Consider the following 56,302-nt stretch of genomic DNA (forward strand, 5'->3'; position numbering starts at 1 on the left):
CGACACTGAGGTCATGACGACAGCTCTGCATATCACCCTGATCACCGAAACCTTCCCTCCCGAAATCAACGGAGTGGCCAACACCCTCGGCCGCTTGTGTGACGGCTTGCGCGCGCGCGGGCATCAGGTCGAACTGGTGCGGCCACGACAGGGTTGCGATCAGCAACTGGGCAGCGACGATGCGTTGTTGCTGTGCCGGGGCTGGCCGCTGCCGGGTTATCCCGGCTTGCAATGGGGCCAGTCGTCGATGCACAAACTGCTGCGGCGCTGGAAGCGGCATCGGCCGGACGTGCTGTACATCGCCACGGAAGGACCGCTGGGATTGTCCGCGTTGCGCGCGGCGCGGCGCTTGGGGATTGCCGTGGTCAGCGGCTTTCACACTAATTTCCAGCAGTACTCCAGCCAGTATGGGCTTGGTCTGCTGACGCGATTGCTGACCCACTACCTGCGCTGGTTTCACAATCGTTCGACGCTGACCCTGGTGCCGAGCGCGAGTCAAAGAATGGAACTGGAGCGCCGGCATTTCGAGCGCCTGGCGCTGCTGTCGCGAGGGGTCGACAGCCAGTTGTTTCACCCGACCAAGCGGCTGGCGTCGCTGCGCGAACAGTGGGGTCTGGCCGACAGTGACATTGCCATCATCCATGTCGGTCGCCTGGCACCGGAGAAAAATCTTGGTCTGCTCAAGCGCAGTTTCGAGAAGCTGCGTACGACTTATCCACAGAAAAACCTGAAGTTGATCGTGATCGGCGACGGCCCGCAACGAGCGGTCCTGGAGAAAGAACTGCCCGAGGCGATTTTCTGTGGCTCTCAACGCGGCGAAGCCTTGGCCAGTCACTATGCGTCGGGGGATGTGTTTCTGTTTCCGAGCCTGACCGAGACGTTCGGCAACGTGGTGCTTGAGGCACTGGCTTCGGGTTTGGGTGTGGTGGCTTACGATCAAGCGGCGGCGGCCCAGCACGTTCGCCATGGCTACAACGGCGTACTGGCGATGCCGGGGGACGAAGAGGCGTTTTGCGATGCGGCGTGCTGGCTTCTGGAGAAGCGCGAAACCTTGCGCTGTGTGCGGCTCAATGCGCGCCAGCATGCGAGTCGCCAAGGGTGGGCAGCGATTATCGAGCAGTTTGAAGGGCAGTTGCGCGGGGCTTGTATGGGGGAGCAAGTGGTGCCGAATGCACCGACGGTACTCTGACTCTTCAGTGTGCTTGAGTCCGCCTTCGCGAGCAGCCTCGCTCCCACAGTTGACCGCATTCTTGAGGTAGAACTCGGTTGAAAGTGGGAGCGAGCCTGCTCGCGAAAGGGCCCTGCCAACGCTTAAACCAGGGTCATCAACGCCTCACGGCTGAACGGCAGGATGTCTTCTTCACGGCCGTCACGCACTTTCTGCGCCCAGTCCGGGTCCACCAGCAGCGCACGACCTACCGCCACCAGATCGAACTCATCATTGTTCAAACGCTCCAGCAGTTTTTCCAGGCTGGCCGGCTGCGCGATCTTGTCGGTGTTGACCATGAACTGCAGGAACTCGCCATCAAGGCCGACACTGCCCACGGTGATGGTCGGTTTGCCAGTGAGCTTACGGGTCCAGCCGGCCAGGTTCAGCTCGGAGCCGTCGAACTCCGGCTCCCAGAAACGACGCGTCGAGCAGTGGAAAATATCCACGCCGGCGTCGGACAACGGCTTGAGAAATTCGCCCAACGCTTCGGGTGTTTGCACCAGACGCGCGGTGTAATCCTGCTGCTTCCACTGCGAGAAGCGGAAGATGATCGGAAAGCCTTCGCCGACCGCGGCACGCACGGCTTGAATCAATTCGATGGCAAAACGCGAACGGTTGGCCAGGCTACCGCCGTATTCATCAGTGCGCTGGTTGCTGCCTTCCCAGAAGAACTGGTCCACGAGGTAGCCGTGGGCACCGTGGATCTCCACGCCGTCCATGCCGATGCTCTGGGCATCTTTGGCGGCCTGGGCAAATGCGGCGATCACGTCCTGGATATCTTGCTGGGTCATGCCGTGAACTACGACCTGACCGTCCTTCAGTTTCTCCGACGGACCGTAACCCGGCACGCTGGCGTCCGGCTCGGTGCCGATACGGCGCACGCTGCCGACATGCCACAGCTGAGGAACGATCTTGCCGCCCTCGGCATGAACCGCGTCGACTACTTTTTTCCAGCCGGCCAGCGCCGCTTCACCGTAGAAATGCGGCACGTTCGGGTAACCGTTGGAAGCCTTGTGGCCGACGGTGGTGCCTTCGGTGATGATCAGGCCCACACCCGCAGCGGCGCGGCGACGGTAGTACTCGATCACTTTGGAATTGGGCACGCCACCCGGCGAAAACGAACGGGTCATCGGCGCCATGACGACGCGGGTCGGCAATTCGAGTGTGCCGAGGTGGAACGGTTTGAACAGGGCTTTGACGGGCATGGGACGCTCCACGAAAACGGTATCGACGGGACAGAGATTTTATGACGGCGATAATATGCGGAGCGGCAAGCGATGCACAGCACTATTGATTTTGGTGATTGAGGTTCAAAAGGCGGGCATAAAAAATCGCAGCTCGGTGGCTGCGATTTTTTTGGTTCAGCTCAGCGCTTTTTCGATCGCATGAACGACAGTCGGATCATCCGGCGCCGTGCGCGGCGAGAACCGCGCCAGCACGCGACCATCCTTGCCCAGGAGGAATTTTTCGAAGTTCCAGGTAATGTCACCGGGAAATTCAGCACCCTCGCCCGCCAGCAGACGGTACAGCTGATGACGGTCATGACCGTTGACTTCCAGCTTGCTGGACAACGGAAAACTCACACCGTAGTTGAGGCTGCAAAACGCCTGGATCTCTTGCTCGGTACCCGGTTCCTGCCCGGCAAACTGGTTGCACGGCAGGCCCAGTACGCTGAAGCCTTTGTCCTTGTATTGCTGGTAGAGGTTTTCCAGCGCCGCGTATTGTGGGGTCAAGCCACATTTGGAGGCGACGTTGACCACCAGCACGACGAGCCCCTTGAAGGGCGCCAGAGGTAGTTCCTGACCATCCAGGCCTGTCAATTTAAGGTCGTGAAAAGCACTCATGACGAACTCCAGATTCCCGTGTTCTTCTCGAAACAGCCACTTGGCGGTGTCACCAGGGACAGCCGCGGACTAAAAAAGGCGCCCCTCGGGCGCCTCTCCAGTTCTCGAAAGCTTAGCGCAGAAAATCAGTGGTGATGGCCACCTTCGCCATGGACGTGACCATGAGCGATTTCTTCCTGGCTGGCATCGCGGATGTCGATGATCTTGACCTGGAAATTCAGACGCTGACCGGCCAACGGGTGGTTGCCGTCGACGGTGACATCGTCGCCATCCAGATCGCGAATGGTGACGATCTGCATCTGGCCGTCCGGAGCGGATGCGTGGAACTGCATGCCCACTTCCAGCTCGTCGACGCCTTCGAACATGCTGCGGCTCAAGGTGCTGACCAGTTCGGCAGCGTATTCGCCGTAGGCATCTTCAGGTTCAACGGCTACGGTCAGCTCGTCGCCGACTGTTTTGCCTTCCAGTGCCTTTTCCAGGCCCGGGATGATGTTACCTGCGCCTTGCAGGTAGACCAGCGGCGCGCCGCCGGCGGAGCTGTCGATGACCTCACCAGCGTCGTTGGTCAGGGTATAGTCGATGGAGACAGCCTTATTGGCGGCGATCAGCATGGGGCGAGACCTTTTGCATAAGAATGAAGAATGGCCAAGTTTAGCGAAGCAATCGCCCGAAAGCGAACACAACCCGGACAGACGGGTGACGGCGAAAGGCTCGACGGTCACAGGCTTCCATCAGGATGAGGACGGGCACTGGGTGGCTGAGCTTTCCTGTGGTCATACCCAGCATCTGCGGCACCAGCCACCGTGGCAATCCCGGGCCTGGGTACTGGACCCTTTGCTGCGTAATGAAAAAATAGGCCAACCCTTTGATTGCGGTTGGTGCGCACAAGGCTCGGTTAGCGATAACCTTGGCGACTGAAATTCGGTAAACGGCCAGACATAGGTCGTCACCATTGCCATGCACCTCCAGAGAATTCGCATGCAAACTTTTTTTATCGCGCCCACCGATTTTGGTGTGGGTCTGACCTCCATCAGCCTCGGGCTGGTACGTACCCTTGAGCGGGCCGGCCTCAAAGTCGGTTTTTTCAAACCGATTGCCCAGCCGCATCCGGGTGACACCGGGCCTGAACGGTCCACTGAGCTGGTGGCGCGCACCCACGGTTTGAAACCGCCTCAGCCGCTTGGCCTGGCGCACGTCGAGCGCATGCTTGGCGACGGTCAGCTGGACGAGCTGCTCGAAGAAATCATCACCCTCTATCAGCAGGCGGCAATCGGCAAGGATGTGCTGATCGTCGAAGGCATGGTGCCGACCCGCAGCGCCAGCTATGCCGCTCGGGTCAATCTGCATTTGGCGAAAAGCCTCGACGCCGAAGTGATCCTGGTCTCGGCTCCGGAAAACGAAGTGTTGACCGAACTGTCCGGTCGAGTGGAATTGCAGGCGCAATTGTTCGGCGGCCCCAAAGACCCGAAAGTCCTCGGCGTGATCCTCAACAAGGTCAAAACCGACGAGAGCATGGAAGCCTTCGCCTCGCGCTTGAAAGAGCATTCGCCCTTGCTGCGCAGTGGCGATTTCCGTCTGCTGGGCTGCATCCCGTTCCAGCCGGAATTGAATGCCCCGCGCACCCGCGACGTCGCCGACCTGATGGGCGCGCAGATTCTCAATGCCGGTGATTACGAAACCCGGCGCATGACCAACATCATCATCTGCGCCCGCACCGTGCGTAACACCGTGGAGCTGCTCAAGCCCGGCGTGTTGGTGGTGACGCCCGGTGATCGCGACGACATCATCCTCGCCGTCAGCCTCGCTGCCATGAACGGCGTGCCGCTGGCCGGCCTGTTGCTGACCAGTGACACCCTGCCCGACCCGCGCATCATGGACCTCTGTCGTGGCGCGTTGCAGGCTGGCCTGCCGGTGTTGTCGGTGAGCACCGGTTCCTACGACACCGCCAACCAGTTGAACGGTTTGAACAAGGAAATCCCGATCGACGACCGCGAGCGCGCGGAGATCATCACCGATTTCGTTGCCAGCCACCTCGACGCCAAGTGGCTGCATCAACGTTGCGGCACGCCACGGGAAATGCGCCTGTCGCCCGCCGTGTTCCGTTATCAATTGATCCAGCGCGCCCAGGCCGCCAACAAGCGCATCGTCCTGCCCGAAGGCAGCGAGCCGTTGACCGTGCAGGCCGCGGCGATCTGCCAGGCCCGCGGCATTGCTCGTTGCGTGTTGCTGGCCAAACCGGCAGACGTCGAAGCCGTGGCTCGCGCCCAAGGCATCGAGTTGCCCCCGGGACTGGAAATCCTCGACCCGGACCTGATTCGCGAGCGTTACGTCGAGCCGATGGTCGCCCTGCGCAAAACCAAAAGCCTCAACGCGCCGATGGCCGAGCAGCAACTGGAAGACACCGTGGTGATCGGCACCATGATGCTGGCGCTGGATGAGGTCGACGGATTGGTGTCCGGGGTCATTCACTCGACCGCCAACACCATCCGCCCGGCCCTGCAACTGATCAAGACCGCGCCGGGCTGCACGTTGGTGTCGTCGGTGTTCTTCATGCTCTTCCCCGAGGAAGTGCTGGTCTACGGCGACTGCGTGATGAACCCGCACCCGAGCGCCAGCGAACTGGCCGAGATCGCCCTGCAAAGCGCCGACTCGGCAGCCGCCTTCGGCATCACCCCGCGCGTGGCGATGATCAGCTATTCCAGCGGTGAGTCGGCTAGCGGCGAAGAAGTCGAGAAGGTGCGCGAAGCGACGTTGCTCGCCCATGAACAACAGAACTCGCTGCTGATCGACGGCCCATTGCAATACGACGCCGCCGCCAACGAAACCGTTGCCCGGCAATTGGCGCCGAACAGCCAGGTCGCCGGTCGCGCCACCGTGTTCGTGTTCCCCGACCTGAACACCGGCAACACCACCCACAAAGCCGTGCAACGCAGCGCCGACTGCGTCAGCCTCGGGCCGATGCTGCAAGGCCTGCGCAAACCGGTGAACGACCTGCCGCGCGGCGCGCAAGTCGATGACATCGTCTACACCATCGCGTTGACCGCGATTCAAGCTGCCAACCGACCTTTGGATCTTTAAATGCTGGATTCCCTACCCGCACCGTTGCGAGGCGTCATTGCCTCGCTGCTGTTGGCGCTGAACACGATTGTCTGCTGCACACCGCTGTTCATCGTGGCGATTTTCAAACTGCTATTGCCCTTCCCCGCCGCCCAGCGTTTTACCGATTGGCTGATGAGCCATATCCATGAAGCCTGGATCAGCAACAACAAGGCCTGGATGGACTTGCTCGGACACACGCGCTGGACACTCAGCGGCCTGGAAGGCCTGGACTATCAGCACTCGTATCTGATCACCAGCAACCACCAGAGTTGGGTCGACATCATGGTGTTGCAATACGTGCTGAACCGGAAGATTCGCCCGCTGAAGTTCTTCCTCAAACAGCAACTGATCTGGGTGCCGGTGATTGGCCTGGCGTGGTGGGCGCTCGGTTTTCCGTTCATGAAGCGCTACTCCAAGGCCTACCTGGAGAAGCACCCGGAGAAGAAAGGCAAAGACCTGGAGACCACCCGCAAGACCTGCGACAAGTTCCGCCATAACCCGGTGGGGATTTTCAACTTCGTCGAAGGCACGCGCTTCACCGAAGGCAAGCATGCCCAGCAGAAATCGCCGTTCAAGCATCTGCTCAAGCCCAAGGCTGGCGGCATTGCGTTTGTGCTGGATGCCATGGGTGAGCAGCTGGAAGCCATCGTCAACGTGACCATTCACTATCCGGCCGGCCGTCCTGGTTACTGGGATTTGCTCTGTGGGAACGTGAAGGATGTGGTGGTGCATTTTCAGGAGCTGAAGATTCCGCCGCAGTTCATCGGCAAAAACTACGACCAGGATGGGGAGTATCGATTGCAGTTTCAGGGCTGGATCAACCAGTTGTGGGACGACAAGGACGCGCTGCTTGCACAGATGCATCGCGAGTATCCAGCGAAGTAATCAGGAGCCTGTACTGGCCCCATCGCGAGCAGGCTCGCTCCCACAAGTTCAGTGTTCGCCGAAGATCCACTGTGGGAGCGAGCCTGCTCGCGATGGCGGTTTCAGGGCACAAAAAAACCCGCCGATGATCACTCATCGGCGGGTTTTTCGTTTGCGGCTAACGCTTAGATCGCGCCACGCTTGCGCAGCAGATCCAGCACTTGCTTGACGCTTTCTTCCAGCGACAGCGACTGGGTATCGACCACGAGGTCGGCGTCCAGCGGCACGTCGTACGGGAAGGAATCGCCCGGGATGTTATCCCCGGCCGCCGCGTACAGGCCTTGTGGGTCACGCTCGGCACAGACTGTCGGCGAGGCCTGGACGTAGACCGTCAGCAGACGCTCCTTGCCGATCAGCTCGCGAGCCTGCTCACGACCTTCGGCACTCGGCGCAACGAAGGCTGCCAAGGTCAGCAAGCCGGCTTCGTTGAACTGACGCGCAACGTGCGCCGCACGACGCCAGTTCTCGGTACGCCCGGCACGATCCTGCGGCAGACCTTTGTTCAGGTCGTGACGCAGGTTCTGGCCATCGAGTACAAACACCGCGCGGCCCATATCGAACAGCTTGCGTTCAACGGCGTAAGCCAAAGTGCTTTTGCCGGCGCCCGACAAGCCGCTGAACAAAACGGTGGCCGGTTGCTGACCGAAGCGCTGGGCGCGTTCTTCGGTGGCGACGTGCGCCAGTTTGCCGTGATGCGTGCTGGTGCCATGGCTCAACGGCTGAGCGATGATCATGCCGGCCGCGACGGTGCCATTGGTCAGTCGATCGATGACGATGAACGAACCGGTGGTGCGGTTGCTCGCGTAACCGTCCAGCGCAATGGCCGCGTCGAGGCTGATCTTCACCCGACCGATTTCGTTCAGGTGCAACGAACTGGCCGGACCTTCTTCCAGGGTGTTCACGTCAACGCGGTTGACGATGCTGGTGATCGAACCCGGCACGTAAGTGGTGGCGCGCTTGATATCGTATTTCTTGCCCGGCAGCATCGGCTCTTCGGCCATCCACACCAGCATGGCGTCGAAGGCATCGGTCACTTGCGGCTGGTTGTCGGCGTGCACCAGCAAGTCACCGCGGGAGATGTCGATTTCGTCTTCCATGGTCAGCGTCACCGCTTGACCAGGACCGGCGTGCTCCAGTTCACCTTCGAAGGTGACGATGGACTTCACACGGCTGCTCTTGCCCGATGGCAACACCACGACTTCGTCGCCCTTGTGCACGACGCCGCTGGCCAGGGTACCGGCGAAACCACGGAAGTTCAGGTTCGGACGGTTAACGTACTGCACCGGGAAACGCAGGTCGGTGTAGTTGCGGTCGCTGGCGATCTCGACGGTTTCGAGGATTTCCATCAGCGACTGGCCGGTGTACCACGGCGAGCGCTCGGATTTGTTCACCACGTTGTCGCCTTTCAGCGCCGACATCGGAACGAAAGCCATGGTGGTCGGCTTGAACGCGATGCCGTCGGCGAACTTCAGGTAATCGGCCTTGATCGACTCGAAGACTGTTTCGTCGAAACCGTTGAGGTCCATCTTGTTGATGGCAACAACGATGTGTTTGATGCCGAGCAACGAGGCAATGAAGCTGTGGCGACGGGTCTGGGTCTGCACGCCGTAACGGGCGTCGACCAGGATGATCGCCAGGTCACAGGTGGACGCACCGGTGGCCATGTTGCGGGTGTACTGCTCATGGCCAGGGGTGTCGGCGATGATGAATTTGCGCTTGGCGGTGGAGAAGTAGCGGTAAGCAACATCGATGGTGATGCCCTGCTCACGCTCGGCCTGCAGGCCGTCGACCAGCAGTGCCAGGTCGATGTCATCGCCCGTGGTGCCGACTTTTTTCGAGTCGCGGGTAATGGCTTCCAGGTGATCTTCGTAGATCATCTTGGAGTCGTGCAGCAGGCGCCCGATCAGGGTGCTCTTGCCGTCGTCGACGTTGCCACAGGTCAGAAAGCGCAGCATTTCCTTGCGTTCGTGCTGGCCCAGGTAGGCGAGGATGTCCTCGCTGATCAAATCAGATGCGTGCGACATGACAACCCCTTAGAAATAACCCTGACGTTTCTTTTCTTCCATCGAGCCTGCGCCATCGTGATCGATGACCCGGCCCTGGCGTTCGGAAGTTCGCGTCAGGAGCATTTCCTGAATGATGTCGGTCAGGCTGGTGGCCTCGGACTCGACCGCACCGGTCAACGGGTAGTCGCCCAGCGTACGGAAGCGGACCTTCTTCTTGACGATGCGCGCCTTGTCTTCATCGCTCAGGTGATTGAGCAGGCGTTCGTCGTCGATCATGATCCAGGTGCCGTTCATCTCGATGACGTCGCGCTCGGCGGCGAAATACAGCGGCACAATCGGGATGCCTTCGAGGTAGATGTACTGCCAGATGTCCAGTTCGGTCCAGTTCGACAACGGGAAAACACGGATCGATTCGCCCTTGTTGACCTTGCCGTTGTAGACGTTCCACAACTCTGGACGCTGGTTTTTCGGGTCCCAGCGGTGCTTGGTGTCACGGAAGGAATACACGCGCTCTTTGGCACGGGATTTCTCTTCGTCACGACGGGCACCACCGAAAGCGGCGTCGAAACCGTACTTGTCGAGGGCCTGCTTGAGGCCTTCGGTTTTCATGATATCGGTGTGCTTGGCGCTGCCGTGGGTGAGCGGGTTGATGCCCTGCGCAACACCCTCGGGATTCACGTGTACCAGCAGGTCAAGGCCGAGCTCTTCGACCATGCGGTCGCGGAACGCGTACATTTCCTTGAACTTCCACCGGGTGTCGACGTGCATCACCGGGAACGGCAGCTTGCCCGGGAAGAATGCCTTGCGCGCAAGGTGCAGCATCACGGCGGAGTCTTTACCGACGGAGTACAGCATCACCGGGTTATCGAACTCGGCGGCGACCTCGCGGATGATGTGGATGCTTTCGGCCTCCAGCTGTTTCAGATGCGTCAGTTTGTCGACCATGGCTACTCACGAAAACGATCTTATGGACGGCCAGCGGGCCGTGTTCGAGCGAGGAATCCTAGCACAGCGTCCTCTTCTAATCAGGACGCCGACTAGATCGAAAGGGTATATGAATATACCTGCCCGTTCGGGTGCACCGGGTCCTGTGGGAGTAAGCCTGCTCGCGATAGCGGTGTGTCAGTCGCATCAATGTCGAATGTGACGCAGCCATCGCGAGCAGGCTCGCTCCTACAGTGGGTATGGGTGATTCAGATAGGATTCGGGCAATCGATGAAGATGTGCTCGAGGGCAAAGCGCCGGGCCAGATAATCGCCCAACGCCTGCACGCCATAACGCTCGGTGGCGTGATGACCGGCGGCGATGAAACTGATGTCGTTTTCCCGGGCGCTGTGGAAGGTCTGCTCGGACGCCTCGCCGCTGAGGTACAAGTCAACGCCAGCCAGCACGGCCTGATCGATGTAACCCTGGCCGCCACCAGTGCACCAGCCAACGCGGCGAATCATCTCGCTGCCTTCGATCAGCAACGGTTCGCGGCCCATGACTTCCTGTACGCGACGGGCAAAATCCCGGGCCGTCACCGGCTCGTTCAATGAACCGACCAGGCCGACAACTTTAAGGTTGTCCGGATCCAATGGACCTTCCACAGTGATATCGAGCTGACGTGCCAGCTGAACGTTATTGCCGACTTCCGGGTGCAGATCCAGCGGCAAGTGATAAGACAACAGGCTGATATCGTGCTTGAGCAGGGTTTTCAACCGGCGCTGCTTCATCCCGGTGATGCACGGATTCTCGCCCTTCCAGAAATAGCCGTGATGCACCAGTATCAGGTCGGCGCGGACTTCCACAGCGGCGTCGAGCAATGCCTGGCTGGCGGTGACGCCACTGACGATGCGCATGACCTGCGGCCGGCCTTCGACCTGCAACCCGTTGGGGCAGTAATCGGCAATTTTTGCACTGTTAAGGTAACGGTCGGCTTCTTCGACCAGGGTGCTCAGGGCGACGGCCATAAAAGACTCCTAAATATCCCGTTCAGAGGCACGTTTCGCCTCGTATAATGCGCGACATTATGGGCGGTCTCATACCGCCTGCAACCTCTCAGGACGTGCTTAATGCTCAAGGCGCTGCGTTTTTCCGGCTGGCCGCTGTTGGCCGGCGTGCTTATCGCTCTGTTAATCATCCAGCGTTACCCGGAGTGGGTCGGGCTCCCAAGCCTTGACGTCAACATGCAACAAGCCCCGCAAACCACCACCATGCAACAGGGTCCGGTGTCCTATGCCGACGCGGTGACCACGGCTGCGCCCTCGGTGGTCAACCTGTACACCACCAAAGTCGTCAACAAACCGAACCATCCGCTGTTCGAGGACCCACAGTTTCGCCGCTTCTTCGGCGACAACTCGCCCAAACAGAAGCGTATGGAGTCGAGCCTTGGCTCCGGCGTGATCATGAGCCCGGAAGGTTACCTGCTGACCAACAACCACGTGACCAGCGGCGCCGACCAGATTGTGGTGGCACTCAAGGACGGGCGTGAAACCCTGGCCCGAGTGATCGGCAGCGACCCGGAAACCGACCTCGCGGTGCTGAAGATCGACTTGAAGAATCTTCCATCGATCACTGTCGGTCGTTCCGACAATATCCGCATCGGCGACGTGGCGTTGGCCATCGGCAACCCGTTCGGCGTCGGCCAGACCGTGACCATGGGCATCATTAGCGCCACCGGGCGCAATCAGCTGGGCCTGAACAACTACGAAGACTTCATCCAGACCGACGCGGCGATCAACCCCGGCAACTCCGGCGGTGCGCTGGTGGATGCCAACGGCAACCTGACCGGCATCAACACGGCGATCTTCTCCAAGTCCGGCGGTTCGCAGGGCATCGGTTTCGCCATCCCGGTGAAACTGGCCATGGAAGTGATGAAGTCGATCATCGAGCACGGACAGGTGATTCGCGGCTGGCTCGGTATCGAAGTGCAGCCGCTGAGCCAGGAACTGGCGGAATCGTTTGGCCTGTCGGGGCGCCCGGGCATTGTGGTCGCGGGGATTTTCCGTGACGGCCCGGCACAGAAGGCCGGCCTGCAACTGGGCGACGTGATCCTTAGCATCGACGGCGAACCGGCCGGCGATGGTCGTCGTTCGATGAATCAGGTCGCGCGGATCAAACCGACCGACAAGGTGACGATCCAGGTGATGCGCAACGGCAAAGAGCTCAAGCTCACCGCCGAGATCGGTCTGCGTCCGCCACCTGCTCCCATCAAGGAAAAAGAACAAGAGTAAGCCGAGAGGAGCTGCGGCCTCAGCAGCTCCATAACTGCAAAGCCGTTAACAGCAGACATTCTCATTAGGCATGTTATATTGTTTCAATATCACTATTGGAACAACATAACATGTCGTCTCGAACAATGGTTTCCCTCGCCGGCCTGGCCCTCGGTTTTCTGGGGGATCCGGCCTTCGCCGAAGAAGCGCAAACCGTTGAGCTGGACGCCATCAGCGTCACCTCCGACTACGAATCCCCCACTGGCCCGGTCCAGGGTTACCGCGCCACGCGCTCCTCCAGCGCAACCAAAACCGACACCGCCCTTCGCGATATCCCGCAATCGATCAGTGTGATTCCCGTCAGCGTGCTCAAGGACTTGGGCAGCACCAGCGTCGAACGCGCGCTGGATTTTGCCGGTGGCGTGTCGAAACAGAACAACTTCGGCGGCCTGACACTCTACGAATACAGCGTGCGCGGCTTCACCACGTCGGAGTTCTACAAGGATGGTTTCAGCGCCAACCGCGGCTATCCAAGCTCGCCGGACGTGGCCAACGTCGAACGCATCGAAGTGCTCAAAGGCCCGGCCGCCAGCCTCTACGGTCGTGGCGATCCGGGCGGCACGGTGAACATCGTCACCAAGAAACCCCAGCCCGAAGCCTTCACCACACTGCAAACCAGCGCCGGCAGTTGGGATCGTTATCGCACCGCCGTGGACGTCAACACACCGCTGGATGCTGACGGCAATGTTCTGTCCCGGGTAAATCTGGCCGTCGAAGACAACCACAGCTTCCGCGATCACATCGACAGTCAGCGCGTGTTCGTTGCGCCTTCGTTCAGCTGGCAACTGAACCCGGACACCAGCCTGTTGGTGGAGAGCGAGTTCGTGCGCCACAGCTCGACCTTCGATCGCGGTATCGTCGCGCCGAACAATAAATGGAGCGGCGTTTCCCGCTCGACCTTTCTTGGCGAACCCAACGACGGCAACATCGACAACCACAACAATCTGCTGCAAGCCGCCCTCGAACATCATCTCAACGACCGCTGGAAACTACGCCTCGCCAGCCATTACAAGGAAGGCAAGCTCTGGGGCTTCGCCTCCGAAACTCGCCCCTTGAACGCCGACGGCCATACCGTCAACCGCCGCTATCGCGAGCGCGACACCAACTGGCACGACAGCATCACCCAGCTCGAACTGCGCGGTATGTTCGACATCGGCAGTTGGCAACACGAACTGCTGATCGGCAGCGAATACGAGAATTTCCGCAAGAACGAACGGGTCACGACCATTGCCGGCGGTCCTTACGCCATCGATATCTACCGGCCGATTTATGGCCAGCCGAAACCCAATGGCGCACGCTCCGGGACCGACTTCTTCGAGCACGTCGAAAGTCGGGCGTTGAACCTTCAAGACCAGATCGTCTTCACCGACAAACTGCGCGGCATGCTCGGTGCGCGCTTCGAACATTTCGAACAAAGCATCGACGATCACAGCCGCAATGCGACCAGCCGCCAGCGCCACGACGCACTGACCCAACGGGCCGGGCTGCTCTACCAATTGACGCCCGAAGTGGGGTTATTCACCAACGTCTCCACCTCGTTCAAACCGAACAACGGCCTGGATGCCGCCGGCAAATCTTTCGACCCGGAAGAAGGCGTCGGTTATGAAGTCGGGCTCAAGAGCGAACTGTTCGACGACCGCTTGAGCAGCACCCTCGCCGCCTTCCATATCGAAAAGGAAAACGTCCTGGCGCTCGATCCGGCGACTGATTCCAGCCGCGCCATGGGCAAGGCTCGCAGCCAGGGTGTCGACCTGCAAGTCACCGGGCAAGTCACCGATGCCGTGCGAGTGATCGGTGCTTTCGCTTACATCGACGCCGAAGTCACCCAAGGCGACAAGGTGATTCCCACCGGCAGCCGAATTCTCGGTGTGGCCAAACGCAGCGGCAGTGTGCTGGGCGTTTATGAATTTCAGAATGGTCATTTGCGCGGCTCGGACCTTGGCGCAGCGTTCACCTATGTCGGTGATCGGTCGGGCGAAGCCGGCAGCGATTTCGAACTGCCGGCCTACCACACCGTCGACCTGCTGGCCCATTACAAGGCCAGCGAAAACGTCACCGTGGGCCTGAACCTGAACAACCTTTTCGACGAAAAATACTTCGAGCGCTCTTACAGCAACTACTGGGTCAACCCCGGCGAGCCGCGCAATTTCACCGTCAGCCTGACACTCAATCTGTAAAAGGAAATCACCATGCAAAACCTCAAACCCCTGGCGCTGCTTGGACTGCTGTTCGCCACTGAAGTCTCGGCCCATGGCCTGTGGACCGAAGAACGTCGCGGCAACATTGAAGTCATCTACGGCCACGGCGCCGAAGATAACGCCTTCAAGGCGCAGAAAATCAGTGGCGCGTGGGCTTATGACGTCGCCGGCAAAATGATCCCGGTGAGCGTGCAACGGCTGGCCGACCACGCCCGCCTGCAGCCGTTGAAACCGCCGGCGGTGATGGCCGTGGCGCTGGACAATGGCATGTGGTCGCAGACGCCGGATAAAAAATGGATCAACGAAGGACGCAGCAAAGTACCGGGGGCCATTGAGTCGACCCAGACCTTCAAGTACAGCCTGGCGATCTACCAGCCGGGGGCGAAACTGCCGAAGCTTGATCAGATGAAACTGCTGATTCTGCCGGAGGTTGATCCGTTGACTGTCGGGCCGGGTAAATCGTTACCGGTTCGAGTGCTATTGGATGGTAAGCCGGCGGCGGGCGTGAAGTTGGTAGGCGACTATCGTAGCGCGCCGAATACCTTGAGCACCGAGACCGACGCAGAGGGCCGGGCGCAAGTATTGGTGCGTAATGAAGGGTTGAATGTGATTTCGGCGCAGATGGAGATTTCGCTGAAGGACAACCCGGATGTGGCCACGCGTGGGCTGTTCACGTCGCTGACCTTCCTCGGCGAAGCGCATCACGAGTAACCCACAAACCCCTGTAGGAGCGAGGCTTGCCCGCGATGGGGACACCGCGGTGCAATAGGTAGACCGCGTTATCGTTTATCGCGGGCAAGCCACGCTCCCACAGGATCGGGGAAGCCTTACAGGTAGCCGAGGCCGTCGATCAGCGCCTGATTCTGTTCTGGCGTACCGATGGAAATCCGCAGGAACTGGGCAATCCGTTCCTGCTTGAAGTGCCGAACGATCACGCCTTGCTCACGCAACTTCGCCGCCAGCCCTGCCGCATCGTGTTTCGGATGACGGGCGAAGATGAAGTTCGCCGCCGACGGCAACACTTCAAAGCCTTTCGCTTGCAGTTGCGCAACGACCTTTTCACGATTCTCGATGACCAACCGGCAGGTCTTGTCGAAGTACTCGCGATCTTCGAACGCTGCGGCTGCACCGACATTTGCCAGACGATCCAGCGGATAGGAGTTGAAGCTGTTCTTGATCCGCTCCAGCGCCTCGATCAGGTCCGGGTGCCCCACCGCCAGCCCCACCCTCAGGCCGGCCAGCGAACGGGACTTGGACAGGGTCTGGGTCACCAGCAGGTTTGGATAACGATCCACCAGACTGATCGCCGTCTCACCACCGAAATCGATGTAAGCCTCATCCACCACGACTACTGAATCCGGGCTCGCCTTGAGGATTTGCTCAACCGCGTCCAGCGCCAACAGGCAGCCCGTCGGTGCGTTCGGATTCGGGAAGATGATCCCGCCGTTCGGCTTGGCGTAGTCCGCCGGGTTAATCTGGAATTGCTCGTCCAGCGGCACCGCGTCGAAGGCAATGCCGTACAACCCGCAGTAAACCGGATAGAAGCTGTAGCTGATGTCCGGGAACAGCACTGGATGATCGTGTTGCAGCAAGCCGTGAAAGATGTGCGCCAGGACTTCGTCGGAACCGTTGCCGAGAAAGACCTGATTGCTCTGCACGCCGTAATAACTGGCTACTGCGTTTTTCAGCAGATCGCTGTTCGGGTCCGGGTACAGACGCAAGTTGTCATTCAGTTCGGTCTGCATCGCCGCCAAGGCTTTTGGCGATGGACCGTACGGGTTTTCGTTGGTGTTGAGCTTCACCAGTTTCGCCAGTTTCGGCTGCTCGCCCGGCACGTAAGGCACCAGATTCTTGACGAAGGGACTCCAGAATTTACTCATGCTTAGCTGTCCTTCTTATCGTCAACGATGCGGTATTCGGCACTTCGCGCGTGAGCGGTCAACGACTCGCCACGGGCCAGCACGGAAGCGGTTTTGCCCAGTTCCGACGCACCCTGCTCGGAGCAGAAGATGATCGACGAACGCTTCTGGAAGTCGTACACACCCAGCGGCGAGGAGAATCGCGCGGTGCCGGAGGTCGGCAGCACGTGGTTCGGGCCGGCGCAGTAGTCGCCCAAGGCCTCGGAGGTGTGACGACCCATGAAGATCGCACCCGCGTGGCGAATCTTCGGCAGCCAGGCCTGCGGATCAGCAACGGACAACTCAAGGTGTTCTGGTGCGATGCGGTTGGCCACTTCCATGGCCTGGTCCATGTCGCGGACCTTGATCAGCGCACCACGGCCATTGATCGACGTTTCGATGATCTCGGCGCGTTCCATGGTCGGCAGCAGTTTGGCGATGCTGGCGGCGACCTTGTCGAGGAACTCGGCGTCCGGGCTGACCAGGATCGCCTGGGCGTCTTCGTCGTGCTCGGCCTGGGAGAACAGGTCCATGGCGATCCAGTCCGGATCCGTCTGACCGTCGCAGACCACGAGGATTTCGGAGGGGCCGGCGATCATGTCGATGCCGACCTGACCGAACACGTGGCGCTTGGCGGTGGCAACATAGATGTTGCCCGGACCGACCACCTTGTCGACCTTCGGCACGCTTTCGGTGCCGTAAGCCAGCGCCGCGACCGCTTGGGCGCCGCCGATGGTGAACACGCGGTCGACGCCGGCGATGCAAGCGGCGGCCAGCACCAGCTCGTTGATTTCGCCACGCGGCGTCGGCACTACCATGACCACTTCGGTCACGCCGGCCACCTTGGCCGGAATCGCGTTCATCAGTACCGAGGACGGGTACGACGCCTTGCCGCCGGGTACGTACAGACCGGCGCGATCCAGCGGCGTGACCTTCTGGCCGAGCACGGTGCCGTCGGCTTCGGTGTAGGTCCAGGAATCCTGCTTCTGTTTCTCGTGGTAGCTGCGTACTCGGGACGCGGCTTTTTCCAGCGCTTCACGCTGCGGCACGGTGATTCGGGTCAGGGCCAGTTCCAGGCGCTCACGAGGCAGGATCAGGTCCGCCATGGACGCGACCTGCAGGCCGTCGAACTTCTGGGTGAACTCCACCAGCGCCGCATCGCCACGCTCGCGCACGGCCTTGATGATGTCCAGCACCCGCTGATTGACCGAGTCGTCAGACACACTTTCCCAGCTCAGCAGATGATCCAGATGATGTGCAAAATCCGGGTCAGCAGCGTTGAGTCGGCGAATTGCAGTCGGTGCGGTCATAGCGAGAGCCTCATAGGAATGGCAAAAAACTCAGGTACCCGAAGCTACCATCGATCCGCTTGGGCACCTGAGAATTCTGGCTATGAGGCGGATAGACGGGCGCGACTTAACGTCGCGCAGGTAAATCAGCCGCGGTGTCGAGACTCCACTGCCTTGCGCAGGGTGTCGATCAACGCCTGGATACGGGCATGCTGCATTTTCATCGAAGCTTTGTTCACGATCAGCCGGGAGCTGATGTCGGCAATGAAATCCTGGGGTTCCAGGCCATTGGCGCGCAGGGTGTTGCCGGTGTCGACCACGTCGATGATCTTGTCTGCCAGACCGATCAGCGGCGCCAGTTCCATCGAGCCATAGAGCTTGATGATGTCGACCTGACGGCCCTGTTCGGCGTAGTAGCGCTTGGCAACGTTGACGAATTTGGTCGCCACACGCAGGCGGCCCTTGGGCTCGACATCACCGACACGGCCGGCGGTCATCAGCTTGCAGAGGGCAATTCGCAGGTCCAACGGCTCGTACAAACCCTGGCCGCCATACTCCATCAGCACATCTTTACCGGCGACGCCCAGGTCAGCGGCACCATGTTCGACGTAAGTCGGCACATCGGTGGCGCGCACGATCAGCAGACGTACATCGGCCTGGGTCGTGGGGATGATCAGCTTGCGGCTCTTGTCCGGATTCTCGGTCGGCACGATGCCCGCTTCAGCCAGAAGCGGCAGGGTGTCGTCAAGGATGCGGCCCTTGGACAGTGCGATGGTCAACATGGGAAACGTCAATCCTTATCAAGGTACTCATGCCCGGTCGCAAATGGCGCCGGACACACATCGAGCCGGAAACGGCTCGACTTGAAACGAATTCAACGGGCGCGTCCCTGCGCCCATGCAGCAGAAACTAGCCCGGTACGCGGCGGATCTTGGCGCCGAGCATCTGCAGTTTCTCTTCGATGCACTCGTAACCACGGTCGATGTGGTAGATGCGGTCGATCAAGGTGTCACCTTCAGCGATCAATGCCGAGATCACCAGGCTGGCCGAAGCGCGCAGGTCGGTGGCCATGACTGGCGCGCCCTTGAGCTTTTCGATGCCGGTAACGATGGCAGTGTTGCCTTCGACCTGGATGTGAGCGCCCATGCGGTGCAGTTCGTAAACGTGCATGAAGCGGTTTTCGAAGATCGTCTCGATCACAGCGCCAGTGCCTTCGGCAATGGCGTTGAGGGAGATGAACTGCGCCTGCATGTCGGTCGGGAACGCCGGGTATGGAGCGGTACGCACGTTAACGGCTTTTGGCCGCTTGCCGTGCATGTTCAGCTCGATCCAGTCTTCGCCGCAGGTGATTTCGGCACCCGATTCCTTGAGTTTCTCAAGAACGGCTTCGAGGATGGTCGGATCGGTGTCCTTGACCTTCACACGGCCGCCGGTCACAGCAGCTGCGACCAGGTAGGTGCCGGTCTCGATACGGTCAGGCATCACCTTGTAAGTGGTCGGGTGCAGACGCTCGACGCCATCGATGGTGATGGTGTCGGTGCCGGCGCCAGTGATCTTGGCACCCATGGCGATCAGGAAGTTCGCCAGGTCGATGACTTCAGGCTCGCGAGCGGCGTTTGCCAGAACGCTGCGGCCCTTGGCCAGAGCGGCCGCCATCATGATGTTTTCGGTACCGGTCACACTGACGGTGTCGAAGAAGAAGTGCGCACCGCGCAGGCCACCTTCAGGCGCCTTGGCCTTGATGTAGCCGCCTTCGACGTCGATGACCGCACCCATGGCTTCGAGGCCACGAATGTGCAGGTCAACCGGACGCGAACCAATGGCGCAACCGCCAGGCAGTGCGACTTCGGCTTCACCGAAACGTGCAACCATCGGCCCCAGCACCAGGATCGACGCACGCATGGTTTTCACCAGTTCGTACGGAGCGATCAGGGTCTTGATGGTGCGCGGGTCGATTTCGACGCTGAGTTTCTCGTCGATCACCGGCTCGATGCCCATACGACCGAACAGCTCGATCATGGTGGTGATGTCGTGCAGGTGCGGCAGGTTGGCAACGGTCACCGGGCCATCGCACAGCAAGGTTGCAGCCAGGATCGGCAGGGCAGAGTTCTTTGCCCCGGAGATGCGGATTTCGCCATCAAGACGAACGCCACCGGTAATTATCAATTTATCCATAAGAATCTCGACGCCCTTGGGCTCAGGTGCGCTCGGCCCAGGCCGCGCTGCTGAAAAATTTCATAGTGACCGCATGGATGCTGCCATCGGTGATCCACGGGTTCAAATGGGCATAGATCTGCTGCTGACGCTTCACCGGGCTCAACGCCGCCAGTTCATCGCTAATCACGTTCAGCTGAAAGTTGCAGCCTTCGCCCTCGACTTCTACTAGGGTTCCTGGCAGCTTTCCTTCAAGGAAGCTCTTCACTTCTACGGCCTGCATGCTCAACCTCAATCGGCGCCCTGTGCGCGCGGGTCGGACATCATACAAAAAAGCCCCGCGCCTGCGAACCCCGCGAAGCAGGACTCTGACGGGGGGCTTCTTTATAGATGCGGTTAGGGATGCGCCAACAACTCGGTCAGTTCACTGACCTGAGCGATTTCACGCATGTCTTCTGGCATCCCGCGGATGCTCAGCGCCTTGCCGGCCGCCTCTGCATCACGCATGAAGCACAGCAGCAGCGACAAGCCGACACTGCTGGACTTCAACACTGCCGAGCAATCGACTACCAGCGCAGCGGCCTTGCTGGATTTGATCAGCGCCTGCCCCTGTTTACGCAAACCGGGGCCAGTGCGGTAATCCAGCATGCCGCTGAGCATCAGCTCGCCGGATTCGCTCATGCGAATCGCCGACACACTCATTGAGCTTGCGTCTCGGGTGCTTGCTTCTGGCTGGCTTCCTTGGCCTTGGCGACTTCCCCGGCCCAACCATTGATGGTCTTGTCCAGGTCGTTGCCATTGCGCTGCATCGCATCAGCGAACTGATCGCGGAACAGCTTGCCGATGTTGATGCCGTTGATGATCACGTTGCGCAACTTCCACTCGCCGTTGATCTTTTCGAGTGTGTAGGACACAGGATAAATCGCGCCGTTGGTGCCCTTGACCGTCATGGCAACACTTGTACGGTTTCCCGACTCATCCTTGGCAGGGTCGACGACGATCCCCTGATTGTTGTACTCAAGCAAAGCGTTGCCATAGAACTGGAACAGACCCTTTTTGAAGTTTTCTTCAAAGGTCTTCATTTGCGCAGGCGTGGCTTTGCGCGAATATTTGACCGTCATGATGCTCTTGGAAATGCCCTCGGCATCCACAACAGGTCCGACGATGGTGTTCAGCGCCGCATAGAAGTCTTGCGGGTCTTGCTTGTACTTCTCTTTATTGGCCGACAGATCGGCAAGTAGCCGATTGGTGGTGTCCTGCACGATATCGTGCGCTGAGGGCGCTGCCACGGCGTTAGCCATCAACGGCAGGGCCGCGAGTAATACCAACAGGCCACGTCGCAAGGTAGAGATCATTCAAAGGCTCCTCATTTGGCGTCTTTACTAACGGTATTGAGCAGAAATTTACCGATCAGGTCTTCGAGTACCAGCGACGACTGTGTGTCGTGGATGGTTGAGCCATCCTTGAGCAAGCCTTCTTCGCCGCCCACGCTAAGACCAATGTACTTCTCGCCCAACAGGCCAGCGGTCAGGATAGATGCAGTGGAATCAGTCGGCAGGTTATCTACGCGTTTTTCCAGCTGCATGGTCACTCGGCCGGTGAAACTGTCGCGGTCCAGATCGATTGCCGTGACCTTGCCGATGGTCACACCGGCCATGGTCACTTTAGCTCTGACAGTCAAACCGGCGATATTGTCGAAATACGCATAAAGTTTATAAGTGTCGGTGGTTGCGCTCGGGGACAGGCCACTTACCCGCAACGCCAGCAACAGCAAAGCCAGGATGCCAGCCAGCAAGAAAAGGCCGACACCGATTTCCAGGGTGCGGTTTTGCATCAGAAATCTCCAAACATCAAGGCGGTCAGAATAAAGTCCAGGCCGAGTACAGCCAAAGAGGCATACACCACGGTCTTGGTAGTGGCACGACTGATCCCCTCGGAAGTGGGCTCGCAGTCATAGCCTTGGAATACGGCAATCCAGGTCACGACAAAGGCGAAAACGATGCTTTTGATGATGCCGTTGAGCACATCGTCAGCAAAGGTCACGCTGTTCTGCATGTTGGACCAGTAGGAACCTTCATAGACCCCCAGCCAGTCGACGGCCACCCACGAACCACCCCAGATGCCCACCACGCTGAAGATCATCGCCAGCACCGGCAGGGAAATGAAGCCGGCCCACAGGCGCGGGGCAATGATGTACTTGAGCGGGTCGACACCAATCATTTCCAGACTGGACAACTGCTCGGTGGACTTCATGTTGCCGATTTCGGCAGTCAAAGCCGAACCGGCGCGCCCGGCGAACAGCAATGCCGTGACCACAGGCCCCAGTTCGCGCAACAGCGTCAGCGCAACCATCTGGCCGACCGCCTGCTCCGAACCGTAGCTGGACAGAATATTGAAGCCTTGCAGCGCCAGCACCATGCCGATGAATACCCCGGAGACCACAATGATCACCAGGGACATCACGCCCACCGAATGCAGTTGCTTGATCAGCAAGCCAAAACCGCCGCCAATGCCGCCACGGCCAAGCAAGGCATGAAACAGGAATATCGCCGAACGGCCGAACACTCCCAGCACGTCAATGCCAGAGTGGCCGAACCTGCGAACCCGTTCTATCAGTGAAATCTTGCGCATCAACGCTTCCCCAGAAGATCTGCGCGGTAATCCGTCGCTGGAAAGTGATAGGCGACGGGACCGTCAGGCTCGCCTGTCATGAATTGACGGATGCGTGGCTCCTGCGAGTTCATCAGTTCCTCGGGAGTGCCCTGCCCCAATACCTGGCCTTCGCCGACGACATAGATGTAATCGGCGATGCTCGCAGTCTCGGCCAAGTCGTGGGAGACCACGATACTGGTGATGCCCAGCGCATCGTTGAGCAGGCGGATCAGGCGCACCAGCACACCCATGGCGATGGGGTCCTGGCCGACAAAGGGCTCGTCATACATGAGGATTTGCGGATCGAGGGCAATCGCCCGGGCCAGAGCGACACGACGTTTCATGCCGCCGGACAACTCGTCAGGCATCAGGTCGATGGCGCCACGCAAGCCCACTGCCTGCAATTTGAGCAGGACGATGTCCCGGATCATTTCTTCCGGCAGCTCGGTATGAACGCGTAGCGGAAAGGCAACGTTCTCGAACACATCGAGATCGGTGAACAGCGCACCACTCTGAAACAGCACGCCCATGTGCTTTCGCGCATCGAACAGGTCACTGCGCGACAGTTTCGGCAGGTTCTGTCCATTGACCCAGACTTCGCCTTTGGTGGGCCGCAACTGTGCGCCCATCAGCCGCAGCAGCGTAGTCTTGCCACACCCGGAAGGGCCCATGATGCCGGTGACCTTGCCGCGCGGGATACGTATATCGACGTTATTGAAAATGCTGCGCGTTCCGCGCTTGAAGGTCAGTCCCTTCAGCTCGACCGCGTAGGCTTTATCGGCACTCATCTAAACTCCTTGCGATGCAGCCTCTCACTCGGACGCCTGGCTTTCTGGCGAAAGCACATACCTCCCGGGCAGGCCGAACTGGCGGCGAACTATATCACTGCAAAGGCCAAGCGCCCAAGGCCCAAGCCAGGCCATGTTGAGCAACATGAAGGGGTAAAAGCTTCTATTTGGGCGTATTCGGTAACAGGGAATGACAAAGCGCGACGAACTTGCGTGAGGGTTTCGATCATTACCGTTATAATCGCCGCCTTTTCATCAGGCTATACGATTTCTGACATGAGCCAATCCAGCGACCTGATTCAATCAGCACAACGCACCGTCCGCCTCGAACTGGAAGCCGTACAAGGCTTGCTGCCCCGTATCGACGCAGATTTCGTACGCGCTTGCGAGATGATTCTGGCCAGCAAAGGGCGCGTGGTCGTGGTCGGCATGGGCAAATCGGGGCACATCGGCAACAAGATCGCCGCCACCCTGGCCAGCACCGGCACTACGGCCTTTTTCGTGCACCCGGCCGAAGCCAGCCACGGCGACATGGGCATGATCACCCGCGACGACATCATCCTGGCGCTGTCGAACTCCGGCTCTACCAATGAAATCGTCACCCTGCTGCCGCTGATCAAACGCCTGGGCATTCAATTGATCAGCATGACCGGCAATCCTGACTCACCGCTGGCGAAGGCTGCCGAGGTCAACCTCAACGTGCATGTCGAGCATGAAGCCTGTCCGCTCAACCTGGCACCGACCTCGTCGACCACCGCCGCGCTGGTCATGGGCGACGCCCTGGCCGTTGCGCTGCTGGAAGCCCGCGGTTTTACCGCCGAAGATTTCGCCTTTTCCCACCCTGGCGGCGCGCTTGGCCGACGCCTGCTGCTGAAAGTGGAAACCGTCATGCACGCCGGCGCAGAACTGCCCCAGGTGCAACGTGGCACGCTACTCAAGGACGCCTTGATGGAAATGACCCGCAAGGGCCTGGGCATGACCGCGATCGTGGAGGCCGACGGCAAACTGGCCGGGATCTTCACCGACGGCGACTTGCGCCGCACCCTTGACCGGACCATCGACATCCACCATACGACCATCGACGAGGTCATGACCGTCCACGGCAAGACCGCCCGGGCCGACATGCTCGCAGCCGAGGCTCTGAAAATCATGGAAGACCATCGAATCAACGCGCTGGTGGTGGTGGACAAGGAGGACCGACCGATCGGCGCCTTCAACCTGTCCGATCTGCTGCGCGCAGGAGTAATGTGATGAGCACCGACCTGCTGCAACGCGGCAAGAACATCAAACTGGCAGTTTTTGACGTCGATGGCGTACTGACCGACGGACGCCTGTACTTCCTCGAAGACGGCAGCGAATTCAAGACGTTCAACACCCTCGACGGCCAAGGCATCAAGATGTTGATGGCAGCTGGCGTGCAGACCGCTATCATCAGCGGCCGCAAGACCCCGGTGGTCGAGCGACGCGCGAAGAACCTCGGTATTCCACACGTGTACCAGGGGCGCGAAGACAAACTGGTGGTGCTGGACGAGCTTCTTGCCCAACTCAACCTAAGCTATGAGCAAGTCGCCTATCTCGGTGACGACCTGCCGGACCTGCCGGTGATTCGCCGCGTCGGCCTGGGCATGGCGGTGGCAAGCGCTGCCAGTTTCGTCCGCGAACATGCCCACGGCATCACCCAGGCCCGCGGTGGCGAGGGTGCCGCTCGCGAATTCTGCGAATTGATCCTGCGCGCGCAGGGCCGCCTCGATGCGGCAAACGCCGCGTACCTGTGAGCCAACTATGCTGAGCAAAAAGATTCGCAAATTCCTGGTGTTCGGTTGCATCGCAGCGATATTCGCCGCGGTCGGCTACTGGAACATCAGTCCGGAACGCTTCCTCGACAAGCCGGTGGCAAAGATCGATGAAGCGGCGATCGACTATTACGCGATCAACGCCCACAGCGTGCAATATCTGCCGGACGGCAAACTGCAATACGAAATGACGTCCGACAAGGTTGAACACCTGAAAGCCACCGAAGTGACGCTGTTGACCAACCCCGACCTGAACATGTTCCGCGGCACCGAGTTCCCATGGCACGTCCAGAGCGAGCACGGCGAAGTGAACCCCGACGGCACCCAGGTCGAACTGATTGACTCGGTGCGCATCACGCGCTTCGACGAGAAAAACCGCAAGACCCTGATTACCACCACCCGCATGACAGTGTTCCCGCAGCAGCAATATGCGCAGACCGAGCAACCCGTTAGAATCGACGGCGCTGGTGGTGTGTCGACTGGCAAGGGAATGAAAGCGTATTTGAAAGAAAGCAGGATACACCTGCTATCGAACGTAAGAGGACAGTATGAGGCTCGTTAAAACCCTCCCTATTTTGCTCGGTCTGAGCGCAGCACTGGGAAGCGTGAGCGCCTGGGCTCTGCCGAACGATCAAGAGCAGCCTATCCGCATCCAGGCCGACGATGCCCAGCTGGACGACAAGAATGGTGTTGCCACCTATAAAGGTGACGTGATCATTACCCAGGGCTCGATGATCGTTAAAGGCAATACTGTGACCATCACCCGCACGCCGGCCGGCGACATCGACGTGGTGACATCGGTGGGCAATCTGGCCTACTTCGAGCAGATGCAGACGGCTGGCGACACCAAGCCGGTTCAGGGCTACGGAGTGACCATCCAGTACCACGCCTCGCAAAACCGCGTCGTATTGATCGATCGCGCCAAAGTCATCGACAAGGACAACAACGTCACCCAAGGCGAGAAAATCGTCTACGACACGGTGAAAAAGCTTGCCAGCGCCGGTCGTGCGACGGGCAACAAGGTTACCGAGTCGCGTCCGCGCATCGACATGGTGATCCAGCCGAAGAAGAAAACCGACGAGCAAAAGGCCCAGTAATGGCAACTCTGAAAGCTCAGCATCTGGCCAAGAGCTACAAGAGCCGCCAGGTCGTGCGTGACGTCAGCCTGTCGATCGACAGCGGTCAGATCGTCGGCCTGCTGGGTCCCAACGGCGCCGGCAAGACCACCTGCTTTTACATGATTGTCGGCCTGGTACAGGCCGATCAGGGCCGCGTACTGATTGACGACCTGGATGTCAGTCACCAGCCTATGCACGGTCGTGCGAAGGCCGGCATCGGCTATCTTCCGCAAGAAGCATCGATCTTCCGCAAACTCTCGGTAGCCGACAACATCATGGCGATCCTCGAGACCCGCAAGGAACTCGACAAGGCCGGTCGTCGCCAGGAGCTGGAAAGTCTGCTGCAGGAATTCCACATCAGCCACATCCGCGACAACCTCGGGATGAGCCTGTCCGGTGGTGAACGCCGCCGCGTGGAGATCGCCCGGGCACTGGCTACCAACCCGAAATTCATCCTGCTCGACGAACCATTCGCCGGCGTGGACCCGATTTCGGTGGGCGACATCAAGCAGATCATCTATCACCTCAAGGCCAAGGGCATTGGTGTGCTGATCACTGACCACAACGTCCGTGAAACCCTGGATATCTGCGAAACCGCCTACATCGTCAACGATGGCCAGCTGATCGCCGAAGGTGACTCTGCCACCATCCTGGCCAACGACCTGGTCAAGGAAGTGTATCTGGGCCATGAGTTCCGCCTGTAAGCACTCAGGTGTCTGGCTGGTTGCCCGGGCGCTTGTCTCGATAAAAAATCAACATTTTTTTATTGTTACAGCGCTCTAGGCAAACGCTGCAGTTTCGGGCATATAATTTGCTTATGTTTGGCGCTCCGGCGCCCTGTAGTGGATGGCGCATGTGCGCCGGCGAATAAGGTGTTAAGCCCCTGCCATGAAACCATCGCTAGTCTTGAGAATGGGCCAGCAGCTGACGATGACACCGCAGCTGCAACAGGCCATCCGCCTGCTCCAATTGTCGACCCTGGACCTGCAACAGGAAATCCAGGAGGCCCTGGAGTCCAATCCGATGCTCGAACGCCAGGAAGAAGGCGACGACTTCGATAACGCCGACCCCTTGGCCGACAAAGCCGAACAGCTACCCAACGCCGATGTTTCGGAACCCTCCTACCAGGAAACCGCCCCGACGGTTGATAACCTCGATGAAGGTGACTGGAACGAGCGCATCCCCAACGAACTGCCCGTCGATACCGCATGGGAAGACGTCTACCAGACCAGCGCCAGCAGCCTGCCGAGCAACGATGACGACGAGTGGGACTTCACCACCCGGACATCGGCCGGCGAAAGCCTGCAAAGCCACCTGCTGTGGCAACTGAACCTGGCGCCGATGTCCGACACCGATCGCCTGATCGCCGTGACCCTGATCGATTGCATCAACAATCAGGGCTACCTGGACGAGACCCTCGAGGAGATTCTCGAAGCCTTCGACCCGGAACTGGACATCGAACTGGACGAAATCGAAGCCGTCCTGCACCGTATCCAGCAATTCGAACCTGCCGGTATCGGCGCCCGTAACCTGGGCGAATGCCTGCTGCTGCAATTGCGCCAATTGCCCGCCAAGACACCTTGGCTGGTCGAGGCCAAACGCCTGGTCACCGAGTACATCGACCTGCTCGGCAGTCGCGATTACAGCCAGCTGATGCGTCGCATGAAGCTCAAGGAAGACGAACTGCGTCAGGTGATTGAACTGGTGCAGAGCCTCAACCCGCGCCCAGGCTCGCAAATCGAGTCCAGCGAAGCCGAATACGTCGTTCCCGACGTGATCGTACGCAAGGACAACGAGCGCTGGCTGGTGGAGCTGAACCAGGAATCCGTGCCACGACTGCGGGTCAACGCTCAATACGCCGGCTTCGTGCGCCGCGCCGACACCAGCGCCGACAACACCTTCATGCGCAATCAGTTGCAAGAAGCCCGCTGGTTCATCAAGAGCCTGCAAAGCCGCAACGAAACCCTGATGAAAGTGGCCACGCAAATCGTCGAGCATCAGCGCGGTTTTCTTGAATACGGCGACGAAGCCATGAAACCGCTGGTCCTGCATGACATCGCCGAAGCGGTAGGGATGCACGAGTCGACGATTTCACGGGTAACCACGCAAAAGTTCATGCATACCCCTCGGGGCATATATGAACTGAAATACTTTTTTTCTAGCCACGTCAGCACCTCCGAGGGCGGTGAATGCTCGTCCACGGCAATCCGCGCGATCATCAAAAAACTGGTTGCCGCGGAAAATCAGAAAAAGCCGTTGAGTGACAGCAAGATCGCTGGTTTACTGGAGGCACAAGGCATTCAGGTGGCTCGCCGCACCGTCGCCAAGTACCGCGAATCCCTAGGGATCGCGCCTTCGAGCGAACGCAAGCGGTTGATGTAGAGCCACGCCACAGCGTTCCAGTGGCAGGTATTTCTGCCTGCCGCTTTATGCACTGGCAACGAAGGAGAAGCTGTATGCAAGTCAACATCAGTGGACACCAACTGGAAGTGACCGAACCTCTTCGCACCTACATCGGCGAAAAACTCGAACGATTAGAGAGGCATTTCGACAAGATCACCAACGTGCAGGTCACGATGACGGTCGAAAAGCTCAAGCAGAAAATCGAAGCCACGCTGCATATTCCCGGCAATGAAGTGGTCGCAAACGCGGAGCATACCGATATGTACGCGGCGATCGACGCACTGACCGACAAGCTGGATAAACAACTCAAAAAGCATAAGGAAAAGACCCAAAGCCTCCTCCAGGGCGCGACCGGTCGTTAACACTCCCTACCCATGATCCGACTTGAAAGCATCCTGACCCCCGGCCGTTCCCTCGTGAACGTGCCGGGCGGCAGTAAAAAGAAAGCCCTCGAGCAAATTGCCAACCTTATCCATAAAGAAGTACCGGATCTGGAGATGCAAGATGTCTTCGAGGCTCTGATTGCCCGTGAAAAACTCGGCTCAACCGGCTTTGGCAACGGCATTGCCATTCCCCACTGCCGCCTGAAGGGCTGTACCTCGCCCATCAGCGCCCTGATGCACCTTGATGCACCCATCGATTTCGACGCCATCGACGGCGCCCCGGTTGACCTGCTGTTCGTTCTGCTGGTCCCGGAAGCCGCTACCGATGCGCACCTGGAGTTGCTGCGCCAGATCGCCAGCATGCTCGACCGCAAGGAAGTGCGCGAAAAGCTGCGCAGCGCCCCGAGCAATGAAGCCTTGTATCAGGTTGTCCTGGACGAGCAAAACGGTCATTAATCATGCGCTTGATCATCGTCAGTGGCCGTTCCGGCTCAGGTAAAAGTACCGCACTCGATGTTCTCGAGGACAACGGCTTCTACTGCATCGACAACCTGCCCGCCGGCCTGCTGCCGGAACTGGCCGAACGTGCGCTGATCCATACTGAGCTGGCGCAACCGCTGGTGGCCGTATCGATCGATGCGCGCAACTTGCCGAGTCACTTGTCGCGTTTTCCCGAACTGCTGGAAGAAGTGCGCAGCCGGCATATCCAGTGTGATGTGCTTTATCTGGACGCCGACGAAGAAACCTTGCTCAAGCGTTTCTCGGAAACCCGCCGTCGTCACCCGCTGAGCAATTCCAATCGCTCGCTGGCCGAGGCCATCAACGATGAGACCGCCCTGCTCGGGCCGATTGCCGATCTCGCCGATCTCAAGGTAAACACCACCAACCTGAACCTGTATCAACTGCGAGATACCATCAAGCTGCGCCTGTTGAACCAGCCGGAATCCGGTACGGCGTTCCTGGTGGAATCTTTCGGCTTCAAGCGTGGAATGCCGGTGGACGCTGATCTGGTGTTCGACGTGCGCTGCCTGCCGAACCCTTACTGGAAGCCAGAGTTGCGCGATCAATCGGGTCTCGACCAACCGGTTGCCGATTACCTGGCGGCACAGCCGGACGTCGAAGAGATGTTCCAGGACATCTCCACCTACTTGTTAAAGTGGCTACCCCGCTTTGCCGCCAGCAACCGCGCTTATGTCACCATTGCCATTGGCTGCACCGGCGGCCATCACCGCTCCGTCTACCTGACCGAACGTCTGGGCCAGGCCCTGCAAAAATCCCTGAAGAACGTCCAGGTTCGCCACCGCGACCTCAGCTAAAGGATTCACACCGCGATGCCTGCTCTGGAAATTGAAATCATCAACAAGCTGGGCCTGCATGCCCGCGCTTCTGCAAAATTCGTTGGCGTCGCCGGTGAGTTCAAGAATTGCACGATCAGGGTAGGACGCACGCCGGAATCCACGGTCGACGGAAAAAGCATCATGGCAATGATGATGCTCGCTGCGGGCAAGGGCACCAGAATCCACCTGAGCACCGAAGGCGAACAGGCTGATGAGGCGCTGCAGGCATTGGTGAATTTGATCAATGACTACTTCGGCGAAGGCGAATAACACCTCGCCCTGTAGCAGCCGGCGAAGCCTGCTGCTACATATCCGCGCTAAGCCAACGCCGTATCCATCACCATCATCAAGCAAAACCCGATCAGCAACCCGAGACTTGCAAGCTTGTCGTGACCATTGCGGCGCGACTCGGGAATGACTTCATGGGTGACCACCAGCAACATTGCCCCGGCCGCCAGCGCCAACCCCAAGGGCAACAACAATTCGGCCAGGCTCACCAGCCAGGCGCACAACAACGCAAAGACCGGCTCGACCAGACCTGACGCAGCTCCGATCAGGAACGCCTTGACCCGCGACATCCCTGCCCCGGCCAGTACCAACGCGATCACCAGACCTTCCGGTACATCCTGCAAGGCGATGCCCATGGCCAGGCTATCGGCATCGGGCATGCCCCCTCCCGCCGACACACCGACCGCCATGCCTTCGGGGATGTTGTGGGCAATGATTGCAAACACAAACAACCAGATTCGCGGCGGGATGACAGGTCGTTCCAGCGTGCCTACGAGCATTTCCGGCGATGCACCCGACACCTTGCGATCCACCAGGAACAATCCAAACGCCCCCAGCATGATGCCGAAACTGATCAGTCCGCTGGCCGCCCAAGGCGTCAGCCCCAAGCTTTCAGCGGCAGTGATCCCCGGAACGATCAACGAAAACGCTGTCGCTGCGAGCATCACCCCGGCCCCAAAGCCGAGCAGCGTATCGCTGAGCACTTGAGGCATCCGTCGAATGACCAGCACGGGCACCGCGCCCAAGGCTGTGCCCAAGGCGCAGATCGCCCCGCCTTGCAACGCGCGCAGCAGTTTCGGCTCAAGGTCCAGCCACGCCAGGCCTTGAGCCACCAACAACGTCATGCCTGCCAGCAGTAACAGCGATCCGAACGCGTAACGAAACATTCGTCCACTACCGATCGCCAGTGTTTCAGTGCTCATAGCCAGCCCTGGATTGCTTTTGCAGAAGTCTTAAACCAGTGCAGCCTGATAGCGCGCAGTGACTTCAGGCCAATTGATCACGTTGTAGAACGCGTTGATGTATTCCGGGCGACGGTTCTGGTATTGCAGGTAATACGCGTGCTCCCAGACATCCAGGCCGAGGATGGGCGTATTGCCGTTCATCAATGGACTGTCCTGATTGCCGCTGCTTTCAACGACCAGCGTCTTTTGCGGCGTCACACTGAGCCACGCCCAGCCGCTGCCAAAACGAGTCAGCGCGGCTTTGGTGAAGGCTTCCTTGAAACTGCTCAAGCCGCCCAGTTGCTCGTCGATCGCCGCCGCCAGTGAGCCTTCGGGCTGGCCGCCGCCGTTGGGCGCCATTACTTTCCAGAACAGCGAATGGTTCGCGTGCCCGCCGCCCTGATTAATCACCGCCGCGCGCAGCTTCTCCGGCAGCTGCTGGACCGCAGACACCAGTTTCTCCACCGGCCATTCGGCAAACTCGGTGCCTTCAACCGCAGCGTTGAGGTTGTTGATGTAGGTCTGGTGGTGCCTGGTGTAGTGGATTTCCATGGTCTGCGCATCGATGTGCGGTTCCAGGGCATCGTAGGCGTAGGGCAAGGCAGGCAAGGTAAAAGCCATTTCAATGAACTCCGTGATGTAGGGGCGCAGGCGAGGCGGCATCGATGTGCAGCAGTCGATGCGTACGCGGGTATTCGCCGTGTTCGCTGATGAAATTCAGCAGCTCGACGTAAGTTTTGCTGCTCTGGCGCAACGCTGCTTCACGCAGGGCGGGCGCCAGTCGTGGATCCTGCATGGTCTGCAACAATCGCTGATGGATGGCGCACAGGTACTCGGCGCTCTCCTCCGGCTGGTTCAGACGCAAATGCAGGTCTGCCAGGTTGTGGTGGGAAATCACGCAGGCTGCCACCGCTTCGTCGGCATCCGCCCAGCGCTCGAACAACACCTGGGCCAGGGCCAATGCCTGCAAGTAAGCCTCGCGGGCATCGACCAGTTCGCCCAGCATGAAACAACGATTAGCCCTTTCGATCGTGCGTTTCCAGTGCTCCATGGTGAGCCTCCAAAGCGGTAGCGGTGATTACACGCCGCCTGCGGTGAGCTTCTCTGGATTGAGTAACTCTTCCAGTTGGCTGCGCGTCAGGTCGGTGTGTTCCAGAGCGACATCGATCACCGGCCGGCCTTGTTGATAGGCCTTCTTGGCGATCTCCGCGGCTTTTTGGTAACCAATGATCGGGTTGAGTGCAGTGACCAGGATCGGGTTACGCGACAACGCTTCCTTGAGCCTGGCTTCGTTGACCTTGAAGCTGGCGATGGCTTTTTCACCCAGCAAATGGCTGGAGTTGGCCAGCAACTCGATGCTGCTCAGCAGGTTCTGGGCGATGATCGGCAGCATCACGTTCAGCTCGAAATTGCCCGATTGACCGGCGATGGTGATGACCGTGTCATTGCCGATGACCTGTGCGGCGACCATGGCCGTCGCTTCCGGGATCACCGGGTTGACCTTGCCTGGCATGATCGAAGAGCCCGGCTGCAAGGCTTCGAGTTCGATTTCACCAAGACCGGCCAACGGGCCGGAGTTCATCCAGCGCAGGTCGTTGGCGATTTTCATCAGCGAAACGGCCGTGGCCTTGAGCTGACCGGAAACACTGACCGCCGTGTCCTGAGAGCCGATCAGCGCAAACAGATCCTCACCCGGTTTGAATTGCACCTGGGTCAGCTTGCTCAGTTGCTCACTGAAACGCGCTGCGAATTGTGGGTGAGCGTTGATCCCTGTACCCACCGCCGTGCCGCCCTGAGCCAGGGATTGCAGACTCGGCAGCAAATCGTTCAGATGACCGATGTTGGCCTTGAGCTGCTGCGCCCAACCGTTGAGCACCTGGCTCATGCGCACCGGCATGGCGTCCATCAGGTGAGTGCGGCCGGTTTTGACGTGGTGATGAACCTCATCGGCCTTGCGCTCGATCACCTGAACCAGACCCACCAGTGCCGGCAACAATTGCTCATGCAACGCCAACGCAGCACTGACATGGATGGTGGTCGGGATGATGTCGTTGCTGCTTTGGCCGCAATTCACGTGATCGTTGGGGTTCACCGGCTCACCGAGCAGGCGGCTGGCCAGGGTGGCGATCACTTCGTTGGCGTTCATGTTCGAACTGGTGCCGGAACCGGTCTGGAAAATATCCACCGGGAAGTGCTGCATGAAGTCGTCCTGAAGCAGGCCCAGTGCCGCATCGACGATGGCTTTGCCCTGGGACTCGCTGATTTGCTTGAGCTCGACGTTGGCTCGGGCAGCGGCGGCTTTCGCCAGGATCAGCGCACGAATGAACTGCACGGGCATCGGTTTGCCGCTGATGGGGAAGTTATCCACCGCACGCTGGGTCTGCGCGCCATAAAGGGCGTCCACCGGGACCTGGAGCTCGCCCATGCTGTCGCGCTCAATACGAGTCTTGGTCATCTGTAAATCCTTGCACCAGTTCTATGAGAGGAATCGAGGGCTGCAACTCGCAGGTCGCCAGTTGCCAGGTGTAGCTCTGCCAGCGCTTGAGGCGACACTTGCACAATGAGAGGCGTTCCAGATCGCGCAACGGCCGCCAGGCCTGATCCAGGCAGTAGGTTCGCCAGTGCCAGGGCAGCGCGACATCGGCGGCGGTGTCGAGCAACAGACGGAAAGAAGTTTCGGCGATTGTCCAGGGCGAGGTTGCCGTGCAGCAGGCGAGATACCGGCCTTCAGCCAGGTAATGTTCGATCAGGCGAGGTTCATCAGGGTCCATCGCGCAACGGATCTGGCGACTCATCCAGCGCCAGCTTTCGAGGTAAGGCTGCTCGTGCAAGGCAGAACTCATGATCCGGGCTCATTCGGTAATGAGATTTATTATTAGATGATAATGAGAACCAACACAAGAGTAGCAAAACGCTCAGTGCTTATTGTGGGAGCGGGCTTGCTCGCGAAGGCGGTTTACCAGCCAACAAAAATGTTGGATGTGAAGTCCCCTTCGCGAGCAAGCCCGCTCCCACAGGGGATCGTGCAGCAACAATAAAAAAAGGCGCGCCACCCAATGGGTGGCACGCCTTTTTGTGTGTCGGTACGGGTTAGCTACCCGCCACCGTCATCCGCTCGATCAGCACCGAACCTGTACGAATGTTGCTGCGCAGTTCCAGGTCATTACCAACCGCAACGATCTGCTTGAACATGTCACGCATGTTGCCGGCGATGGTCACTTCCTGGACCGCAAACTGGATTTCGCCGTTCTCGACCCAGTAACCCGCCGCCCCACGGGAGTAATCGCCAGTGACCATGTTCAGGCCCTGGCCCATCAATTCAGTCACCAGCAGGCCGCGTCCCATGCGGCGCAGCAAGGCTGCCTGGTCTTCGTCGCCATGGGTGACGAACAGGTTGTGCACGCCGCCAGCGTTGGCGGTGCTCGGCATTCCAAGCTTACGGCCGGAGTACGTGCCGAGAATGTAGGAAACCAACTCGCCTTTTTCGACGAACGGCTTGGCGTAAGTGGCCAGCCCATCACCATCGAATGCAGAACTGCCCATGGCTCGCATCAGGTGCGGACGCTCATCGATGGTCAGCCATTCCGGGAACAGTTTCTGCCCCAGCGTCCCTTCAAGGAATGAGGATTTGCGATACAGACTGCCGCCGGAAATCGCCGAGAGGAAACTGCCGAACAAGCCACCGGCCAACTCCGCGGAAAACAGCACCGGCACTTCGCAGGTCGGAACCGGACGTGCGCCCAGACGGCTCGCCGCCCGTTGCGCGGCACGCTGGCCGATGCTCTCTGGAGAGGCCAGCAAATTGCCCTGACGGTTCACGTCGTACCAGTAATCGCGCTGCATCTGGCCGTCGGCCTCGGCGATCATTACGCAGCTCAGGCTGTGCCGGGTCGACGCGTAACCGCCAATAAAACCGTGGCTGTTGCCGTAGACACGGCAGCCCTGATGGGTGCTGAGGGTGGTGCCGTCGGCGTTCTTGATCCGGCTGTCCGTGGCGAACGCCGCCGCTTCACAGGCCAGGGCCTGCTCGATGGCTTGCTCCGGGGTGATGTCCCATTGGTGGAACAGGTCGAAATCCTGCAGATCTTTCGCCATCAGGGCGGCATCCGCCAGGCCCGAAGCCTCGTCTTCTGACGTGTGCCTGGCGATGGCCAGGGCGGCGGCGACGGTTTCGCGAATCGCCTCCGGACCGCTGGCGGACGTGCTGGCCGAGCCTTTGCGCTGACCGACGTACAAGGTGATGCCAAAGCCCTGATCGCGGTTGAATTCGACGGTTTCGACTTCACGCTGACGCACGGAGGTGGAAAGGCCCTGCTCCAGGGACACCGCCACTTCACAGGCACTGGCGCCCTGGCGCTTGGCTTCAGCGATGATCTGCTCGACTTGTTCTTGCAGTGCCGGCAACGCTTGTGGGCCGACGCTTTCAACTGCACTCATGCTGTTCTCCACTCAAATTCTGCTTTCGGCTAGGGCCTTCGAGCGACCGGGCCGGACAAGCGGCCCCCGACTGGTTATCATGGCGGCGTTTCTTTGCGGACGGCCACCATGGTTGATTCTTACGACGACTCCCTCGATACGGGAGAAAAAAGCAAATCCCAGGTTAAACGCGAGCTTCATGCTCTGGTTGACCTCGGCGAGCGCCTTACAACGCTCAAGCCTGACTTGCTGGCAAAACTGCCGTTGACCGACGCTATGCGCCGGGCACTGGCTGATGCGCCCAAGCACACCGCGAATATCGCGCGTAAACGGCACCTTATGTTCATCGGCAAACTGATGCGCGATCAGGACACTGACGCCATTCTGACGCTGCTCGATCAACTCGATGCCTCCACTCGGCAGTACAACGAACGTTTCCATGGCCTGGAACGCTGGCGCGATCGCTTGATCGCGGGCGACGATGCGGTCCTGGAGAAGTTCGTGGTCGACTTCCCGGAGGCTGATCGTCAACAATTGCGCTCCCTGATCCGTCAGGCCCAGCACGAACTGGCGACCAACAAGCCACCGGCATCGAGCCGTAAAATCTTCAAGTACATCCGTGAGCTGGACGAGACTCAACGCGGTCTGCGTTAAGTCCCTTCTCGGGTGAGCCGCCAAGCGGTTCACCCAAAGCTCCATCCCTCAAGATCCTGTGCCACCCACAGTGATCGCATCGATTTTCAGCGTTGGCTGGCCGACACCCACCGGCACCGACTGCCCATCCTTGCCACACGTCCCCACGCCGCTGTCCAGCGCCAGATCGTTACCGACCATCGACACCTTGCTCATCGCTTCCGGACCGTTACCGATCAATGTCGCGCCCTTGACCGGGGCCGTGATCTTGCCGTCTTCGATCAGGTACGCCTCGCTGGTGGAGAACACGAATTTGCCGCTGGTGATGTCCACCTGCCCGCCGCCGAGGTTGGCGCAGTAGATGCCGCGTTTCACCGAGGCGATGATTTCTGCCGGGTCGCTTTCGCCCGCCAGCATGTAGGTGTTGGTCATGCGCGGCATTGGCAGATGCGCGTAGGATTCGCGACGACCGTTGCCAGTACGGGCCACGCCCATCAGGCGGGCGTTGAGTTTGTCCTGCATATAGCCTTTGAGTACGCCGTTTTCGATCAACGTCGTGCACTCGGTCGGCGTGCCTTCATCATCGACGCTCAGGGAGCCGCGACGACCGGCCAGCGTGCCATCATCGACGATGGTGCAGAGCTTGGACGCAACCATTTCGCCCATGCGCCCGCTGTAGGCCGAACTGCCCTTGCGGTTGAAATCGCCTTCCAGACCATGGCCGACCGCTTCGTGCAGCAGCACGCCGGACCAGCCCGAACCCAATACCACCGGCAACGTGCCGGCCGGCGCAGGGATGGCTTCCAGATTCACCAACGCCTGACGCAGCGCTTCACGGGCATAGCTCATGGCGCGGTCATCGCTGAGGAAATAACGGTAATCGGTACGACCGCCACCGCCATGACCGCCGCGCTCACGGCGACCGTTCTGCTCGACGATCACGCTGACGTTAAAACGTACCAGCGGCCGTACATCGGCAGCCAGGCCGCCGTCGGTCGAGGCCACGAGGATTCGTTCCCAGACGCCGGCCATGCTTACGGTGACTTGCTGGATACGCGGGTCGAGGGCGCGAGTCGCGACGTCGATACGCTTGAGCAGTTCGACCTTCTCGGCACGGCTCATCACTTCCAGTGGATTATCCGGCCCGTACAACTGGGCGACATCCTGAGTGGTGAAGGCTTGCACCGCGCCGTTCTGACCGGCGCGGGAGATCGAACGTGCAGCACGGGCCGCGGCGCCGAGGGCTTCGAGGGTAATGGCATTGCTGTAGGCAAAACCGGTTTTCTCACCCGATTGCGCACGCACACCGACACCTTGGTCGAGATTGAAGCTGCCTTCCTTGACGATCCCGTCTTCCAGCGCCCACGACTCGGAAATCTGCCCCTGGAAATACAGGTCGGCCGCATCGATGCCCGGGCCGGCCAGATCGCCAAGCACACCTTGCAGGCTCTCGATGGTTACGCCGCCGGGCGCCAGGAGGTGTTCACTGACTGAGGACAACAACTCGCTCATATGCTTTACGCCTTAAATTCATCGTTCTGAGGCAGGTCGCTGGGCGCCCTGCGAGAAAAAGCGCCGGTGACTGGACACCGGCATCCGCGCCCTGATGGACGCCTGTTCGCTGCTATCGCGTTCGGCCAGCAGCACGGCCTCGCCTTGATCCTGTTGCGCCAGCACACGTCCCCACGGGTCGATAATTGCGGCATGACCAAAGGTTTCTCGTGGCCCCGGATGCGTCCCACCCTGGGCGGCCGCGAGCACATAACATTGGGTTTCGATGGCCCGCGCACGAATCAGTATTTCCCAATGCGCCGCGCCGGTCACCGCGGTAAAGGCCGACGGCGCGGTAATCAACTCTGCACCGGCGGCGCGTAATTCGCTGTACAGCTCCGGGAAGCGCAGGTCGTAACACACCGTCAGCCCGACTCGACCGACGGGCGTGTCCGCCACGACTACCCCGCTGCCATAAGCATAGTCATCGGATTCGCGATAACGCCCGCGATTGTCCGCCACATCGACATCGAAAAGGTGCACTTTGTCATACCGTGCAACGGTTTCGCCGTGATCATCCACCAGCAGCGAGCAGGCATGCACTTTGGCCGTCGGTTGATCCACCGGCGGCAACGGCAATGTGCCGGCCACGATCCATAACTTGAGGTCACGGGCGGCCTGTTTCAACCATGGCAGGATCGGGCCTTCGCCCAACGCCTCGGCGCGGCCGATGTCGGCAATGTCGCGACGGCCCATGGCGGCGAAATTTTCCGGAAGCACAGCCAGCTGCGCACCATCGGCTGCCGCTTGCTCGAGCAGCCGACGGGCCTGGGCCAGATTGGCCAGCACATCGCTCTGGCTGACCATTTGAATCACCGCTACAGACATGGCCTTTCCTTCTTGAAATCTGTACACCGACCTGTAGCAGCTGGCGAAGCCTGCGTTCGGCTGCGCAGCAGTCGTAAATCCGGGATGCACGGTTTATCTGAAAGACCGCGGTGTCTGATTTTACGACTGCTGCGCAGCCGAACGCAGGCTTCGCCAGCTGCTACAGGAGATCTGCGCCGCTCTGTGTGGTCATGCTACTCCATCGGCCCCGTGCATGGCTTTTCAAAAAGACAGTCAAAAAGGCTTGTCGAAGGTGATCTTCGGCTCTTTCCACGGCCCCTTGACCGTGTATTGGACGCTGGCGAAACGCGCCACACGGTCACCGATCAGCTTATCGATCAGGAACAGCGCACCACCAATAGCCGGCGCGCCGACGATCAGCGCGGCAATCGGCAGGTTGTTGGTCACAGGCAACGTCACCAGCAACTTGGCATCGATCTGGTCACCCACCAGGTTCAACGTGCCGTTGAGTTCAACATTACTCGACGGACCGGTCATCTGGATCGGCTCCTTGGTCACGTAAACGCCGTTGGTCGCGACGAGCAGGCCTTTGACCCGGTCATAACTCAAGCCTTTGCCGAACAGATCGGAGAAGTCCAGTCGCAGCCGGCGACCAATGGAGTTGAAGTTCAGCAGGCCAAATACCCGCAAGGCCTGGGCGCTGCCCTCGACTTCAACGAACTGGCCTTTTTTGAGCGATGCATCAAGGGTGCCGGAGAACCGCTTGCTGGCCAGCCAGGCCGGAGAACCCGGCCAGCGACCATCAACATCCATATGAAACTCTTCACTGGTGACACTTGGCGCATAACCCCAGCCCTTCAACACATCGGCGAGATTCTTGCCGCTGATCCGGCCCTTGTACCAACTGCTGCTGGAACCGGGCACACCTTCCCAACCGCCGCTGCCCTGCAGGAGAATGCCCTTGAGGCCCAGATCCAGCGTGTTAAGCGCAATGCCCTTGGCGGTCGGACGGACTTTCAGATACCAGGCCCCGACGAGGTCCTTGCCCTGGAACAGCTGATTGATGGTGATATCCAGTGCCGGGATCTTCGTCGGATCCACCGAGGCCAGTGGATCCGGCGAGTTTTCGTCAGCCAGGACCGTGGGGTCTGGTGCCGGCAAACGCACGTATTGCAGATTGATCGCAATGGGCGCGCCTTTCGCGTCGGGGATGCCGGCACTGCCCTTGACCTGCTGACTGTCGAGTTGCAAAGCCCACGCGGCAGGTTTGCGGTTCAACTGCACCGACGCCTGATCGAGCGTGGTGCCGACACCGCTGAGTTTGCCGACCTTGAAGTCCGCGCTGCTCAGCAACTGCTTGGCGTTGCCGCCCGGATCCTGGCCGGCGTATTTGTCGACCAGGTCCTTCCAGGGGCGGACATCCAGTTCCGACAGCACACCGCGCACTCGCAAGCCTTTAGCGCCAGGTAGCACGGCATTGCCGCCCCCCAGGAACAACTCGCCGCGCCCATCGGCAAAATTGCCGGGCGGTGCCGCAAACGTAAAGTTAGCCAGCTCACCGTAGTTGACCCAGTAGCGCCGCTCCGCCCCCTGCAGGGTCATGCTGAACGTGGTGTCGCGGCCGACATCGGCCGTCATGCCGAAAGGCGCCGGCAAATCGACTGCTACGCCCTTCAGGTTGGAGCTGACCATCAATTGACTGTCGGCCCCGTCAAGGTTCAGTTGCAGCTGATAAGGAATCACACCGGACACTGGCAACGGCTGAGTAACACTCAGCCACTCAGTCAGTTTCTTGACCTCGACCTGCCCCGAGCCGACGACGCGAGTCTTAAGGTTGCCGGGGCTGCCCTCGGCGAAAATCTGTGCGCTAACCGGTTTATCAAAGGCTCGCGCGGTGATGTTTTGCCCGCTCAAACCCTTGGTGCTGTCGAAACGGAAATCGCCCTTGAGCTGAGTCAGCTCCAGGGTTGGCTCAGCCAGTTTCAGGCGAGCCTTGGCGGTCTTGAAGTCGACGAGGATCTTTGGCTGTTCGCCTTTGACCAATGGAATGTCCAGTTTCAGTTTGCCTCGCAGATCGCCCTCGCCTTCCCAGCCGGCAAAGGTGGCGGCGGTGCCGATCGGCGCTTCCTGGAGAATCTTCAGGCCATCGCCCAACCCGCCGGCAAATCCGCCATCGAGGAAAAGATGGACGCTTTGCCCCGCTGGCGCACGGGGAATATTGACGTAAATGTCATTGACCTGGGTATTGAGCAGTTGGCCCTTGCTGGCCAGGATCCGCACACCGCTGTCTTCAACAAATACGTCACCCGTGACATTACTGACATGTGGCCAGCCTGGCTGGAAGGCCAGTTCGGCATCGTGAACCTTGAAGAACAGGCTGATGCTGCGGGCTGTGTCGGCGGCCCCATGGTTCAGCGAACCCTGGTACTGGAAGAAGCCTTCGTCCACCGCACCTTTGAGAATCGCCGTACGCAGCCATTCGTCCAGCCCGGGGCTGAGCATCGTCGGCAAGTACTTGGCGGTGTAACGACCGTCGCCGTCCACCAGACCGACCCGTAGGTCCATGTAGTCTTCCTGGGTGTGGTCGAAATGCAGGCGGATCAGGAAGTCGCCAGCAATCTTGCCCTCCTCGCCCAGCACCTTCAGGTATGGCGCGATCAAGGTGAAGGCTTCTTTATCAAGTTTCCAGGTCAGACGGGCATTGGCCTGAATGTACTGCCATGGTTTGGCAAAAATCGGGTCCAGGTGCAGGGAAAAGTCCTTGCTGTCCATGCGCAGCTCACCACTGCCCAGATCGCCGCTGATGCTGCCACTGACATTTCGCGCCGCCGGAGCGCCGTGATAGGCATCGAAGCCGACCCGATCCAGGTTGGCGGCAAAGCTGAATTTGCTGTCGTCGGTGGCATTGGGTCGGAAGTCGATCAGCACATTGCGCAGGCCACCGGTCACCTTGAGTCGCTCGACGGCCGTAGCAACGCCTTCGGGCAGCGGCCCCAAGGCATTCAGTATCGGGGTGATCGGGGTGAGGTCGAGGCGGTCGGCTTGCAGGTGCCAAAGTTCTTCGGACTTTTCTGTGGCCTTGGTCTGTTTGAGTTGCAGATGCGATTCCCAACGGGTCTCGCCAAGGTTCATGGCCAGTGAATCCAGGGTAATCAGGGCGCCTTCGGAAGTGCGCTGGAAATAGCCATTGAGCGCCAGGTTGTTGATCTGGATCGGCTTGCGCTCGGCGTACGCGCCCTTGAGTTGCGGCGCGTTCAAGCGAATCGCCGCACTCTGCAGGGCGCCCTTGTTCCAGTTCACCCAAAGCTCGCCGCCGGCCTTGAACTCGGAAAAATTCCATTGTTGGGTCAAGCGCTCAGGCAACCATTTCGACCAGTCGCTTTGCGGCAGGCTCAAATAGGCTTCAGCCTCGCCGTCTTTCCATTCGCTGGCGCGCAGACGGGTACGCAGGCTGATGGCCACCGGTTGCCCGTCAGGCAAGGTCAAACGGGCGTCGAGTCGCTGGCGCGAGACACCGGTTTTCAGATTCAGTCCGACGTAAGTCAGGGTCAGCGGCTGCTCTTGCAGTGGCTGCAAAGTGACTTGGCTATCGAGTACCGACAGTTGCTGAACCATCTGCATGCGATTGAGCAATTGCTCAGGATCCAGCGGCTGATCCTGTTGCACCGGTAAACCTTCCAGCGCCCAATGGCCGTCCTCGCCTTCCTTGAGGCTGATCTTCAGGCCGCTGAGTTCCAGATGAGCGACGCGCACTTCACGAGCCATCAGACTGGCCCACAAATCCGGCACCACGCGCACCTGATCCAGACGCAGGGCATTGGCACCCTCGCCGACCATCACGTCGTGAGCCAGCATGATCGGAGCAAAACCGCTCCAGCTACCTTCCAGCTCGCCGATGTTCAGCGGCATGCCCAAGGCCGCGCTGGCTTTGGCTTCGACTTCGGAACGGTACTCGGCCACCAGCGGGGTCAGCTCTCGGCCGAGGCTGACGTATAACGCCAACGACACCAACACCAACGCACACAGCCCCAGCCCCCAGCGGGTCAGTGCGGCCAAAATGCGTGTCAGACGCTCCATGTCAGTTGGCTCCCATGGCAAAAAAACTGCAAAAAGCTGAGGCCAGCCGTTCTGTCCGGGTTGAAAGACAGCGATTCAGAGCAGCACCACGTCGTATTGTTCCTGGGAATACATGGTTTCCACCTGGAACCGGATGGTGCGTCCGATAAAACCTTCGAGTTCGGCGACATTGCCCGATTCTTCATCGAGCAAACGGTCGACCACTTTCTGGTTTGCCAATACACGATAGCCTTCGGCCTGATAGGCGCGAGCTTCTCGGAGGATTTCGCGGAAAATCTCGTAGCAAACGGTTTCCGGCGTCTTCAGCTTGCCGCGTCCCTGACAGCTGCTGCACGGTTCGCACAGTACCTGTTCAAGACTTTCGCGGGTGCGCTTGCGAGTCATCTGCACCAGGCCTAACTCGGTGATGCCGATGATGTTGGTCTTGGCGTGATCGCGCTCCAGTTGCTTCTCGAGGGTGCGCAGCACCTGACGCTGGTGTTCTTCATCTTCCATGTCGATGAAGTCGATGATGATGATCCCGCCCAGGTTGCGCAGGCGCAGCTGGCGAGCAATGGCGGTCGCAGCTTCGAGGTTGGTCTTGAAGATGGTTTCTTCGAGATTGCGATGACCGACGAACGCCCCGGTGTTGACGTCGATGGTGCTCATGGCTTCCGCCGGATCGACCACCAGGTAACCGCCGGATTTCAGCGGGACTTTGCGTTCCAGGGCTTTCTGGATTTCGTCTTCGACGCCGTACAGGTCGAAGATCGGCCGCTCGCCCGGGTAATGCTCAAGACGATCGGCGATTTCCGGCATCAGCTCGGCGACGAACTGTGTGGTTTTCTGGAAGGTTTCCCGGGAGTCGATGCGGATCTTCTCGATCTTCGGGCTCACCAGGTCGCGCAGGGTGCGCAGCGCCAGGCCAAGGTCTTCGTAGATCACGCTTGGCGCGCTGATGGTTTTGATCTGCTCGTTGATCTGATCCCAGAGACGACGCAGGTAGCGAATGTCCATGAGGATTTCATCGGCACCAGCTCCTTCGGCAGCGGTACGCAGGATGAAACCACCGACTTCTTGAATACCTTCTTTGGCCACGCAATCGGTGACCACTTGTTTGAGACGTTCGCGCTCGGCTTCGTCTTCGATCTTCAACGAAATGCCAACGTGTGCGGTGCGCGGCATGTACACCAGATAACGCGATGGAATCGACAACTGAGTCGTCAGGCGTGCGCCTTTTGAGCCGATCGGGTCCTTGGTGACTTGCACCACCAGGCTCTGGCCTTCGTGAACCAGAGCGCTGATGCTCTCGACCGCCGGGCCTTCGCGCAGGGAGATTTCCGAGGCATGAATGAAAGCGGCGCGGTCCAGGCCGATGTCGACGAAGGCCGCCTGCATGCCCGGCAATACCCGCACGACCTTGCCTTTATAGATGTTGCCGACGATCCCGCGCTTTTGCGTGCGCTCGACGTGGACCTCTTGCAGAACACCGTTTTCAACCACCGCCACGCGCGATTCCATCGGCGTGATGTTGATCAGGATCTCTTCACTCATGGCAGGGTCTCGTTCAGGCATGTTCACGATAATGGCCGCATCTTGTCAGTACGACGCTCAACGCGCGTTAAGGGTTTGCCAACAGGGTATGCCGAAATGGCCGAGCAGCTCAGCGGTTTCGCACAGCGGTAACCCGACCACCGCCGAGTAACTGCCATTGAGGCCGGCAACAAACACCGCACCGAGCCCTTGAATGCCGTAGCCGCCAGCCTTGTCCTGCGGCTCACCGCTGGCCCAGTAGGCCACCGCTTCGGCGCGACTGATGTGGCGAAAGCGCACCAGACTGCGCACCACCCGAGACTCGCAACGCTCACCGTCGAGTACCGCAATCGCCGTCAGGACTTCATGCTCACACCCGGACAACATCATAAGCATGGCGCACGCTTCGGCTTCGTCCACCGGCTTGCCGAGAATTTTCCCGTCCAGCACCACAGCGGTATCGGCGCCCAGCACGCAAGAATCTGCGTCGGACACGAGCGCACCGCGTCCGGCCTCGGCCTTGCCGCGCGCCAGGCGCTCGACATAGGCCGACGGGGTCTCATTTTCCAAAGGGGTTTCATCGATGTCCGCACTGACGGCGGAGAACGGCACGCCGATCTGCGTGAGCAGCTCACGTCGACGCGGTGAGCCTGAGGCAAGGTAAAGCTGTTTCATCAAGACATCTCCCTTGTCGAGGTGCGGGCAAATGCCTGACCGAATTAATTGATTTTGTAGCGTCGAAGCAAGCCGCGCAAACCGTAGCTGATCCAGGGCCAGAGCAATGCGCTGACCAGTGCCGGCAAGACCAGCGCCAGCGTCGGCTGACGATTGCCGGTCAGGGCGCTGAGCCACAGTTGAACAAGCTGCGCGAGGCCGAAGATCACCAGGATCACCAGGCTCTGTTGCCACATCGGGAACATGCGCAGGCGCTGTTGCAGCGCCAGCACCAGGTACGTGATCAGCGTCAGGATCAACGCGTTCTGGCCCAGCAGCGTGCCATAAAGCACGTCTTCGGCCAGACCCAGGCACCACGCGGTGACCATCCCGACTTTCTGCGGCATGGCCAACGCCCAGAATGCCAGCAGCAAGGCCAGCCACAGTGGACGGAGGATTTCCATGAATTGCGGCAGCGGCGAAACGCTGAGCAGCAGGCCTATGGCGAATGTCAGCCAGACCATCCAGCCATTTCGGGAGGCAGTAGCACCAACCATTATTCTCGTCCCCCAGTGGTAGCCGGCGCAGAAACAGGCGGTTTGGCAGCAGGCCTCACAGCAGCGGCTGGCGTGGCCGGCGGTTTAGCCGCCGCAGGTTGCGCCGCGGGCGGCTTGCTGGCGGCAGGTTTCACAGCTGCAGGATGAGTTGCCGCAGGTTTTGGCGGGGTTGCGGCAGCCGGGGCAGCCGTCGGCGCCACCGCAGTCACGGGCGCAGCAACAGCAGCCGGGACGATGGCAGGTTTCGTTACTGTCGCTGGAATGATCGGGCCACCACCGTGCTGGTCCAAGGCTTCTTGAGCCTGGGCAGCTTCGTTGGCGCGCTCTTCGGCTGTGCGGCCGTCGGTGAACACCAGCAACAGATAACGGCTGCGGTTCAAGGCCGCGGTCGGCACGGCGCGCACGATTGCGAACGGCTGACCGGAATCGTGAATCACTTCCTTGACCGTCGCCACCGGGTAACCCGCCGGAAACCGCTGACCCAGACCGGAGCTGACCAGCAGATCGCCTTCCTTGATATCGGCGGTATCGGCCACGTGACGCAGCTCCAGGCGTTCCGGGTTGCCGGTGCCGCTGGCAATCGCCCGCAGACCGTTGCGATTCACCTGCACCGGAATGCTGTGAGTGGTGTCAGTCAGCAACAGCACACGAGAGGTGTACGGCATCAACTCGACCACCTGGCCCATCAGGCCACGGGCATCGAGCACCGGCTGACCGAGGACCACACCGTCGCGCTCACCTTTGTTGATGATGATGCGGTGGGTGAAGGGGTTGGGGTCCATGCCGATCAGTTCGGCCACTTCGACCTTCTCGTTGACCAGCGCGGAGGAGTTGAGCAACTCGCGCAGCCGAACGTTCTGCTCGGTGAGGGCGGCAAGCTTTTGCATGCGGCCCTGCAACAGCAGGTTTTCGGTTTTGAGTTTTTCGTTTTCGGCGACGAGCTCGGTCCGGCTGCCAAATTGGCTGGCCACACCCTGCCATAGCCGCTGCGGCAGGTCAGTGATCCAGTAAGACTGCATCAGTGCCAGCGACATTTGGCTACGCACTGGCTTGAGCAGTGTGAAGCGGGCATCGACCACCATCAGTGCGACCGATAGCACGACCAGCACCAACAAGCGCACGCCCAGTGAAGGCCCTTTGGTGAAAAGCGGTTTAATAAGCCGCTCCTCCCAGGCAAATGTTCTCTTTATTCATACGGCATCAAACCGGCCTGGATGCAGACTGACAGAAGATAAACGCCAACAGGCAGCACTGCAAAGTGCTGCCTGCGCGCCAACAGCATAGAGGCGATCCGGCGACTTATTCGCTGGAAAGCAGATCCATGGTGTGTTTATCCATCATTTCCAACGCACGGCCACCGCCGCGAGCAACGCAGGTCAGCGGGTCTTCGGCAACGATCACCGGCAGACCGGTTTCCTGGGCCAGCAACTTGTCGAGGTCACGCAGCAAGGCGCCACCACCGGTCAGTACCAGACCACGCTCGGCGATATCGGAAGCCAGTTCCGGAGGCGATTGCTCCAGTGCACTTTTCACGGCCTGAACGATGGTGGCCAGGGACTCTTGCAGAGCTTCCAGCACTTCATTGGAGTTCAGGGTGAATGCGCGTGGAACGCCTTCGGCCAGGTTACGGCCACGAACGTCGACTTCGCGAACTTCGCCGCCCGGGTAGGCAGTACCGATTTCCTGTTTGATGCGCTCGGCAGTGGATTCGCCGATCAGGCTGCCGTAGTTGCGACGCACGTAAGTGATGATCGCTTCGTCGAAGCGGTCGCCGCCAACCCGTACGGATTCAGCGTAAACCACACCGTTCAGGGAGATCAGTGCGATTTCGGTGGTACCGCCACCGATATCGACAACCATCGAGCCGCGAGCTTCTTCAACCGGAAGGCCGGCACCGATCGCAGCCGCCATTGGCTCTTCGATCAGGAACACTTCACGGGCCCCGGCACCGAGGGCCGACTCACGGATGGCACGACGCTCAACCTGGGTGGACTTGCATGGAACGCAGATCAGCACACGAGGGCTAGGCTGCAGGAAACTGTTTTCGTGAACCTTGTTGATAAAGTACTGCAGCATCTTTTCGCAAACGCTGAAGTCGGCGATCACGCCATCCTTCATCGGACGAATGGCAGCAATGTTGCCCGGCGTACGGCCGAGCATGCGCTTGGCCTCGGTGCCGACAGCAACGACACTTTTCTGGTTACCGTGTGTCCGAATAGCCACAACCGATGGCTCATTCAGAACGATTCCGCGCTCGCGCACGTAAATAAGGGTGTTGGCAGTGCCCAGGTCAATGGAAAGATCGCTGGAAAACATGCCACGCAGTTTCTTGAACATGGGGAAAGGACCCTAGGCAACGCGTGGGTAAAAAAGTGCGGCAAACTCTAACAACGACAGGGATTTTGGGCAAGGCGCCAATATGTTAAATTGGCCGCTTTTCTGTGCACCAACCCCCACAATCGCGGCCTTATGACCGTAGAAATGCGGTAGTGTTCCGACAATCTAACACACGGATAGCATCCGTTCTGTTTTCCTTCCACTGGAGAATCCCATGACGCTTGAACGCTCCGACGTGGAAAAAATCGCTCATCTGGCCTGTCTTGGCCTTGATGATGCCGATCTTCCACACATCACTTCGGCCCTGAACAGCATTCTGGGGCTGGTCGACGAAATGCAGGCGGTCAATACCGACGGTATCGAGCCGCTCGCCCACCCACTGGAAGCCAGCCAGCGCCTGCGTGCGGACGTCGTGACCGAGACCAATCATCGCGAGGCTTATCAGTCCATCGCACCAGCGGTCGAAAACGGCCTGTACCTGGTTCCGAAAGTCATCGACTAAAGGGAAAGAGCCTGCAATGCATCAATTGACTCTGGCCGAGATCGCCCGCGGTCTCGCCGATAAAAAGTTTTCTTCCGAAGAGCTGACCAAAACCCTGCTGGCGCGTATCGCCCAGCTCGATCCGCAGCTCAACAGTTTCATCAGCCTCACCGAAGACCTGGCGCTCCAGCAGGCGAAAGCCGCTGATGCACGCCGGGCCAATGGTGAGAGCGGCGCCCTGCTCGGTGCGCCGATTGCCCACAAAGACCTGTTCTGCACCCAGGGCATCCGCACCAGCTGCGGCTCGAAGATGCTCGACAACTTCAAAGCACCGTACGACGCCACTGTCGTTGCCAAGTTGGCCGCCGCGGGTGCCGTGACGCTGGGCAAGACCAACATGGACGAATTCGCCATGGGTTCGGCCAACGAGTCGAGCTACTACGGCGCAGTGAAAAACCCGTGGAACCTGGAACACGTGCCCGGCGGTTCGTCCGGTGGTTCGGCCGCGGCCGTGGCCGCTCGCCTGTTGCCGGCCGCCACGGCGACCGACACCGGCGGCTCGATCCGCCAGCCCGCCGCGTTTACCAACCTGACCGGTCTGAAACCGACATACGGTCGCGTTTCGCGCTGGGGCATGATCGCCTACGCGTCCAGTCTCGATCAGGGCGGCCCATTGGCCCGCACCGCCGAAGACTGCGCGATCCTGCTGCAAGGCATGGCCGGTTTCGACCCGCAAGACTCCACCAGCATCGACGAGCCCGTGCCGGATTACAGCGCCGGCCTCAACGGTTCGCTGCAAGGCCTGCGCATCGGCGTGCCTAAAGAGTATTTCAGCGCCGGTCTCGACCCGCGCATCGCCGACCTGGTCATGGCCAGTGTCGAAGAGCTGAAAAAGCTCGGTGCCGTGGTCAAGGAAATCAGCCTGCCGAACATGCAACACGCGATCCCTGCGTACTACGTGATCGCTCCGGCAGAAGCGTCTTCCAACCTGTCACGTTTCGACGGTGTGCGTTTCGGCTATCGCTGCGAAGACCCGAAAAACCTGGAAGACCTGTACAAGCGTTCCCGTGGCGAAGGTTTCGGCCCGGAAGTGCAGCGCCGGATCATGGTCGGCGCCTACGCGTTGTCCGCTGGTTACTACGACGCTTACTACCTGAAGGCGCAGAAGATTCGCCGCCTGGTGAAGAACGACTTCATGGCGGCCTTCAACGAGGTCGACATCATCCTCGGCCCAACCACGCCAAACCCGGCCTGGAAGCTTGGCGCCAAAAGCAGCGACCCGGTTGCTGCGTACCTGGAAGACGTCTACACCATCACCGCCAACCTCGCCGGCCTGCCGGGCTTGTCCATGCCAGCCGGTTTTGTCGATGGTCTGCCGGTCGGCGTGCAATTGCTCGCCCCGTACTTCCAGGAAGGCCGTTTGCTCAATGTTGCGCACCAGTATCAGTTGAACACTGACTGGCACACCCGCACCCCAACCGGCTTCTGAGGAGAAACACATGCAATGGGAAGTCGTGATCGGGCTGGAGATTCATACCCAGCTCACTACCCGGTCGAAAATCTTTTCCGGTAGCTCCACCACCTTCGGTTCCGAGCCGAACACCCAGGCCAGCCTGGTTGACCTCGGTATGCCCGGCGTATTGCCGGTGCTGAACCAGGAAGCGGTGCGCATGGCGGTGATGTTCGGTCTGGCGATCGATGCCGAGATCGGCCAGCACAACGTGTTCGCCCGTAAAAACTATTTCTACCCGGACCTGCCCAAGGGCTACCAGATCAGCCAGATGGAATTGCCGATCGTTGGCAAAGGCCACCTGGACATCGCGCTGGAAGACGGCACGGTCAAGCGCGTCGGCATCACCCGCGCGCACCTGGAAGAAGACGCCGGTAAAAGCCTGCACGAAGAATTCAACGGTGCCACTGGCATCGACCTGAACCGTGCCGGCACACCGCTGCTGGAAATCGTCTCCGAGCCGGACATGCGCAGCGCCAAGGAAGCCGTGGCTTACGTCAAGGCGGTCCACGCGCTGGTCCGTTACCTGGGCATCTGCGACGGAAACATGGCCGAAGGCTCGCTGCGTTGCGATTGCAACGTGTCGATCCGTCCGAAAGGCCAGGTTGAATTCGGCACGCGCTGCGAGATCAAGAACGTCAACTCGTTCCGCTTCATCGAGAAGGCGATCAACACCGAAGTGCAACGTCAGATCGAGTTGATCGAAGACGGCGGCCGGGTGATCCAGCAGACCCGCCTGTACGATCCGAACAAGGACGAGACCCGTCCGATGCGCAGCAAAGAGGAAGCCAACGACTACCGTTACTTCCCCGATCCGGACCTGCTGCCGGTGGTCATCGAGAACTCGTTCCTCGACGACGTGCGCGCCACCCTACCGGAATTGCCACCGCAGAAACGCGAGCGCTTCCAGGCGCAGTTCGGTCTGTCGGTCTACGACGCCAGCGTCCTGGCCACCAGCCGCGAGCAAGCCGATTACTTCGAGAAAGTCGCGAGCATCGGCGGCGACGCCAAGCTGGCAGCCAACTGGGTGATGGTTGAACTGGGCAGCCTGTTGAACAAACAGGGCCTGGACATCGACCAGTCGCCGGTCTCGGCCGAGCAACTGGGCGGCATGCTGTTGCGCATCACCGACAACACCATCTCCGGCAAAATCGCCAAAGTGGTGTTTGAAGCCATGGCCAACGGCGAAGGCAGTGCGGACGAGATCATCGAAAAGCGCGGCTTGAAGCAAGTGACCGACACCGGCGCGATCTCGGCAGTTCTGGACGAGATGCTCGCGGCCAATGCCGAACAGGTTGAACAATACCGCGCGGCAGACGAAGCCAAACGCGGCAAGATGTTCGGCTTCTTCGTCGGCCAGGCCATGAAAGCGTCCAAAGGCAAGGCCAACCCGCAACAGGTCAACGAACTGCTGAAAAGCAAGCTCGAAGGCTGATTGCTATCAATGGTGCGGGTGGGATGTTGTGTCCGACTCAAACCCTGTGGGAGCGGGCTTGCCCGCGATGGCGGTGTATCAGATACATTGCCATCGCGGGCAAGCCCGCTCCCACATTTGTTTCTGGGATACAGTTTATGAAGCGTCTGCTCAGTGCCTGCGCCCTGCTCTCTCTGCTGGCCGGTTGCGCCAGCACGGATATTGTTGATCCACACGGCTACGACAAGACCGGCGTAGCTTCGTATTACGGCGCCAAACACCATGGCAAACGCACCGCCAGCGGCGAGCGTTTCAACCAGCACGGCCTGACCGCCGCTCATCGCCAGTTGCCGTTCGGCACCCGGGTGAAGATTACCAACCTCAATAACGACAGATCCTGCGTGGTGCGCGTCAACGACCGCGGGCCATACTCACGTGGGCGCCTGATCGATGTTTCACGCGAAGCGGCCGAACAGTTGGGCATGTTGCGCAGTGGCACCGCGAAGGTTCGCGTGCAAGCCCTCGACGACTGATAGACGGAGCGCTGACCATTTTCGGACTTGCCGATATACCCCTGATCAGCGTGATTGAATTGCTCAGCGGCTTGCTGTTGCTGATCGCCGGCGCCGAGCTGATGGTGCGCGCCGCTGTGCGCCTCGCCGCACGTTTGCATGTACGACCGCTGATTATCGGCCTGACCATCGTCGCCCTCGGCAGCAGCGCGCCGCAAATGGCTGTCAGCCTGCAAGCGACCCTGGCGCAGAACGCTGACATCGCCGTCGGCAGCGTGATCGGCAGTAGCATCTTCAACATCCTCGTCACCCTCGGGCTCTCGGCGCTGATCATCCCGCTACGGGTTTCACGGCAGCTGGTGCGCCTGGATATTCCGCTGATGATCGGCGCCAGTCTTTTGGTGTTCGTCTTGGCGTGGAACGAAGAACTGACCCGCGCCGACGGCGTGATGCTGCTGGCGGCGATGGCGCTGTATCTAGGCCTGTTGCTGCGCCAGTCGCGGCACTCGACCCGCCCGCAATCGACCCGCCACGAAGTCCCGCAAGCACCATGGATCAGCAGTCTGCTGATGATCGTCGCGGGATTGGCGATGCTGGTCTATGCCGGGCACTTGCTGTTGGGCGCAGCAGTTTCGGTTGCGACTGATCTGGGGTTGTCGGAGCGGATCATCGGCCTGACCATCGTCGCCGTCAGCACCTCCCTGCCGGAACTGGCGACCTCGTTGATCGCCGCCTTGCGTGGTGAGCGCGACATCGCCGTGGGCAACGTGATCGGCAGCAACCTGTTCAACCTCTTGGGCGTGCTGGGCTTCACCGCGTTGATCGCGCCGTCGCCGCTGTCGGTATCGCCCAACGCCCTGGATTTCGACTTGCCGGTGATGCTTGGCGTCGCGGTGCTGTGCCTGCCGGTGTTCTATTCCGGTTATCGGGTGACTCGCGCCGAAGGTCTGCTGTTTTTGGGTTTGTACCTGGCCTATGGGCTGCACGTGGTGTCGTTCACCACCGGCATGCCGCTGGCCGGCAAGCTTGAACACCTGATGCTGTTTTTCGTCCTGCCGGCGCTGGGGGCGTTTTTGCTGTTCACCTCGCTGCGCGCCTGGCGTCGCCAACACCACAAGAGGGAATTGCCATGAGCACTGATAAAAAGCCTGGGATTGAAGTCCGACGCCAAGTGATGGGCGACGCCTTCGTCGACCGCGCCTTGGGCAACGCCACCGAGTTCACCCAGCCGCTGCAGGATTTCGTCAACGAGCACGCTTGGGGCGGGGTCTGGAACCGTGAAGGTCTGCCGTTGAAAACCCGCAGCCTGATCACCCTCGCCGCGCTGACCGCGCTGAAGTGCCCGCAGGAATTGAAAGGCCACGTGCGTGGTGCGCTGAACAATGGCTGCACCGTGGAAGAGATTCGTGAAGCGCTGCTGCATTGCGCGGTGTATGCCGGTGTGCCGGCGGCGATCGATGCGTTTCGCGCGGCGCAGGAAGTAATTGATAGCTACCAGAAGCCGGAGTAACAAGCAGACATTTGTGCTGGCAGGACTATCGCCATCGCGGGCAAGCCCGCTCCCACAGGGGATCTCCTTTGTTGCACAAATTGTGTGAACACCAAAGATCACTGTGGGAGCGGGCTTGCCCGCGATGAGGCCCTGAAGAACACCGCAAAACCGTCGGTTAAATCCACCCACCCCACTGCAACAAAAAGATCCCGACGTTGGTGGTGACCGCCGCCATCAACGTGGTGATCACGATGATCGCTGCCGCCAGTTCATGATTGCCATTGGCCTGACGGGCCATGACAAAACTGGCCGCGGCGGTCGGGCTGCCGAAGTACAGGAACAGAATCCCCAACTCCGCACCACGAAAGCCCCAGAGCCACGCCCCCAGCGTCGCCAGAATCGGCAGGCCGATCATCTTCACCAGGCTTGAGCTCAGCGCCATGTTGCCGCTTTTGCGCAGCGCTGCCAGCGACAGCGTGCCGCCGATGCAGATCAACGCCAACGGCAAGGTGGTTTGCGCCAGGTACTGGCCGGACTTTTCCAGCCATCCCGGCAAACCGATTTCGAAATAGGCAAACGGCGCCGCGGCAAACACGCTGATGATCAGCGGATTGACCATCACGCTTTTGCAGATACTCCACGGGTCGGACTTGATTACCGGACTGTAAACCGCCAGCACAATGGTCGAGAGCGTGTTGTAAAACAGGATCACCAACGCCGCAAGAATCGCCCCGAGGGAAATCCCGTAGTCGCCGTACATGCTCGCGGCCAACGCGAGCCCGATGACCCCGTTGTTACCGCGAAACGCGCCTTGGGTGTAGATGCCTCGGTCTTCGCGGGGGCACTTCCAGATCGCCCAGCCCCAGGCGATGGCGAAACACGCCAGAGTGGCGAGCGAGAAATAGATCAGCAGCGCCGGTTGCAGCGCGGCGTGCAGGTCGGCATGCAGGATGCCCAGAAACAGCAACGCCGGCATGGTGACGTTGAACACCAGGGCCGACGCAGTGTGGATGAAGTTGTCGTTGATCCAGTCGATGCGCTTGAGCAACACCCCCAGAAACAGCATGGCAAACACCGGCGCGGTGATGTTCAGGGTTTCGAGGAAGATAGCCAGCATGCCGGGGATAACCTTGGGTGAGCGTCGTTAGGGGGCTAATGATAAGCCACTTTCACCCGGATCGTTCCCACGCTCTGCGTGGGAACGCCTCTTGTGACGCTCTGCGTCACGCTTTTGGGACGCAGAGCGTCCCGGGCTGCATTCCCACGCAGAGCGTGGGAACGATCATTACGTGATCGGCGCAGGATTGAACAAGGTTATGTCGTTGTGCAGCTTATGCTGCTCCGCCCACGTCTGTTTCTTGCCGCTGGCCACATCCAGGTAGTAGTGGAACAACTCCCAGCCCAGGTCCTCAATCGAGGCCCGCCCGGTGGCAATCCGCCCGGCATCGATGTCGATCAGGTCTGGCCAACGCTGCGCCAGTTCCGTGCGGGTCGACACCTTCACCACCGGCGCCATCGCCAAACCATACGGCGTGCCACGCCCGGTGGTGAACACATGCAGGTTCATCCCCGCCGCCAATTGCAACGTCCCGCAGACAAAATCACTGGCCGGGGTCGCGCAGAAAATCAGCCCCTTGCGCTTGAACCGCTCGCCAGGGCCAAGCACCCCGTTAATCGCGCTGCTGCCGGATTTGACGATCGAGCCCAGAGACTTCTCGACAATGTTCGACAATCCGCCCTTCTTGTTGCCCGGTGTGGTGTTGGCACTGCGGTCCGCTTCGCCCTTGGCCAGGTAACGGTCGTACCAGTCCATCTCGCGCACCAGCTCCTTGGCGACTTCCTCGGTTTCTGCGCGGGACGTCAGCAAGTAAATCGCGTCGCGAACCTCGGTGACTTCGGAAAACATCACCGTCGCACCGGCCCGCAACAACAGGTCCGAGGCATAACCCAACGCCGGGTTGGCGGTGATCCCGGAAAACGCATCGCTGCCGCCACACTGCATGCCGAGGATCAGTTCGGACGCCGGCACGGTTTCCCGGCGACGTTGATCGAGCTTCTTCAAACGGGTCTCGGCCAGCGCCATGATCTGCTCGATCATCTCGGTGAAACCGTGACTGGAATCCTGCAAGCGGTACAGCCACGGATCGCTCAAATCCACCGAGCTGTCGTTCTCGTGCATCACCTGCCCGGCCTGCAATTTCTCGCAGCCCAGGCTGATGACCAAGGCTTCGCCACCCAGGTTCGGGTTGCGCGCCAGGTTGCGCACGGTACGGATCGGGATGTACGCGTCAGTCGCGGTAATCGCCACGCCACAACCGTAACTGTGGGTCAGCCCGACCACGTCATCGACGTGCGGATACTTGGGCAGCAACTCGTCCTTGATGCGCTTGACCGCATGGTCCAGCACGCCGGTGACGCACTGAACCGTGGTGGTGATCCCGAGAATATTGCGCGTGCCGACCGTGCCGTCGGCGTTGCGGTAACCCTCGAACGTGAAGCCTTCCAGCGGTGCCTGCGCCGCCGGCACTTCGGTGGACAGCGGCAAGCTGTCCAGCGGTGGCGCGGTGGGCATGCGCAGTTGATCTTCCTTGACCCAGCTGCCGCGCGGAATCGGCTGCAAGGCGTAACCGATGGTTTGCCCGTAACGAATCACCTGGCCGCCCTCGGGAATATCTTCCAGGGTGACCTTATGGCTCTGTGGCACGAAATCCACGGTGACCAGGCCGTCCGGAAATTCGGTGCCGGCCGGCACGCCTTGGTCATTGACCACGATCACGACGTTGTC

56 protein-coding genes (2 of these 56 only partly in view) are annotated in these 56,302 nt (G+C 59.9%); 24 read left to right on the forward strand and 32 right to left on the reverse strand.

Going from position 1 to position 56,302, the window contains the following annotated elements:
* Window positions 1-1,189: the 3' portion of a glycosyltransferase family 4 protein gene (locus AC3WP4_RS04220; RefSeq protein WP_102615072.1), read on the forward strand. The gene continues 11 nt to the left of window position 1, outside the view; only the last 1,189 of its 1,200 coding nucleotides appear in the window; the start codon falls outside the window, past its left edge; its stop codon occupies window positions 1,187-1,189.
* A gap of 122 nt (window positions 1,190-1,311) precedes the next feature.
* On the opposite strand, the gene AC3WP4_RS04225 is transcribed toward AC3WP4_RS04220, so the two are convergent.
* The 3 genes from AC3WP4_RS04225 to AC3WP4_RS04235 form a co-directional block, all read right to left on the reverse strand.
* A complete protein-coding gene (locus AC3WP4_RS04225) occupies window positions 1,312-2,415 on the reverse strand; it encodes an NADH:flavin oxidoreductase (protein WP_076028629.1) in 1,104 nt (367 codons plus the stop codon).
* 156 nt (window positions 2,416-2,571) lie between these two features.
* On the reverse strand, window positions 2,572-3,054 hold the full coding sequence (locus AC3WP4_RS04230) for a glutathione peroxidase (RefSeq protein WP_074873809.1): 483 nt from the start codon (window positions 3,052-3,054) through the stop codon (window positions 2,572-2,574).
* Between the two features lie 125 nt (window positions 3,055-3,179).
* The gene (locus AC3WP4_RS04235; protein WP_008150718.1) at window positions 3,180-3,665 is read right to left on the reverse strand and encodes an FKBP-type peptidyl-prolyl cis-trans isomerase; all 486 of its coding nucleotides are present in this window, start codon (window positions 3,663-3,665) and stop codon (window positions 3,180-3,182) included.
* On the opposite strand from AC3WP4_RS04235, the gene AC3WP4_RS04240 reads away from it, so the two are divergent.
* From AC3WP4_RS04240 to yihG, 3 genes are read left to right on the forward strand one after another with little or no spacing between them, the layout of a single operon-like run.
* Window positions 3,634-3,972 (forward strand): DUF3565 domain-containing protein, encoded by a 339-nt coding sequence (locus AC3WP4_RS04240; RefSeq protein ID WP_102615089.1) that lies wholly within the window; start codon window positions 3,634-3,636, stop codon window positions 3,970-3,972. The genes AC3WP4_RS04235 and AC3WP4_RS04240 overlap by 32 nt on opposite strands.
* A gap of 60 nt (window positions 3,973-4,032) precedes the next feature.
* Window positions 4,033-6,132 carry a phosphate acetyltransferase gene (gene pta, locus AC3WP4_RS04245; RefSeq protein WP_102615073.1) on the forward strand — a complete coding sequence of 700 codons (2,100 nt, stop codon included), beginning with the start codon at window positions 4,033-4,035 and terminating at the stop codon, window positions 6,130-6,132.
* A complete protein-coding gene (yihG, locus tag AC3WP4_RS04250) occupies window positions 6,133-7,038 on the forward strand; it encodes a 1-acylglycerol-3-phosphate O-acyltransferase, YihG family (protein ID WP_102615074.1) in 906 nt (301 codons plus the stop codon).
* Between the two features lie 164 nt (window positions 7,039-7,202).
* Here yihG and cysN read toward each other — a convergent pair whose 3' ends face one another.
* The 3 genes from cysN to AC3WP4_RS04265 all read right to left on the reverse strand — a co-directional run bounded on the left by cysN (window position 7,203) and on the right by AC3WP4_RS04265 (window position 11,035).
* Entirely contained in the window at window positions 7,203-9,101 is a 1,899-nt protein-coding gene (gene cysN, locus AC3WP4_RS04255) for a sulfate adenylyltransferase subunit CysN (protein ID WP_074873805.1), read from the reverse strand.
* Between the two features lie 9 nt (window positions 9,102-9,110).
* Window positions 9,111-10,028: a sulfate adenylyltransferase subunit CysD gene (cysD, locus tag AC3WP4_RS04260; protein WP_030128620.1), complete on the reverse strand. Its 918-nt coding sequence runs from the start codon at window positions 10,026-10,028 to the stop codon at window positions 9,111-9,113.
* 248 nt (window positions 10,029-10,276) lie between these two features.
* Window positions 10,277-11,035: a Nif3-like dinuclear metal center hexameric protein gene (locus tag AC3WP4_RS04265; protein WP_074873803.1), complete on the reverse strand. Its 759-nt coding sequence runs from the start codon at window positions 11,033-11,035 to the stop codon at window positions 10,277-10,279.
* 102 nt (window positions 11,036-11,137) lie between these two features.
* On the opposite strand from AC3WP4_RS04265, the gene algW reads away from it, so the two are divergent.
* The 3 genes from algW (at window position 11,138) to AC3WP4_RS04280 (ending at window position 15,246) form a co-directional block, all read left to right on the forward strand.
* Window positions 11,138-12,298, forward strand: coding sequence for a Do family serine endopeptidase AlgW (gene algW, locus AC3WP4_RS04270; RefSeq protein ID WP_074873802.1), 1,161 nt, complete (start codon window positions 11,138-11,140; stop codon window positions 12,296-12,298).
* A gap of 110 nt (window positions 12,299-12,408) precedes the next feature.
* Window positions 12,409-14,514: a TonB-dependent siderophore receptor gene (locus AC3WP4_RS04275; protein ID WP_102615075.1), complete on the forward strand. Its 2,106-nt coding sequence runs from the start codon at window positions 12,409-12,411 to the stop codon at window positions 14,512-14,514.
* Between the two features lie 12 nt (window positions 14,515-14,526).
* Window positions 14,527-15,246 (forward strand): DUF4198 domain-containing protein, encoded by a 720-nt coding sequence (locus AC3WP4_RS04280; RefSeq protein WP_074873800.1) that lies wholly within the window; start codon window positions 14,527-14,529, stop codon window positions 15,244-15,246.
* A 116-nt stretch (window positions 15,247-15,362) separates the two neighbouring features.
* Here the strand turns inward: AC3WP4_RS04280 and hisC are convergent, their stop codons facing one another.
* The 10 genes from hisC to AC3WP4_RS04330 form a co-directional block, all read right to left on the reverse strand.
* Window positions 15,363-16,415 carry a histidinol-phosphate transaminase gene (gene hisC / locus AC3WP4_RS04285; RefSeq protein ID WP_102615076.1) on the reverse strand — a complete coding sequence of 351 codons (1,053 nt, stop codon included), beginning with the start codon at window positions 16,413-16,415 and terminating at the stop codon, window positions 15,363-15,365.
* Between the two features lie 2 nt (window positions 16,416-16,417).
* Complete coding sequence (gene hisD / locus AC3WP4_RS04290) at window positions 16,418-17,743, reverse strand: histidinol dehydrogenase (RefSeq protein ID WP_074873798.1); 1,326 nt, start codon at window positions 17,741-17,743, stop codon at window positions 16,418-16,420.
* Between the two features lie 125 nt (window positions 17,744-17,868).
* On the reverse strand, window positions 17,869-18,504 hold the full coding sequence (gene hisG, locus AC3WP4_RS04295; protein ID WP_007901570.1) for an ATP phosphoribosyltransferase: 636 nt from the start codon (window positions 18,502-18,504) through the stop codon (window positions 17,869-17,871).
* Between the two features lie 127 nt (window positions 18,505-18,631).
* Entirely contained in the window at window positions 18,632-19,897 is a 1,266-nt protein-coding gene (gene murA, locus AC3WP4_RS04300; RefSeq protein WP_046052892.1) for a UDP-N-acetylglucosamine 1-carboxyvinyltransferase, read from the reverse strand.
* A 22-nt stretch (window positions 19,898-19,919) separates the two neighbouring features.
* Window positions 19,920-20,159, reverse strand: coding sequence for a BolA family protein (locus AC3WP4_RS04305; protein WP_007912386.1), 240 nt, complete (start codon window positions 20,157-20,159; stop codon window positions 19,920-19,922).
* A 113-nt stretch (window positions 20,160-20,272) separates the two neighbouring features.
* A complete protein-coding gene (locus AC3WP4_RS04310) occupies window positions 20,273-20,578 on the reverse strand; it encodes an STAS domain-containing protein (protein ID WP_074873797.1) in 306 nt (101 codons plus the stop codon).
* Window positions 20,575-21,231 (reverse strand): MlaC/ttg2D family ABC transporter substrate-binding protein, encoded by a 657-nt coding sequence (locus AC3WP4_RS04315; RefSeq protein WP_074873796.1) that lies wholly within the window; start codon window positions 21,229-21,231, stop codon window positions 20,575-20,577. The genes AC3WP4_RS04310 and AC3WP4_RS04315 overlap by 4 nt, the downstream gene beginning before the upstream one ends.
* A gap of 11 nt (window positions 21,232-21,242) precedes the next feature.
* A complete protein-coding gene (gene mlaD, locus AC3WP4_RS04320) occupies window positions 21,243-21,710 on the reverse strand; it encodes an outer membrane lipid asymmetry maintenance protein MlaD (RefSeq protein WP_008150743.1) in 468 nt (155 codons plus the stop codon).
* Window positions 21,710-22,507 carry a lipid asymmetry maintenance ABC transporter permease subunit MlaE gene (gene mlaE, locus AC3WP4_RS04325; protein WP_008150745.1) on the reverse strand — a complete coding sequence of 266 codons (798 nt, stop codon included), beginning with the start codon at window positions 22,505-22,507 and terminating at the stop codon, window positions 21,710-21,712. The genes mlaD and mlaE overlap by 1 nt, the downstream gene beginning before the upstream one ends.
* Window positions 22,507-23,316: an ATP-binding cassette domain-containing protein gene (locus AC3WP4_RS04330; RefSeq protein ID WP_046045860.1), complete on the reverse strand. Its 810-nt coding sequence runs from the start codon at window positions 23,314-23,316 to the stop codon at window positions 22,507-22,509. Before AC3WP4_RS04330 ends, mlaE begins: the two co-directional genes overlap by 1 nt.
* A 276-nt stretch (window positions 23,317-23,592) precedes the next feature.
* Here AC3WP4_RS04330 and AC3WP4_RS04335 point away from each other — a divergent pair, with 276 nt between their 5' ends.
* The 10 genes from AC3WP4_RS04335 (at window position 23,593) to AC3WP4_RS04380 (ending at window position 30,620) form a co-directional block, all read left to right on the forward strand.
* Window positions 23,593-24,567 carry a KpsF/GutQ family sugar-phosphate isomerase gene (locus AC3WP4_RS04335; RefSeq protein WP_074873795.1) on the forward strand — a complete coding sequence of 325 codons (975 nt, stop codon included), beginning with the start codon at window positions 23,593-23,595 and terminating at the stop codon, window positions 24,565-24,567.
* On the forward strand, window positions 24,567-25,091 hold the full coding sequence (locus tag AC3WP4_RS04340) for a KdsC family phosphatase (RefSeq protein ID WP_076028639.1): 525 nt from the start codon (window positions 24,567-24,569) through the stop codon (window positions 25,089-25,091). The genes AC3WP4_RS04335 and AC3WP4_RS04340 overlap by 1 nt, the downstream gene beginning before the upstream one ends.
* 7 nt (window positions 25,092-25,098) lie before the next feature.
* The gene (lptC, locus tag AC3WP4_RS04345) at window positions 25,099-25,671 is read left to right on the forward strand and encodes an LPS export ABC transporter periplasmic protein LptC (protein WP_102615077.1); all 573 of its coding nucleotides are present in this window, start codon (window positions 25,099-25,101) and stop codon (window positions 25,669-25,671) included.
* Complete coding sequence (gene lptA, locus AC3WP4_RS04350) at window positions 25,658-26,206, forward strand: lipopolysaccharide transport periplasmic protein LptA (RefSeq protein ID WP_046052886.1); 549 nt, start codon at window positions 25,658-25,660, stop codon at window positions 26,204-26,206. Before lptC ends, lptA begins: the two co-directional genes overlap by 14 nt.
* A complete protein-coding gene (gene lptB / locus AC3WP4_RS04355) occupies window positions 26,206-26,931 on the forward strand; it encodes an LPS export ABC transporter ATP-binding protein (RefSeq protein WP_008150757.1) in 726 nt (241 codons plus the stop codon). The genes lptA and lptB overlap by 1 nt, the downstream gene beginning before the upstream one ends.
* A gap of 184 nt (window positions 26,932-27,115) precedes the next feature.
* Window positions 27,116-28,609 (forward strand): RNA polymerase factor sigma-54, encoded by a 1,494-nt coding sequence (locus AC3WP4_RS04360; protein WP_074873793.1) that lies wholly within the window; start codon window positions 27,116-27,118, stop codon window positions 28,607-28,609.
* A 74-nt stretch (window positions 28,610-28,683) separates the two neighbouring features.
* Complete coding sequence (gene hpf / locus AC3WP4_RS04365; RefSeq protein WP_007941242.1) at window positions 28,684-28,992, forward strand: ribosome hibernation-promoting factor, HPF/YfiA family; 309 nt, start codon at window positions 28,684-28,686, stop codon at window positions 28,990-28,992.
* A 12-nt stretch (window positions 28,993-29,004) separates the two neighbouring features.
* Window positions 29,005-29,469, forward strand: a complete 465-nt coding sequence (gene ptsN, locus AC3WP4_RS04370; RefSeq protein ID WP_056742951.1) for a PTS IIA-like nitrogen regulatory protein PtsN — start codon at window positions 29,005-29,007, stop codon at window positions 29,467-29,469.
* Between the two features lie 2 nt (window positions 29,470-29,471).
* Window positions 29,472-30,329, forward strand: coding sequence for an RNase adapter RapZ (gene rapZ / locus AC3WP4_RS04375; RefSeq protein WP_076028641.1), 858 nt, complete (start codon window positions 29,472-29,474; stop codon window positions 30,327-30,329).
* Between the two features lie 15 nt (window positions 30,330-30,344).
* Window positions 30,345-30,620: an HPr family phosphocarrier protein gene (locus AC3WP4_RS04380; RefSeq protein WP_102615078.1), complete on the forward strand. Its 276-nt coding sequence runs from the start codon at window positions 30,345-30,347 to the stop codon at window positions 30,618-30,620.
* Between the two features lie 47 nt (window positions 30,621-30,667).
* Here the strand turns inward: AC3WP4_RS04380 and AC3WP4_RS04385 are convergent, their stop codons facing one another.
* The 6 genes from AC3WP4_RS04385 to pmbA all read right to left on the reverse strand — a co-directional run bounded on the left by AC3WP4_RS04385 (window position 30,668) and on the right by pmbA (window position 36,019).
* Complete coding sequence (locus tag AC3WP4_RS04385; RefSeq protein ID WP_102615079.1) at window positions 30,668-31,561, reverse strand: ZIP family metal transporter; 894 nt, start codon at window positions 31,559-31,561, stop codon at window positions 30,668-30,670.
* Between the two features lie 30 nt (window positions 31,562-31,591).
* Window positions 31,592-32,203, reverse strand: a complete 612-nt coding sequence (locus tag AC3WP4_RS04390) for a superoxide dismutase (RefSeq protein WP_076028644.1) — start codon at window positions 32,201-32,203, stop codon at window positions 31,592-31,594.
* A gap of 1 nt (window position 32,204) precedes the next feature.
* On the reverse strand, window positions 32,205-32,633 hold the full coding sequence (locus AC3WP4_RS04395; RefSeq protein ID WP_008148865.1) for a DUF2753 family protein: 429 nt from the start codon (window positions 32,631-32,633) through the stop codon (window positions 32,205-32,207).
* Window positions 32,634-32,660: 27 nt separating this feature from the next.
* Complete coding sequence (locus AC3WP4_RS04400) at window positions 32,661-34,037, reverse strand: class II fumarate hydratase (RefSeq protein WP_074873787.1); 1,377 nt, start codon at window positions 34,035-34,037, stop codon at window positions 32,661-32,663.
* On the reverse strand, window positions 34,018-34,425 hold the full coding sequence (locus AC3WP4_RS04405) for a FagA protein (RefSeq protein ID WP_074873786.1): 408 nt from the start codon (window positions 34,423-34,425) through the stop codon (window positions 34,018-34,020). The genes AC3WP4_RS04400 and AC3WP4_RS04405 overlap by 20 nt, the downstream gene beginning before the upstream one ends.
* A gap of 247 nt (window positions 34,426-34,672) precedes the next feature.
* Complete coding sequence (gene pmbA, locus AC3WP4_RS04410; protein ID WP_076028646.1) at window positions 34,673-36,019, reverse strand: metalloprotease PmbA; 1,347 nt, start codon at window positions 36,017-36,019, stop codon at window positions 34,673-34,675.
* A gap of 108 nt (window positions 36,020-36,127) precedes the next feature.
* Between pmbA and yjgA the strand changes: the two genes are divergently transcribed.
* Entirely contained in the window at window positions 36,128-36,652 is a 525-nt protein-coding gene (gene yjgA, locus AC3WP4_RS04415; RefSeq protein WP_074873785.1) for a ribosome biogenesis factor YjgA, read from the forward strand.
* A gap of 48 nt (window positions 36,653-36,700) precedes the next feature.
* Here yjgA and tldD read toward each other — a convergent pair whose 3' ends face one another.
* The 8 genes from tldD to mreB form a co-directional block, all read right to left on the reverse strand.
* Window positions 36,701-38,143 carry a metalloprotease TldD gene (gene tldD, locus AC3WP4_RS04420; RefSeq protein ID WP_076028647.1) on the reverse strand — a complete coding sequence of 481 codons (1,443 nt, stop codon included), beginning with the start codon at window positions 38,141-38,143 and terminating at the stop codon, window positions 36,701-36,703.
* An 18-nt stretch (window positions 38,144-38,161) separates the two neighbouring features.
* Entirely contained in the window at window positions 38,162-39,010 is an 849-nt protein-coding gene (locus tag AC3WP4_RS04425) for a carbon-nitrogen hydrolase family protein (RefSeq protein ID WP_102615080.1), read from the reverse strand.
* A 234-nt stretch (window positions 39,011-39,244) separates the two neighbouring features.
* Window positions 39,245-43,048 carry a YhdP family protein gene (locus AC3WP4_RS04430; protein ID WP_102615081.1) on the reverse strand — a complete coding sequence of 1,268 codons (3,804 nt, stop codon included), beginning with the start codon at window positions 43,046-43,048 and terminating at the stop codon, window positions 39,245-39,247.
* Window positions 43,049-43,123: 75 nt separating this feature from the next.
* Window positions 43,124-44,581 (reverse strand): ribonuclease G, encoded by a 1,458-nt coding sequence (gene rng / locus AC3WP4_RS04435; protein WP_074873778.1) that lies wholly within the window; start codon window positions 44,579-44,581, stop codon window positions 43,124-43,126.
* 57 nt (window positions 44,582-44,638) lie between these two features.
* A complete protein-coding gene (locus AC3WP4_RS04440; protein ID WP_102615082.1) occupies window positions 44,639-45,235 on the reverse strand; it encodes a Maf family protein in 597 nt (198 codons plus the stop codon).
* 44 nt (window positions 45,236-45,279) lie between these two features.
* Complete coding sequence (gene mreD / locus AC3WP4_RS04445; protein ID WP_102615083.1) at window positions 45,280-45,771, reverse strand: rod shape-determining protein MreD; 492 nt, start codon at window positions 45,769-45,771, stop codon at window positions 45,280-45,282.
* Window positions 45,771-46,928 carry a rod shape-determining protein MreC gene (gene mreC, locus AC3WP4_RS04450; RefSeq protein ID WP_102615084.1) on the reverse strand — a complete coding sequence of 386 codons (1,158 nt, stop codon included), beginning with the start codon at window positions 46,926-46,928 and terminating at the stop codon, window positions 45,771-45,773. The genes mreD and mreC overlap by 1 nt, the downstream gene beginning before the upstream one ends.
* Window positions 46,929-47,070: 142 nt before the next feature.
* The gene (gene mreB, locus AC3WP4_RS04455; protein ID WP_002555108.1) at window positions 47,071-48,108 is read right to left on the reverse strand and encodes a rod shape-determining protein MreB; all 1,038 of its coding nucleotides are present in this window, start codon (window positions 48,106-48,108) and stop codon (window positions 47,071-47,073) included.
* 214 nt (window positions 48,109-48,322) lie between these two features.
* On the opposite strand from mreB, the gene gatC reads away from it, so the two are divergent.
* From gatC to AC3WP4_RS04485, 6 genes are all read left to right on the forward strand, one after another.
* Complete coding sequence (gatC, locus tag AC3WP4_RS04460) at window positions 48,323-48,610, forward strand: Asp-tRNA(Asn)/Glu-tRNA(Gln) amidotransferase subunit GatC (protein WP_074873770.1); 288 nt, start codon at window positions 48,323-48,325, stop codon at window positions 48,608-48,610.
* 16 nt (window positions 48,611-48,626) lie between these two features.
* Window positions 48,627-50,078, forward strand: coding sequence for an Asp-tRNA(Asn)/Glu-tRNA(Gln) amidotransferase subunit GatA (gatA, locus tag AC3WP4_RS04465; RefSeq protein ID WP_074873769.1), 1,452 nt, complete (start codon window positions 48,627-48,629; stop codon window positions 50,076-50,078).
* Window positions 50,079-50,088: 10 nt separating this feature from the next.
* Complete coding sequence (gatB, locus tag AC3WP4_RS04470; RefSeq protein ID WP_102615085.1) at window positions 50,089-51,534, forward strand: Asp-tRNA(Asn)/Glu-tRNA(Gln) amidotransferase subunit GatB; 1,446 nt, start codon at window positions 50,089-50,091, stop codon at window positions 51,532-51,534.
* Between the two features lie 137 nt (window positions 51,535-51,671).
* Entirely contained in the window at window positions 51,672-52,046 is a 375-nt protein-coding gene (locus AC3WP4_RS04475) for a septal ring lytic transglycosylase RlpA family protein (protein WP_038978953.1), read from the forward strand.
* 50 nt (window positions 52,047-52,096) lie between these two features.
* Window positions 52,097-53,158 (forward strand): calcium/sodium antiporter, encoded by a 1,062-nt coding sequence (locus AC3WP4_RS04480; protein WP_102616289.1) that lies wholly within the window; start codon window positions 52,097-52,099, stop codon window positions 53,156-53,158.
* On the forward strand, window positions 53,155-53,535 hold the full coding sequence (locus AC3WP4_RS04485) for a carboxymuconolactone decarboxylase family protein (protein WP_074873766.1): 381 nt from the start codon (window positions 53,155-53,157) through the stop codon (window positions 53,533-53,535). Before AC3WP4_RS04480 ends, AC3WP4_RS04485 begins: the two co-directional genes overlap by 4 nt.
* A gap of 157 nt (window positions 53,536-53,692) precedes the next feature.
* On the opposite strand, the gene AC3WP4_RS04490 is transcribed toward AC3WP4_RS04485, so the two are convergent.
* Complete coding sequence (locus AC3WP4_RS04490; protein WP_074873763.1) at window positions 53,693-54,634, reverse strand: AEC family transporter; 942 nt, start codon at window positions 54,632-54,634, stop codon at window positions 53,693-53,695.
* Between the two features lie 168 nt (window positions 54,635-54,802).
* Window positions 54,803-56,302, reverse strand: the 3' portion of a protein-coding gene (gene garD / locus AC3WP4_RS04495) for a galactarate dehydratase (protein ID WP_102616288.1). Its footprint extends 54 nt past the window's final position; 1,500 of the gene's 1,554 nt are visible here — the last part of the coding sequence; the start codon falls outside the window, past its right edge; the stop codon is at window positions 54,803-54,805.

Source organism: Pseudomonas sp. FW305-20, from assembly GCF_058788075.1.

Coding starts and splice junctions, on each gene's coding strand:
- AC3WP4_RS04225 (WP_076028629.1), bottom strand. CDS start 2,415: ATGCCCGTCAAAGCCCTGTTCAAACCGTTCCACCTCGGCACACTCGAA.
- AC3WP4_RS04230 (WP_074873809.1), bottom strand. CDS start 3,054: ATGAGTGCTTTTCACGACCTTAAATTGACAGGCCTGGATGGTCAGGAA.
- AC3WP4_RS04240 (WP_102615089.1), top strand. CDS start 3,634: ATGGAGACAGCCTTATTGGCGGCGATCAGCATGGGGCGAGACCTTTTG.
- AC3WP4_RS04235 (WP_008150718.1), bottom strand. CDS start 3,665: ATGCTGATCGCCGCCAATAAGGCTGTCTCCATCGACTATACCCTGACC.
- pta (WP_102615073.1), top strand. CDS start 4,033: ATGCAAACTTTTTTTATCGCGCCCACCGATTTTGGTGTGGGTCTGACC.
- yihG (WP_102615074.1), top strand. CDS start 6,133: ATGCTGGATTCCCTACCCGCACCGTTGCGAGGCGTCATTGCCTCGCTG.
- cysN (WP_074873805.1), bottom strand. CDS start 9,101: ATGTCGCACGCATCTGATTTGATCAGCGAGGACATCCTCGCCTACCTG.
- cysD (WP_030128620.1), bottom strand. CDS start 10,028: ATGGTCGACAAACTGACGCATCTGAAACAGCTGGAGGCCGAAAGCATC.
- AC3WP4_RS04265 (WP_074873803.1), bottom strand. CDS start 11,035: ATGGCCGTCGCCCTGAGCACCCTGGTCGAAGAAGCCGACCGTTACCTT.
- algW (WP_074873802.1), top strand. CDS start 11,138: ATGCTCAAGGCGCTGCGTTTTTCCGGCTGGCCGCTGTTGGCCGGCGTG.
- AC3WP4_RS04275 (WP_102615075.1), top strand. CDS start 12,409: ATGTCGTCTCGAACAATGGTTTCCCTCGCCGGCCTGGCCCTCGGTTTT.
- AC3WP4_RS04280 (WP_074873800.1), top strand. CDS start 14,527: ATGCAAAACCTCAAACCCCTGGCGCTGCTTGGACTGCTGTTCGCCACT.
- hisC (WP_102615076.1), bottom strand. CDS start 16,415: ATGAGTAAATTCTGGAGTCCCTTCGTCAAGAATCTGGTGCCTTACGTG.
- hisD (WP_074873798.1), bottom strand. CDS start 17,743: ATGACCGCACCGACTGCAATTCGCCGACTCAACGCTGCTGACCCGGAT.
- hisG (WP_007901570.1), bottom strand. CDS start 18,504: ATGTTGACCATCGCACTGTCCAAGGGCCGCATCCTTGACGACACCCTG.
- murA (WP_046052892.1), bottom strand. CDS start 19,897: ATGGATAAATTGATAATTACCGGTGGCGTTCGTCTTGATGGCGAAATC.
- AC3WP4_RS04305 (WP_007912386.1), bottom strand. CDS start 20,159: ATGCAGGCCGTAGAAGTGAAGAGCTTCCTTGAAGGAAAGCTGCCAGGA.
- AC3WP4_RS04310 (WP_074873797.1), bottom strand. CDS start 20,578: ATGAGTGTGTCGGCGATTCGCATGAGCGAATCCGGCGAGCTGATGCTC.
- AC3WP4_RS04315 (WP_074873796.1), bottom strand. CDS start 21,231: ATGATCTCTACCTTGCGACGTGGCCTGTTGGTATTACTCGCGGCCCTG.
- mlaD (WP_008150743.1), bottom strand. CDS start 21,710: ATGCAAAACCGCACCCTGGAAATCGGTGTCGGCCTTTTCTTGCTGGCT.
- mlaE (WP_008150745.1), bottom strand. CDS start 22,507: ATGCGCAAGATTTCACTGATAGAACGGGTTCGCAGGTTCGGCCACTCT.
- AC3WP4_RS04330 (WP_046045860.1), bottom strand. CDS start 23,316: ATGAGTGCCGATAAAGCCTACGCGGTCGAGCTGAAGGGACTGACCTTC.
- AC3WP4_RS04335 (WP_074873795.1), top strand. CDS start 23,593: ATGAGCCAATCCAGCGACCTGATTCAATCAGCACAACGCACCGTCCGC.
- AC3WP4_RS04340 (WP_076028639.1), top strand. CDS start 24,567: ATGAGCACCGACCTGCTGCAACGCGGCAAGAACATCAAACTGGCAGTT.
- lptC (WP_102615077.1), top strand. CDS start 25,099: ATGCTGAGCAAAAAGATTCGCAAATTCCTGGTGTTCGGTTGCATCGCA.
- lptA (WP_046052886.1), top strand. CDS start 25,658: ATGAGGCTCGTTAAAACCCTCCCTATTTTGCTCGGTCTGAGCGCAGCA.
- lptB (WP_008150757.1), top strand. CDS start 26,206: ATGGCAACTCTGAAAGCTCAGCATCTGGCCAAGAGCTACAAGAGCCGC.
- AC3WP4_RS04360 (WP_074873793.1), top strand. CDS start 27,116: ATGAAACCATCGCTAGTCTTGAGAATGGGCCAGCAGCTGACGATGACA.
- hpf (WP_007941242.1), top strand. CDS start 28,684: ATGCAAGTCAACATCAGTGGACACCAACTGGAAGTGACCGAACCTCTT.
- ptsN (WP_056742951.1), top strand. CDS start 29,005: ATGATCCGACTTGAAAGCATCCTGACCCCCGGCCGTTCCCTCGTGAAC.
- rapZ (WP_076028641.1), top strand. CDS start 29,472: ATGCGCTTGATCATCGTCAGTGGCCGTTCCGGCTCAGGTAAAAGTACC.
- AC3WP4_RS04380 (WP_102615078.1), top strand. CDS start 30,345: ATGCCTGCTCTGGAAATTGAAATCATCAACAAGCTGGGCCTGCATGCC.
- AC3WP4_RS04385 (WP_102615079.1), bottom strand. CDS start 31,561: ATGAGCACTGAAACACTGGCGATCGGTAGTGGACGAATGTTTCGTTAC.
- AC3WP4_RS04390 (WP_076028644.1), bottom strand. CDS start 32,203: ATGGCTTTTACCTTGCCTGCCTTGCCCTACGCCTACGATGCCCTGGAA.
- AC3WP4_RS04395 (WP_008148865.1), bottom strand. CDS start 32,633: ATGGAGCACTGGAAACGCACGATCGAAAGGGCTAATCGTTGTTTCATG.
- AC3WP4_RS04400 (WP_074873787.1), bottom strand. CDS start 34,037: ATGACCAAGACTCGTATTGAGCGCGACAGCATGGGCGAGCTCCAGGTC.
- AC3WP4_RS04405 (WP_074873786.1), bottom strand. CDS start 34,425: ATGAGTTCTGCCTTGCACGAGCAGCCTTACCTCGAAAGCTGGCGCTGG.
- pmbA (WP_076028646.1), bottom strand. CDS start 36,019: ATGAGTGCAGTTGAAAGCGTCGGCCCACAAGCGTTGCCGGCACTGCAA.
- yjgA (WP_074873785.1), top strand. CDS start 36,128: ATGGTTGATTCTTACGACGACTCCCTCGATACGGGAGAAAAAAGCAAA.
- tldD (WP_076028647.1), bottom strand. CDS start 38,143: ATGAGCGAGTTGTTGTCCTCAGTCAGTGAACACCTCCTGGCGCCCGGC.
- AC3WP4_RS04425 (WP_102615080.1), bottom strand. CDS start 39,010: ATGTCTGTAGCGGTGATTCAAATGGTCAGCCAGAGCGATGTGCTGGCC.
- AC3WP4_RS04430 (WP_102615081.1), bottom strand. CDS start 43,048: ATGGAGCGTCTGACACGCATTTTGGCCGCACTGACCCGCTGGGGGCTG.
- rng (WP_074873778.1), bottom strand. CDS start 44,581: ATGAGTGAAGAGATCCTGATCAACATCACGCCGATGGAATCGCGCGTG.
- AC3WP4_RS04440 (WP_102615082.1), bottom strand. CDS start 45,235: ATGAAACAGCTTTACCTTGCCTCAGGCTCACCGCGTCGACGTGAGCTG.
- mreD (WP_102615083.1), bottom strand. CDS start 45,771: ATGGTTGGTGCTACTGCCTCCCGAAATGGCTGGATGGTCTGGCTGACA.
- mreB (WP_002555108.1), bottom strand. CDS start 48,108: ATGTTCAAGAAACTGCGTGGCATGTTTTCCAGCGATCTTTCCATTGAC.
- gatC (WP_074873770.1), top strand. CDS start 48,323: ATGACGCTTGAACGCTCCGACGTGGAAAAAATCGCTCATCTGGCCTGT.
- gatA (WP_074873769.1), top strand. CDS start 48,627: ATGCATCAATTGACTCTGGCCGAGATCGCCCGCGGTCTCGCCGATAAA.
- gatB (WP_102615085.1), top strand. CDS start 50,089: ATGCAATGGGAAGTCGTGATCGGGCTGGAGATTCATACCCAGCTCACT.
- AC3WP4_RS04475 (WP_038978953.1), top strand. CDS start 51,672: ATGAAGCGTCTGCTCAGTGCCTGCGCCCTGCTCTCTCTGCTGGCCGGT.
- AC3WP4_RS04485 (WP_074873766.1), top strand. CDS start 53,155: ATGAGCACTGATAAAAAGCCTGGGATTGAAGTCCGACGCCAAGTGATG.
- AC3WP4_RS04490 (WP_074873763.1), bottom strand. CDS start 54,634: ATGCTGGCTATCTTCCTCGAAACCCTGAACATCACCGCGCCGGTGTTT.